Origin of the sequence: Exiguobacterium artemiae, from assembly GCF_033342815.1 — a bacterium.
Classification (GTDB): Bacteria; Bacillota; Bacilli; order Exiguobacteriales; family Exiguobacteriaceae; genus Exiguobacterium_A; species Exiguobacterium_A artemiae_A.
Window position 1 is genome coordinate 57,672 of the sequence record NZ_JAWPEN010000011.1, and the last position, 56,871, is coordinate 114,542.

The window sequence follows — 56,871 nt, forward strand, 5'->3', positions numbered from 1 at the left end:
ATTGTTGTTTTGCTTCCTTGTCGGCAATCATCGAAGCAATCATCACTTCATCCGTTCCGTAAGAGTTGGCGAGATTTTGCAGCTGACGCGCCACATCTTCCGGGTTTCCGACGATCATCCGTTTCCGGTTTTCGGCGATCCGGAACTGATCTTGGAACGAGTACTGATAAGCCGCTGCTTCTTCCGGAGTCGGAGTACCGGTAGAGGAAACTCCCTTTTCAAGCAAGAGCAATGACAAATCGAGACTCGAAGCCAAACGTTCCGCTTCTTCCGTTGTTTCGGCACATGTCACGAAAATCGAGACGAGTGTCTGCGGTGTCTCATTAAATGACGTCGCCATGAAGTTATGACGGTAATAATCCATTACTTCTTGACCGCCTTGTCCGTTGATGAAATGGGCGAAGGCAAATCCAAATCCGCGCTGTGCGGCATTTAACGCACTGCCGCCGCTTGATCCGAGCAACCAGGCTTCCGGTGTCGTATCGACTTCCGGTGTCGCGACGAGTCCTGCAAAGCGGTGATCAGCCGGTGCACCGTCTTTCAAATAATCCACGAGATCATCGAGTTGAGCGCCGTAGTCGGCTCCGCCGAACCGCGGTGACGATCCTTCCTGAAGGGCACGTGTCGCGAGCGGCATGCCGCCCGGTGCACGACCGAGTCCTAAATCAATCCGGTTCGGTGCCAGTCCTTCGAGGACACGGAAGTTCTCCGCGACTTTATACGGACTGTAATGCGGTAACATGACGCCCCCTGAACCAAGACGAATCTGTTTCGTGACGGCTGCCATGTAGGCGATCAGAACTTCCGGACTTGATCCGGCAAGCGTCTTCGCAAAGTGGTGTTCCGACACCCATAACCGCGTATAACCGAGTTCATCGGCAATCTTCGCCAGTTCAACCGTTTCATGTAAGGCTTCTGACGGCGTCTGTCCTTTTGAGACCGGCGACTGATCTAAAATACTTAATTTCATGTATAATCTCTCCCCTTGATGTTGACTTCATGTCTAAACTGTACGCCTGTCTGATAATCGAATGCAATTAAACTGCCTGTTTACCGGATGGCGACGTTTTCAATTTGAAATTCAGGGAACATTCTTAAAGTAGCCGCAACAAAAACTTAAAGGATGAGGTGTTTTTTATGTCAACGAATCATACATCAAATCAAGAAGCCGTCGAAACGGTCAAAAAATTAATCGATAAAATCGAAACAGCGATGCTGACGACTGTTTCTGACGAAGGTCTCGTCTCACGTCCGATGCAAACACAGGATATCGAGTTCGATGGCGATCTCTGGTTCCTTACATCAAAAGATACAGGCAAATATACTGAAATCCTTAAAAATCCGAACGTCAACGTCGCGTATGTCGACAAATCATATGTCTCGATTCGCGGAAAAGCAGAATTCGTCGAAGATGTAGCCCGTAAAAAAGAATTGTGGAGCCCGCGTTACGAAGCGTACCTCGGTACGACGTACGAAGATCCAAAAGTTGTCCTGATCAAGGTCAACACGGAAGGCGCCGAATACTGGGAAACAGGAAACACGACGAAATCCGTCAAACAGCTGTTGAAAAAAGCGGTCGGCAACGACGACTCGAATGAAATCAACAAAAAAGTAGATTTAAAATAATGCTTATTTGACCGAATCGCCTTATAGCGATTTGGTCTTTTTTTGTTTGAATTGGTTTTAATCACGTCATCTGGTGTAACATACTACTATTAGTAATCAAGTTTATTAGCTAAAGGAGACGCATCATGGGAGAATTCATTACCTTATTAAAACGCGGTAACCGCTCGGCTCTGACCGCCGGTATCGTTAACTCGATTATCGCCATCATTAAAGCAGTTGCTTATGTCTTAACGGGAAACGTCGCTATGTTTGCCGAGATGATGCATACGTTCGGCGATGCCGCCAACCAGTTTTTTGTCTTCATTGGCTCCGCCCTCAGTAAGAAGGCGCCAACTAAACGGTTCCCGAACGGGTTCGGCCGTCTCGTCAACCTCGTCCTGCTCGGGGCGATTTTATTCGTCGGCATCATGGCCTACGAAACGATTCATGAAGGCATTGCCCATATCATTGAACCGACCGAATCAACCGGTTTTTGGATTACACTGTCCGTCTTATTTGTCGGTGTCGTCCTCGAAAGCGGCGTCTTTTACAAAGCGATGCAGGAAATCGCCCACGATGCCCGCCTCACGACAAAAGGCCCCAAATTGATTCTCGACAGCTTCCGTGCCTTAAAACAGGCAAAACCCGCGACACGGCTTGTCTTCCTCGAAGATTTAGTCGCAACGGCCGGCGGACTCGTCGCGATGATTGCCGTCATCATCTCGCACCTGACACCGTTCCATCAGGCGGAAGGGATTGCGTCGATCATCATCGGACTGATGATGTTTTATGTCGTCGGCAACGTCTTTTTACAAAACGCGGCCGGTGCGCTCGGTGAAGCCGATGAGACGATGGCAGCACGGCTCGGCGGTCTCATCATGAAAGATGCCGATGTTCGCGACATCAGTAAGCTCGAAGTCATCAAGGAAGGGGATCATTTCCATGTCGAAGTCGAGATCGAAGTCGATCCGGCCTTGACGATTGCACAGGCGGATGACATCAAAGACCGGCTCGAACTGCAGATCCGTCTGCAACAAGGGATCACCGATGTCACGATCGGGTTTGATGAAGATGATAAGATTCAACAGTATATCGTCTCCACGAAGGAAACCCTTTGATTCCGTTCACACAAGAGGTCGTGGCTATCATCCGTTCGATTCCGGCAGGGCGTGTCATGACGTACGGTCAAGTCGCCCGGCTTGCCGGAAACAGTGGCACGGATTCTGCACAGTCTCAGCCGGACGGAACACCTGCCGTGGCACCGCGTCTTAAATGCCAAAGGCGAAATCTCGCTGGACGGTGACGAGCAACAACTGGCACTCGAGGCGGAAGGAATCGTCTTTGATCGTCCCGGGAAGTTGTCGTTGTCCCGTTATCAGGTCTGAACAAAAAGGAAGTAAACCGCATGTGCGGCTTACTTCCTTTTTTCATGCTTTTTCTTTCATTTGGCGCACTACTTCTGCTTCGAGTTGCGGCTCCGGCGGCAACCAGCCGTCCGGCTTCATGACCTTCTGATCCGATTCCCGGAAAATCGGTTGGCCGTCCGGACCGAGTTTCGCCATGTTGGCCTGTTGGACGATTTCGAACAACGGTCCCGGCTCAAGACCGGCTTCAACAAAACTGCCCATGATGAAGTACAGGGCATCCGTCAAGGCATCACCTTGGCCGACGAGCCGTTCGACTTCCGTCACCGGATAGGTTTCCTTCAGTGATTTTTTAACGGCCTGATCGAGTCCTGCCTTAAACGTCTCGATGGCAGCTAAAAACTCCGTTTCGTTTTGCGACGACTGATGCAGGAACTCGACGACTGCTTCTTCTGCTGTCCAGGTCGCCCGTTTGACACCGCGGTCGAGCGGAATCGCTGTCGGTTGATCCGCCCCCGGATGATGGAACGTCTGATGGAATTGTTTGACGTCCTGATAGTAGTTCGGTTGTTTCATATCGGTCACTCCCCTGTTCCGTTTCACTTTCACACGGTTTCCATTCTAACAGGTTTCAAGGGATTTCTCGACCGTCCGCTTACCGGACGAGATCCAGCAGACGCATACCGCGTGTAATCAATTCTTCCCGTTCGACCGATGTCTGCTTCAGACGGTCGAGATCAGCGATTAGTCGCGGCTGATCGACTTCATCGGCCAGTTCGAGCAACTCTAGGCGGAGTAACCAAGCGTCCGGTAATTGATTGAGTGTCCGGTCAATCAACTGTGGCAACAATTGACGGTCAGCCCGTCCTTCCCGCATTTCCCGAACAGCTTCAAAGATTGGGTCGGCTGCTGTCAACGGACGTTCAATCCGTTCGAATTCGACTGTCTCAGGAATCGGTTTTAACGCTTCGACTTCTGTTCCTGGGAAAGCTGATGTGATTTCACCGACGACCAGTTCCATCCGGTCCATCGCTGTTGTTTGAACGGCATTTGTCACCTGCGCGTCTTCCAGAATGACGAGTGCCCGATGACCGTTAACATTTTGAATCGCTGAAATTTGTCCTGTGAGATGAACTGTCCCTTCTGTCCAGTCGAGTTGCTCTCCGACTTTGACTTGCATCAGGACTTCATTCAGTTCTTGTCCGTGAAGGAGTGTAAATCCTTCCGGATGATCGGCGAGCCCTTGTCCTGTCAAAACTTCACCGTTCGCAGCAAGCGCCGTCGGACCGGTCAGCTTGACGAGGTGCAGAGATTCATGGATTTCCTGTGTTTCCGGCACACCGACAAGCGAGACGCCGCTCTCAAAGACAAGCGTCGAAAGATTGCCCGACTCGACGGCTTTCGTCAGACCGTGGATACCGCCGCGGACATATGACATCGTTTGCGCGAACTCTTCCAGCGCATCCCGGAGCTGTTCGAATGATTCACAGACAAACAGTTCTTTTTGCATGCTCGTGACGTCATGTTTCGTCGCCAATGCTTTTTCAAGCGAAAACGGGTGTTTGACGACAGCGTCTGTCAGGCAGTGACGGCTTTCACCGACGGACGAAAGAAGACCTGCTCCGTAGATTTGCGGATTGTTGATATCGCCGATCAGACCGAACTCAACCGTCCACCAGAAGAGACGTGAAATTTCATTGGCTTCGGAAATCCCTTTGACGTGTGTCCGGGTTTCAGCAAGGGCGATTTCCGCCTGCTCAATATCGGCCGTTGTCGAAAACGGGCTTTCCTTGACGATCGTCAGCTTCTTCAAGGCTTTGAAAACATCGTGCTCCGCTTTATGGTTAAAGGCATGCGCTCCGATTTCACCGAAGCGGCGGACGAATTCCGCATATGTCGGATTCATCAGGATCGGTGCATGTCCCGCAGCTTCGTGCAGAATGTCCGGTGCCGGTGTGTAGAGAATGTTGTCGACCTTCCGGATGTCCGTTGCAATCGGCAACAGTCCGTGACCTTGGAAGTCAAAGAACGCAACGCCCGGAATCAAACCGTCGACAGCGACCGTTCCCCAGCCGCCCCGACTTAAGTTTGCCGTCATCTCCCGGACATCCGGAATCCGTTCCGGACTGATTCCGGATGCTGCGAGTCCTTCGAGGTATGCCGGATGCGCCGTATCTTGTAACGTATTTAAATTCAGTCGCATGACGTAACGCCAGACCGCATGATCCGTCGGCGTGTAATCGTCGTAGTGCTGTGGTGCGACGTGTGGTTGTAAGTGACTTGGAATGATTGGTGTAGACATATGAATTTCCCCCTTAAAAGTAGATGAACAACAAAAAGTCCCTGCCGAACAAAGATGTTCGACAGGGACGACGAAAGGCCGCGGTACCACCCTGATAATCTACATAAATATAGATCGCTTCATTACGGGATAACGGTTTTCTCCGCTTGCGTGGCAAGAGACTCGGAAACTGTAATTCGATTCAATCTGTGTACACGTTCGCAGCGCCACGTGCTCTCTGAAACAGGGAGATTGTTTCTACTTCGGTTTCGTCTTTGTCCATATCTTTCATTCTGTTATGCTGTTATGCTGTTAGTAACTAAAGTGTTGTTAAGGAGGACTATACGCTTACTTCTGACTTTCGTCAATCGCTTTTTTTCGTTTAAAGCGGTTAAAGGTTTTATCACGGACTGATTTTTGTTCGATCGATAGCGACGTCACATGGCGACGAAGCGCTCCGTTCAGCCGTTTCTCAAACAATTCCAGTTCCTGAATCCACTCGTTCATCGCGACGACGATCGGCAGGATTTCCATGATGATTTCTTCTTCCAGTTCATCCCGGTCGAGGAACGAATGTTTGACGAAAGCGATATTTTCTTTGACGAGGTCTTCCATCGCGAGCGGTTCTTCCGTCAATAACAAGTCGTACGTCAGCAAGACTTTTTCCTGACGCTGGGCAATATGCATCAGGTGATAGAACAACTCACTCCGTAACTCGTCAGCAATCGAATTCAGCGCCTTTTCCCGCTCCCGGAACCGTTCGGCGGTCGCAACCCCCCGTTCAAGACACGACTGCATATGTTGCAAGATGATCAAATTCCGTAATAACGAGACATGCCGTTGCCGGGATCCACGAATTTCTTCCCGGTGCAGATTAAATAACGTCTTCGTTTCAAGCATCGAACGGCTCATTTTGTCAATGGCTGACCGGTACGGTGTGACTTTCCCTTCAAAGGCAATTGCCCGGGTCACGACGAGCAGCTTCTCGAACAGTTTCGAGGCTTTCTGATAATAGACATTTCCGTAACGCGGCGGGAAAATCAGCGCATTGACACCGAGGGCACAACCAATCCCGAGCATGACGAGTAAGTAACGGATCAGGACGATTTGCCACAATGGATCCGTCGCCCCTTCAACACTTTCCAGGATGACGATGATCATCAAGACGACGTGGGGAATCGTCCGGCCGAAACCAAAGGCCAATAAAATCGAGATGGCGGCCATGATGACGATGCCGATCGCCAGCGGATTCGCCGGATTGTCTCCTAAAATCCATAACGAGACGAGCGTCAGAAACGCCCCGATTAAGTTGGCTTCTGCTTCCTCAAGGAATTGTTTCCATGTCTGATACACAGACGGTAATAAGGTCGTCGCTGCCGAAATTGCCGGCAGGATCGGGCTCAGGTTAAACAGATTGCTGATGATCAGCGCTAAAATGACCGCAAGTCCGGTCTTGATGGTCCGTGGTCCGATTTGTAAAGACTGACCGCCCATATACAAACCTCCTTTATAGTGGGGATACGCCCCCTATTCTTGCTCTAATACCCGAAAAAGGCAATTAAAAAATCACTCCAAGACCTCTTGGAGTGATTTTATCAACTATTTTCTGCTTATGAAGCTTTTGTTCCCGTGCCAGAAGTCATTTCTTTTTTCGCAACTTCTTGATCGACGAGCGGTTTTTTCAAGATCGAGAGGATGGCAGCTCCGACAAGTGCTCCGATTAAGATGGCACCAGCGTAGCTAAGAACGGCCATTAATGTGCCTGATGGTCCGTCAAGTAATGGGAAGACGAACACACCGCCGTGTGGTGCCGGAAGCAACACACCGAAGACGATTGTCAATGCACCGGCGATTGCTGAACCGATGACGCTTGACGGGATGACACGAAGTGGATCGGCTGCTGCGAATGGAATCGCACCTTCTGTGACGAATGAAGCCCCCATTGCGTAAGCAGCGATACCGGCTTCGCGTTCTTGCGGTGTAAATTTCTTACGTGCGAACAATGTAGACGAGAATGCAACGAGAAGCGGTGGAACCATACCACCCGCCATGACGGCTGCCATGACTTCTGTGTTTCCTGCTGTTAAAGCGGCTGTTCCGAAGACATAAGCCGTTTTGTTGATTGGACCACCCATATCGATCGCCATCATTGCTGCGACGAGCATACCGAGCAGGATCGCGTTACCGCCACTGAGACCGTTGAGTGAATCTGTCAACCATGTCATGAAAGCAGCGATCGGTTCGTTGATGACAAGCAACATGATCATACCTGTGATGAATGAACCGAACAGCGGGTAAAGCAAGACCGGTTTGATCCCTTCAAGAGCTTTCGGAAGACCTTGTAAGACTTTGATCAGTAAGAGGACGACATAACCAGCAAGGAAACCGGCGATCAATCCGCCGAGGAATCCAGCGTTCCCTTGGCTTGCGAGGAACCCGGCAATCAAACCTGGTGCGAGACCCGGTTTATCGGCAATCGACATCGCGATGAATCCGGCAAGAATCGGAATTAAGAGACCAAAGGCTGCTTTACCAATCGACATCAATTGAGCAGCAAATTCATTGTATGACGGATCTTCCGGATTCGCTGAGTTGATGCCCCAGAAGAAGCTGATTGCGATTAAGAGTCCGCCGGCAACAACGAGTGGCAACATGGCGGAAACCCCGCTCATCAGGTGTTTGTAGAAGCCGCCGCGGGCCGGTTTCGAGCTGTCGCTTGATCCACTGCCTTTATACACCGGTGCATCCTGTTTAACGGCACGGTCAATCAGTTCTTTTGGTTTACGGATTCCTTGAGCGACCGGAACTTCGACAACGTGTTTCCCGTTGAAACGATCCATCTCGACGGCTTTATCCGCAGCGACGATGATTGCTGTCGCTTCTTGAATATCTTGACTTGTCAGACCGTTTTTCACGCCGGTCGAACCGTTTGTCTCGACTTTGATGCGGACACCCATTTCTTCCGCTTTTTGACGGAGGGCATCTGCTGCCATATACGTATGGGCAATACCGGTCGGACATGCTGTGACGGCAAGAATATATGGTGCGTCCTGTGCGACACTTGACGACGAGACGTCGACCGGACCTTCTTCTTCCCGTTCTTTTGCTTCGATCGCAGCGATGACTTCATCTTCCGAACGAGCGGAAAGAATCGTATCACGGAACTTCATGTCCATCAGGTAGACAGACAGTTTTGATAATGTTTCAAGGTGCGCGTTGTCAGCATTTTCGCCGGCAGCAATCATGAAGAACAAGCGGCTTGGTTGTCCGTCAAGTGCTTCGTAATCGATTCCTGTCGAACGTCCAAAAGCGATGGCCGGTGATTTAACGGCTGCCGTCTTCGCATGCGGAATCGCGATTCCTTCACCGAGTCCGGTCGTACTTTGTGCTTCCCGGGCCAGGATGGCTTCGCGGTAAGCAGAGCGGTCATTTAATTTTCCGGCACGATCGAGTACATCGACGAGTTCATCGATGACAGCTGCTTTATTCGACGAACGTAAATCGAGTTGGATCGTATCACGTGTTAACAGATCTGTAATTTTCATGAGTTTGTCACTCCTTTTAGGATTGAATGAGTTCAACGACTTGGACATCGGTCAGTAAACGGTCAATATCTTCTTTTGTACATAATCCAAACGAGTAAGCGGACGCACTGCCTGTCGTGACTGCGTACCGGAACGCTTCTTCCGGCGGCCGTCCGAGCGCGTAACTGGCGACGAATCCTGCGACGAGTGAATCTCCGGCACCGACTGAGTTGATCAGCTTACCGGCTGGTGTGTTCGCCGTGTAGGCCCCCTGCTTGTTGACGAGTAACGCTCCGTCACCCGCAAAAGAGATGATGACATTTTCCGCGCCGCGTTCAACAAGTTGTTGCGCATACGGGACAGCCATTTCTTTTGACGTGATATCGACATCAAAGATTTCACCGAGTTCATGATGGTTCGGCTTGATCATGAACGGACCGAGCGGTAAAACTTCAAGCATCGCTTCCTTCGTCGTATCGACGGCGAATTTGACGCCTCGTTCCGTCAGGACTTGTGCAATCTTCCGATACAAATCCTGCGGCAGACTGCTTGGAATGCTGCCGGCGAAGACGACGATGTCACCCGGCTGCATCGTTTCGAACGCAGCCAGTAACGCCTGTAATTCTTCATCCTTGATTTGAGGACCTGCCGCATTAAGTTCCGATTCCTGATCGGCACGGATCTTAACGTTGATCCGCGTTTCATCGGCAATCGGTGTGAATGCGGTCAGGACACCTTGTTTTTCCAGTTCGTTACGAATGAATTGCCCCGTACTGCCACCTAAAAATCCAAGAGCTTCCGTTTCGACGTCGTAGTTTCTTAAGACGAGTGAGACATTAATTCCTTTTCCACCTGCTACTTTTTCCGCTTGTTCCACACGATTGACTTGTCCTGCCTCAAATACCGGCAATGTGACGTAATAATCGATCGATGGGTTGAGTGTCAGTGTATAAATCATTTCGCGTTCACCACCTCTGTATATTGACTGTACTTCGCTTCTTGTTCACTTGATGTCATCGTAATGATGGTTGCCGCTCGCAATGACGCGACACGACTGAAACTGATTTCATCGAGTTTCGTCTCATCGACTAACACATAAGACTTTTTCGCTAACTCAATCGCGGTCTTCTTAACGAGTGCCTCTTCCGGATCTGGTGTCGTAAAACCTTGAGTCGGATGAACACCGTTCATCCCAAGGAAAGCGACATCAAAATGGTAAATCAACATTCCTTCACGTGCATTATACCCAACGAGTGCCTGGGTCGAATGCTTGAGTTGCCCTCCGACGACGAACGTCGGGATACGGTGATAGAGTAACGTATTCGCTAGAGGAAGACTGTTCGTCACGACTGTAATCGCCTTTTGTTCGAGGTAAGGAACGATTGCGAGTGTCGTCGTTCCTGCATCGAGATACACGTACATTCCGTCTTCGATCAGATCGGCCGCAGCTTGCGCGATCCGGTCCTTCTCTTCGACGAAACGGTCACTTTTCTCGAAATAACTCGGTTCATCAATCTGCATGTGATTGGCCGTCGCTCCGCCGTGAACCCGCCGTAAGTGACCGGCTGATTCAAGCTGTGATAAATCCCGGCGAATCGTCGACTCACTGGCTCCTGTCTGATCCACGATGGTTTGCATTTTGACGACTTCTTCCCGGGCGAGCAGCTCGAGAATCAGTTGATGGCGTTTTTTCGTTAACATGAGTTTCCCTCCACATCCTTAATATAAAGCGTTTACATTCAAAAATCAATCAAAAACATTCATTTTTTTATGATTTCCGTTAAAAAACCTTCAAAATACGACTTTATTCGACAATAACATCCTGTTATACATCCATTATACATCAAAAACGGTCATCCCGTGACCGTTTAAACAAAAAAACCGCTCACGTAATGAGCGGTTTTAAAGAGTACGGGCATCGAATATTCATTTTTACGCTTTGACGTGATTTCGAAGATGACCGATTCCTTCAATCGAGACATCTACAACATCCCCGTCCTGGAGATACATCGGCGGTTTCATGCCGTGTCCGACGCCGGCCGGTGTACCGGTCGCGATGATATCCCCTGCTTCAAGTGTCATCCCACGCGACACCTCTGTCAAAATCGTTACGACATCCCGCAACATCAGTTTCGTCGAACCCGATTGCCGCAATTGACCGTTGACCCGGGTCTCAACCAATACATCCGTCGGATCAAAGCTGTCTTCCGTCACGATAACCGGACCGAACGGGCAAAACCCGTCAAGTGATTTGCCGCGGAAAAACTGGACATGCTCTTTTTGCAGATCCCGTGCCGTCACATCATTGACGATACTGTAACCGAAGACATGATCCAGTGCATTTTCCGGTGTCAAATCACGACCGGACGTCCCGATGATGATGGCAAGCTCACCTTCGTAATCGAGTTGTTGTGTCAACTCCGCATGTCGCTCGATTGCTTCAAACGGACCGACAATGGAGCTCGGTGCCTTCGTAAACAGGACAAACTTCCCGGCTCCTGCCGTGTCCATCTCTTTGATATGATCGGCATAGTTCTTCCCGACACAAATCACGTTGCGCGGTGGTATGTAGGGTGCGAGTAACCGGATCTCATCGTTCAACCGTGGTGCGACATCCAGATCAAGATCCATCTCGAATCCCCGTGCGATGACTTCAAGTAACGAATCCGTATAAACCTGCGTTGTCACGTCGTACCGGAAACCTGCTTCCTCGACCCCAATCCGTGACTCTCCTTCTTGCTCAAACCGAAACCATTTCATGACTATTCCCCCTTTTTTTCCAGTATACCGAAAAGTCTCCGTGACCGTCTGCTTTCACGAAAAAAGAACCGCCCGAAATACGTCTCGGACGGTTCTTCTTCAGGCAATGCGACGGGCTAAACGGTCGACAAGTGCCTGTGATTCTTCATTTAATGAAACCAAATCGACTGACAGACCGGCTGCCTGATATTTCAAGACAACCGTTTCGATCGCTTCCGTTGCCGAATCATCAAACAAATGCGCCTGCGTAAAATCAAGCGTAATCCGTTCGAAATCGTTGTCTGCCGGCAAATCGAATTGTTCGACGAACGCCGTCGTCGACGCAAAGAAGATCGGACCGTTGATCCGGTAGACGACGTTTGTCCCTTCGACCTGACGTTTGACAGCAATCCGCGAAATTTTCGACGCAAACAGAATCGCGGCGAGTAAAATCCCGACCAGTACGCCCATTGACAAATCATGTGTCAGGACGGTCACGAGTACCGTTGCCAGCATGACAGCGGAATCGCTTTTCGGCGAATTTTTCAGCATTTTAAACGATCCCCAGTCAAATGTCGCGTACGACACAAAGAACATGACACCGACGAGGGCGCCCATCGGAATCGTCATCAATAAATCGTTCATCGTCACCATCAAAAGCATCAGAAACGCTCCGGCTGTGAAAGTCGACAAGCGACCGCGACCGCCGGATGTGACATTGATGACCGATTGACCGATCATTGCACAGCCCGGCATACCGCCAAAGAATCCGGCCACGATGTTGGCGATTCCTTGTCCACGGGATTCGATTGCTTTATTCGATGTCGTGTTCGTCATCTCATCGACAATCCGCGCCGTCAACAACAACTCGATCAGACCGACGAACGCAAGCGACAACGCATACGGGAAAATGATTTGCAGTGTTTCCAGTGAAAACGGAACATTCGGCAGGAAGAAGTTCGGCAGCGAAGCTGAAATCTGACCCATGTCGCCGATGACACGTGTATCGAGCGAAAAGGCAACCGTCAGAATCGTCATGATTGTAATCGCGACGAGTGGTGCCGGGATGACTTTCGTAAACCGCGGGAAGATCAGGATGATCGCAAGGGATACCGCGACCATCGCATACATGATCCAGTTCTGTCCTTCAAACTGCGGCAGCTGCGCCGAAAAAATCAAGATGGCCAAGGCATTGACGAACCCGACCATGACGGCCCGGGGAATAAAACGTAATAATTTCGCGACGCCGGCAAGACCTAAAATAATCTGGAAGATCCCTGCGAGAATACCGGCCGCCAGTAAATAATCGACGCCATGATCTTTAACGAGCTGGACCACGACAAGCGCCATCGCTCCGGTTGCTGCCGAGATCATCCCCGGGCGGCCGCCGGCAATCGAGATGATGATGGCAATGATGACGGACGCATATAAGCCGACCATCGGATTGACTCCGGCGATTAAGGAAAAGGCAATCGCTTCCGGAACCAGTGCCAAGGCAACGACGATACCGGATAACAAATCTGCTTTCGGTTGCAGAACCCATTCTTTTCTCCATTGTGAAAACATCTAATTCCTCATTTCTTGTGTTTAACATACATCGTTTTATAGTAAGAGGTTTTGCCTGAAACAACAAGTCCTTCTTTACTGAAGACGCGTCCGGATCCGGACGATTTCATCGACCATCTCCTGATAACGGACCATGATTTCCTGACCGGTGAAGATCGGATCTTCCGCCAACGTTTCGAGTGCCCGCTTCAACAGATGGATTTTCGGTTTTTTCCGTTCCAATAATTCTTCGTAAATGAAATCAAGCACCTCGTCATGGGCTTCTTTTGATTCCTCTGAAATGACAGACAGTGTGATCAATTGCTTCATATGAGCATTCGTCTTCTCGAATAAATCTTTCCGGATGACGACCTCATCTTGCGGACGGTCGAGCCAGACCGACAGGAAGCGTGGCGGAATCAATTGTTCTTCCGTCCGGCTGACATCTTCGACGAGATGCGTCAACCGGTTGAAGACATAGCGGACGACCCGCTCCGGTTGCGTATTCCGTTCCGATTGCCGGAAGAAGTACATCGCATATTGCAGCATGCCGGTATAAATGACTGCTAAATCGAGCAGATACGGTGTTTTCGCTTCTCCGAACAAATCGCGCAACCGGTGATAGGTCCATTCGATTTCGAGCAGCCGGTTATTTTCCATGAACGCTTTTAATTCTTTTTCATTCGAAGCAATCGCTTCTTCAAACAACGTATACAGTTTGTACTTCTGCATCAGTTCGAGGTAGCAGTTCCCTTGCTGAATGAATGTCTCGTAATCCGAGACGTCGCGTCCGACCAGGATTTCTTTTCGGGCGTTACGCATCTTTTCGAAGACGGTGTTGAAGACATCAATGAACAGTTCGTTTTTCGACGAAAAATAATTATAGAATGTTCCTTTGGAGACGACACTTTGATCTAAAATGTCCTGGATCGAGGTTGACTGGTATCCTTTTTCGACGAACAGTTGGTAGGCAGCATCAAGGAGCTGTTTCTTTTTCGGGTTCATATCATTATCCTTTTCTTTAAATGATCTGTTTTTCAAAAATCATCTATATACTTTAGTGTATAAAGCAAATAATTTGTAATGTTTTGCTTCAGACGGTAAGATAGCTAAGTCGTAGAATCAGTGTATAACAAAATAGACTTACTGTACAAAAGGAGCATAACGAAATGCAATCAACGAAGCAATCATCTCGTCTTTATTTAATCTTAGCGGTCTTGATGGCCGGCGCCTTCGTCGCCGTCCTGAACTCGACGCTGTTAAATATCGCTTTACCATCGATCATGAAATCATTCCACATTGAAGCCAGTACGGCGCAATGGCTGACAACCGGCTATATGCTGGTCAACGGAATCATGATTCCGACGTCGGCTTTTCTCGTTCAAAAATTTTCGACGCGCCAGTTGTTCTTAACGGCGATGGGCTTATTCTCCATCGGTACCATCGTCGCCGGTCAAGCGGATCTGTTTCCGGTCCTGCTCGGCTCGCGGATGTTACAGGCATCTGGTTCCGCCATCATGATGCCGCTGTTAATGAACGTTTTGTTAAACGGCTTCCCGATCGAAAAACGCGGACAAGCCATGGGAATTTTCGGTCTTGTCATCACGTTCGCACCCGCCATCGGTCCGACATTATCCGGTTGGGTGCTGGAACATTATGAATGGCGGATGCTGTTCCATATCGTTACACCGATTTCCCTGCTCGTTCTGGTCATCGGATTTTTCTTATTAAAGAAAGAAGTCGTCACAAGCACACTCCGTCTCGAAAAACTTTCACTTGTCCTCTCGAGTTTCGGATTCGGTGGATTACTGTACGGTTTCAGTTCAGCCGGCTCAGCTGGTTGGGATTCTTTCACAGTCATCGGTGCGCTTGCCATCGGTGTCATCAGTCTCGCCTCGTTCATTATACGCCAATTCCGGCTTGATGAACCGATGCTTGAGTTCCGGATCTTTAAATATCCGATGTTTGCTTTATCGCAGGCGATTTCAATGGTCTTGAACATGTCGATGTTCTCCGCCATGATCCTGATGCCGATCTACGTCCAGACGATCCGCGGCATCTCACCGTTCCACTCCGGACTCTTGATGTTGCCGGGTGCACTCGTCATGGCCTTCATGTCGCCGATTACCGGCCGACTGTTTGACCGTTTCGGTGCGCGGATTCTAGCGATGATCGGATTATCGCTGACGGTTCTGACGACCTTCTTCTTCAGTCGTCTGACTGCGGATACAGCGTATTCATTCCTCGTCATCATGTATACGTTACGCTTCCTCGGTATTTCAATGGTCATGATGCCGGTCATGACAAACGGGTTAAACCATATCCCGCAACACTTGACACCGCACGGGACAGCGCTCAATAACACGTTGTCGCAAGTCTCCGGTGCAATCGGTTCAGGACTGCTCGTCACCGTCATGACAACACGGACCGCCGGGTATGCAAAAGAATTGGCAGCAAGCGCTACGCCGACGACCAATCCGCAAACGATCATCACACAATCGATGGTCGAAGGCATCAACGATACGTTCTTCATCGCTACGTTGCTCGCATTACTCGCTTTAGGATTATCCTTCTTCATTAAAAAACGAAAAGTCGATCAAGACGTCGTTCACATCGAAGAAGTACGTGAAAAAAAATACGCATAATCACCAAACAGGTCGTTTCTTCTCATGTCGAGTGAGAGGAAACAACCTGTTTTTTATTCGAGAAAGTGGCGGAGCTGCTCCCTGTTCAAAATCCGTTGATTGGTACTGCCGCGAATGGCTAAAGAGTGATCGTGAAGTCTCTGGATATACCGACCATCAATTAAACAGTCCACTTGTGACAGGATTTGTCGGGCCTGTGTATCATCAAGTAACTGTTCGAGCCGATAACCGGTAAACAGATAGATGTCATAGCCGGTCAATGCGTGGACCAGTTCGGATAACGCCTGCTGTTGCAAAAATGGTTCTCCACCGGAAATTGTCACCCGGTACGAACCCGTCTGTTGAATCTGTTCAACGACTTGCTCCACGCGGTAGTCCTCTCCGCCCTCAACTGCCCAGGAATCCGGATTATGGCAACCGGGACAATGGTGGGGGCAACCGGCAAAAAAGACGACCGTTCGCAGACCCGGACCGTCGACGACAGAATCAGCGAGAATCTGAAGCAGCCGCATGTTTCACCCGGTCCTGTTCTTCCGCCCGCTTGGCAGGATTCCACCGGTCCATCGTCCCGACCAGATAACCGGTAATCCGGCGAATCCGTTCAATCTCTTCCCCGCCGCACACCGGACATGCTTGTTCCATTGTCTGTTCCGTTCGGCACGTCAAACACCGGTCAATCGGATGATTAATCGAACCGTACCCGATCCCCGATTCCGCCATCAGCCGGACGATATCTTCGATGGCTTCCGGATTTTCAGCGAGTGCCCCGTCCGTCTCGACATACGTGATGTGTCCGCCGTTACATAAGGCATGAAACGGTGCTTCGAGCCGGATTTTTTCCCGGATGGTCACGTTCGTCCCGACCGGCAGATGAAACGAGTTCGTATAATACGGTTTATCGGTCACACGTTCAATGACACCGAATCGTTCTTTATCTGCAACCGTGAATTTACCGGATAATCCTTCTGCCGGTGTCGCCAGGACGGAAAAATTCAGACCGGTTTTTTCCCCGTACTGATCGGCAATCGTCCGTATCAATCGAATCAAGGCTTGACCGATTCCGTGAGCAAGTTCCGATTCCCCGTGATGTTGTCCCGTCAGGACAATTAAGGCTTCCGCCAAACCGATGAACCCTACAGACAACGTTCCTTGCCGTAAGACGGGTTCGACCCGGTCGGATCCAGCAAGCGTCTCTCCGCCGCGCCAGATATGCCGGTACAAAAACGTAAATTCATCGGCCGTCCGATTGGCTTGATAGTGATACCGTTCCAACAATTGTTCACAAATCAAAGTAGTGTACGTGGTAACGGCTTCAAACATCCGGTCAAGACTTTGTGTCATCAAAGCGAGACGGACGAGATTCAGACTCGTAAACGACAGGTTTCCCCGCCCAACGACGGACGCCCGGCCTTGCCGGTTCTCAAGAACTCGCGTCCGGCAACCCATGTACGCCACTTCTCCGTCCGGCGCATCATCCGCTGATTGATTGAACGGGGCATCGAGAAAGGCAAAGTTCGGAAACAGCCGTTTTCCGGTCACTTCGGTCGCCAGTTGAAATAAATCGTAATTGGGATCCGTTGCATTTAGTGTCACCCCGGCCTTGATTTTAAAAATTTGAATCGGAAAAATCGGGGTTTCGCCTTTTCCAAGTCCCGCCCGTGTCGCTTCAAGTAGGGCGCGAATCAACATCCGGCCAAACATCGACGTATCCGTTCCGTAATTAATCGAGATAAAAGGAACTTGACCGCCGCCGCGTGAATGCATCGAATTCGTGTTATGAATAAACGCTTCACAGGCTTGATAGGTCATTTCGTACGTTTCTGACATTGCGTAGGCTCGCTTGCGCCGATTTGACCATTTCGGGACCACGTCATGAATTTTCTTCAATTGCCGTTGAAAGGTTTTTTCGACAAACGGAGCTAGATCAAAATCGAACATCGGATAGGATTGCCCGCCGTGTTGCATATTCTGATTCGCCTGCATGATAATGGCGGCGAGTGCCAACGCCGACCGGATATCCTGTGCCGGACGGATGGATCCATGGGCCATGGTAAATCCATCTTGTAACAACCGGCCGAGCGGCAGTTGGACACAGGTCGTCGTTCCGGTCACGTAATAGTCGGCATCATGGATGTAGATGATGTTTTCAGCAAGCGCCTGTTTCGCTTCCGTTGACAGCAGCATATCCTGCATCATCTGTTTTGCAGCGACACCGGCAAGACGGTTCAGCTTGCCGAGCGGCGATTTCCCGTCGACATTGGCATTTTCCTGCATCTCATCCGTTGACGGATGCTCCACGATTTGTTCGTATAGTGTCTGTACGTCCATCTTCATCTCTCCCTAAATTCGTGTGGTTTCTGTCTGTATCCCCACTATAGCGAGAGCTTTCCGAGACCGGCAATCCCTGCATATCTGAAACGATTTGCAAGGAAAACGGGTATTTCGTCACGAAATGTTTTCAAAAATCCGAATGACATCCGGTTTCATCGATGTTTAGTCACTCCTTGTTCGTTATGAGGAAACTCACTATGAACGAAAAAAGACAGGACAGAAAAAGTGGAGGGTTCTTTCCACACTTTCTGTCCTGTCAGATTCAATCCATTTCAATCAATGTATCCGAAACACTTGGCAATAACACCTTAAACACGGTGCCTTCCCCTAAGATCGATTCGACGTCGATGTTTCCGTCATGTGCCCGAACGATTTCCTTACAGATTGATAGACCCAGACCCGTCCCACCGATTTTCCGGCTGTCGGAATTGTCGACCCGGTAAAACTTGCTGAACAGGTGCGGCATCGCACTGCTTGGAATACCGAGACCAAAGTCGCGGACACTCAATTCAATCTGATTGTGATGGTGTGTCAGCGAAATGACGACATCACCACCGTCCGGTGAGTATTTGATCGCATTATTAACCAGGTTACCGATTAACTGTTTCATGCTGTTTTTATCGGCATTGACCAAAAACTCGTGTGCTTCGTCCACATCCAGCTGCAAACGGTGCTTTTCTGTAGCCGCCTGATAAAAGCGCGTTTGTTCCCGGACCGTATCAATCAAATCAAAGACTTCTTTTTCATAGGACTGTCTGCCCGATTCCATCCGCTGGACATTCAGGAAATCACTGACGAGATCGGTCAGGCGTTTCGACTCATCGTGAATCGTCTGTAAATACCGTTTATTCCGTGCCGGATCAAGATCACGTTTCAGCATCAATTCCGTAAAACCGTAAATGGAAGACAATGGTGTCCGCAGTTCATGGGAAACCGTTGAGACCAGTTCCGATTTCATCCGGTCGACTTCCGTTTCTGCCGTCACGTCACGGAACACAAGAATCGTTCCATCTGATTGATCCCCTAGTTCGATTTTTTCCGCATACACTTGGATGAAGTATTCCCCTTGATCGATCGACAACGACAGCATACCTTCCGGAAGTTCACCGTTCAAGACTTCTTCAAAGTACGCCTCAAACGCTTCCTGTTGGTCGACCTGCTCGAACATCGTTTCCGGACGGACTTCAAGGAATGTCATCGAATCATTGTCTTCCTCGACCTGCAGGGATTCAAAGATATCAAATAAAGCCTGATTGCCTAAAATCGTTTTCTCATGATGTTTGATATAGAGGATGGCTTCACGGACCGAATTGAGCAACTGGGCGGTTTCCCGGCGCTCCTGCTCCATCTGTTCATAAAGTGACATCCGCATCAAGGAAATCGCGATTTGTTTGGAGAAAGACTTCAGTTCACTGAGATCACTTTTGGTAAAGGCATCATCGAACCGGGCCAGGTAAAGACAGGCGATGAGTTCTTCTTTTGCCGGATCCATGAGCGGAATGACGGCTTCATAGATATAGTACGGGTAATTGAGTAAACGGTCATCCGCCACTTTCTTCGACGAATTGGCCGTTTCTTTTGAAATCATGACCCGTTTCAGCAGCAAGGATTCCGTTTTCAGACTTTCCTGCTGTTCCTCCGTCATCTCTTTCGGGACGACCGATGAAATCTCATTGTTTTTAATCAGCAACAAGGCTCCAAATTCGGTTTTCGTCAGTCGAACGATCGTGCTGATGACCGACGAGTAATCAAACAAACTTTCCTTTGAGGCGAGAGTTTCAATCAGTTCATTCCGGTCCTGCAGATGCAATTCATTGGAACGCGTGATTTCAAGTGCCCTTTCCAATTCATTTTGCTTATTTTTCAACGCCTGCTGATTTTGTTCCATTAACTGATTCTTCCGTGACAGTTCCGTATGTTGCGAGGAAATCGATCGGGCCATCCGGTAAAACGATTCCGTCAGTTGACCGACTTCATTTTCGACCAACACATCGTGTTCGAGGGAAATCGATTTCCCTTCCGCCAGTCGCTGGCTTTTAATGTTCAGTTCATGCAACTGCATCGTCAAGCGCCCAATTAACGGCCGGACTATGAATAATAAACAGACAAGAAAAATCAATAAGTTCAAAAACCAGAACCATTGGGTTTGTTGCAGTTGATCAAGAACCTGCTCCTTCGTCTGACCAGCCGAATTGTCGATATACAGATAACTGGCGACAGATGTGAATACACTCCAGGCAAACACGCTGTAAAAAACGGCCATCAGCTGTCTCCCCAGTTTTTCAGTCATCCATTGTTTCATATTGATAAATGCCTCCTACTAAAATCCAAAAATAAAGGTGTGATGCGAAACAACTGTTCCGCATCACACCTTTATTTCCCTTAATCTTACGGTTTCAATCCTGTGTCTTCAGCGCTGCGGCGGCAATAAGTGCAGATTACACCGTAATCCGACAGCCTCGACGATTTGCCGCTTCGACATACCGTCCGTTTCGATATGATGTGAGAAGAGCGGATCAGACAGTTCCCGCAACCGCTCTTCAGCCTGTTTCCCGCCCCAGGACTGTCCGCGTTCAAACCGGCTTCGCAACCGGCGTCTGACGGTTTTCGGACTCGCCATCAACGTCACGTGATGGACCTGATGCCCGGTTTTTCTTAAGGCACCGACGATTTCCTCAAAATAACCGGAGTTCGTTAATGTCATCGGTACGATGATGACGGCAGACGCCTGATCCAGCTGTTCGAGCAGGAGCAGATTCAAGCGGCGCCAAAGCGGCTCATCCTGAAAATCACCTGTCTGCTGTTCTTGCGGAAGCTGTTGCCGCAACAGTTGACCTGTCAACTCGGGATCAAACAGATGTGATCCTTTGATGCGTTGCTGTAACCCGTGTGCAGCCGTCGTTTTACCGACACCAAACGTTCCATTGATCCAAATAATCATTGTCAGGATTCACACCTTTATCTTTCCTCTGAAGGAGTTTCCTTTAATATACAATTTGAATAATCCATGGTGCAAGCACACTGGCAAGAACAGCCGTCAAAACCATCGTCAGCAGACCGACTGCGCCTTCGCGTTGATCAAGACTCATTGATTTTGTTGCCCCCATGACGTGAGCAATCGAGGCTAGTCCGACACCGCGTCCGACGAAGTGCCGGATCCGGAGCCCGGTCATCAGCCATGGCCCGACAATCGAACCGACAAGCCCGGTCACGAGCACGAACGTCGCTGTCAACGCCAGCGTCCCGCCGGACCGTTCCGAAATCGCCAAGGCAACGGGTAACGTAACCGATTTCGGCAGTAATGCCAAGTTGGTCGCCCGGCCCAGATGCAGTAACAGACCAAGCAGCAGGTCGGATGTCAAGGCAATCAACGTTCCGATCCCGACACCAAGCGTAATCTCAGGTAAAAACTTCCGGACATGATGGCGGACCTGATATAACGGAATCGCAAAGGCCGTAATCGCCGGTCCGAGCATCCGTGATAAATATTGTCCGCCTGCCATATAGGCGGCATGTGTTGTGCCGCTGATCGATAAAATGACAATCACAGCCGCCGTTACGGTCAGAATCGGTAAAGTCCAGACGAACGGAAATGTCCGGTATAACCAAAACGCACCGCCAAACAGCAATGTCGTCAACACCAGCCAAAACAGTGCTTCTTCACTCATGGACATCAATCCCCTCTTTGCGACGGGCCAATCGATCGACGAGGAATGCGGATCCCGTTAATGTCAACAGACTGCTGATGATTAAAATCACCAGGACTTGAAGACCGGATTGACGCATGAACACCGTGTAGTCCATAATGCCGGACAAAGCCGGAACAAAAAATAACGGCATGACGAGCAACAGCAACCGTCCTCCCCGCTCGACGTAATCAACTTTAAGCAGACGGCTTTTTAATGCCAGATACAATAAGATCAATCCGATGATATTTCCCGGTAACGGTAACTGCAATCCTCTACTGACCATATCCCCGAGCATGGCGAAACCGGAGATGAGGATGATCTGCAGTAGAATCGTTACACTTAACAATAGTTTTGAACGCATTCTGATTTCCCCTTGTTTAACGTATTCGGGTCTTATTATCCTCCTCACTTTGTGAACAATCAATGAAATAACCCCGATTCGTTCAAGTAACCGTTCTCACACCGTTTCTGTCCTTTTTCTGTTCTAGCACAAAAAAAGAAGAGCCACCTGTCGTAAGACAGGCATCTCTTCTCTTCGTTACATGACGCGTTTAAACAGTTTTTCCAGTTCATACGTCGTCCATTCGATGATGACCGGCCGACCGTGCGGACAAGTGAACGGCATCTCGGTTTTGGCGAGGTCAACGATTAACTGCCGCATCATCTCATGATTCAGTGGATGATTCGCTTTGATCGATTTTTTACACGCCATCATGATTGCCGCATCTTCCCGGTACGTTTCAAGATCGATCTTGCGTTTCATCAACGCTTCATCCATCAGTTCCTGAATCGTCTCCTCCTGCCGGTGCGACGGGAACCAGGTCGGAACTTCCCGGACGATGAAACTTTGGGGACCAAAGGCTTCGAGCTCAATCCCGACATCACGGAGGAGCGGCAATACTTCGTCCATCCGCCGCATGTCGTCACTCGCAATCTCAAACGTATACGGCAGCAGTAACTGCTGTTTCTGCTCGAGCGGACGACCGAACATGACTTTATACGTCTCGTATTTAATCCGTTCCTGGGCGGCATGCTGATCAATCAGATACATTCCGTCCGCACCCGAACAGACGATATACGACGAATGAAGCTGACCGATGACATCAAGATGCGGAAATTTCGGACCGGCCGCGACCGGCTCATCTGTTTGTTCCGGTACCGGCTCATCCGGCATATCGATCGATGGATCCGGTGGTTGAATCCGGTTGGCTGACGGGACATGTTCGTTCCCCGCTTCCGTCCGTTTCGGAATCGGATAATTCCAAACGGATCGCGAAGACAATTCCTCAACCGGCTCTGCCACATAGGAAAATTCCAACTTCTCCTGCGCACTCGGATCTTTTTTAGGTTTTGGCGGCGTCACTTTTGGAATCAATGTCTGCCGGCTGAGTGTTAAGCGGATCGTCTCCTGAATCAGTTGACAAAGTTCCGCTTCCTTCGACAGACGGACCTCCCGCTTCGCCGGGTGGACATTAACATCAATCAGCAACGGATCCATCGTCACTTCAATGACGGCAATCGGAAAACGACCGATTGGCAGCAAAGTGTGATAACCGTTTAGAACGGCCTGTGTCAGAGCAAAGTTTTTCACCGAACGTCCGTTTAAGATCAGGGTGATGTAATTTTTCGATGCCCGGGTCACTTCCGGCTTCACGAGATGACAGGTCAGTTGATAATCGGCCGTCGTGCCGGTTGCAACAAGTGTCCCCTGAATCGTCTGATGCCCGTAGACACTGGCAAGCGCCTGCCGGACATCCCCCGAACCATTCGTCTGAATCAAGACTTTCCCTTCATGGACCGCATACAACTTGACGTCCGGATGGGCAAAAGCGACCCGGTTTAAAATGTCCGTGATGGCTGCCAGTTCCGTATGCGTCGTTTTGAGATACTTCAGCCGGGCCGGTGTATTGAAGAATAATTGTTCGACCGTCAGCTCTGTCCCCCGGTTCATCGCAATCGCCGAACGATCCGTCAGCCGTCCGCAATCAAGCGTCAGCTGAATCCCTTCCTGCTCTTCCCGTTTCGTTTTTAAGGTGACTTTACTGACGGACGCAATCGAGGCCAAGGCTTCACCACGGAATCCAAGCGTCTTGATCCGGAATAAATCATGTTCATCCTTGATTTTGCTTGTCGCGTGCCGGACAAATGCCAGTTCCGCATCTTCCGGATAAAAGCCGTGTCCATTGTCGCGAATCGTGATGCGTTTCATTCCCGCTTCTTCGAGTTCGACATCAACCTGTGTCGCTCCCGCATCGAGTGCATTTTCCACCAGTTCCTTGACGACGGAGGCCGGGCGTTCGACGACCTCACCTGCCGCAATCCGATTCGCAAGCGAATCGGATAGTTCCCGAATGATTCCCATGCCGGACGACCTCCTTATTTTCTCGCTTCCGCCTGCAGACGGTACAGCGTGTTTAATGCTTCAAGTGGTGTCATATTGATTAAATCCAGTGTCTGGACCGTTTCCCGGACCGGATCCGTCTCAGCAAAGAGACTGAGTTGATCGACCGGTTCCGCCTGAACGACCGGCTCTTTCGGTGATACGACGATCCGTTCCTCCGTTTGCTCAAATTCCGATAACAGTACTTCCGCCCGGGCAATCAGGGCATCCGGTAAATCAGCCAGACGGGCAACGTGGATTCCGTACGATTGATCGGCTTTCCCGTCCCTTACTTCATGCAAGAAGACGACCCGTCCATCCTGCTCGACAGCCCGGACATGGACATTCGCGAGACGCGGCATCGAGTCCTCAAGGACCGTTAATTCATGGTAATGGGTCGAGAATAACGTTTTTGCACCGACGTGCTCCGCGATGTGTTCGACGATGGCTTGGGCGAGCGCCATTCCGTCGTACGTCGACGTCCCGCGACCAATCTCATCAAGGAGAATCAGCGATCGGTCCGTCGCCCGTGTCAAGGCTTCCTGCGTCTCGACCATCTCGACCATGAAGGTTGATTGACCGCTGACTAAATCGTCAGCTGCCCCGATGCGGGTGAAAATTTGATCAAAGACCGGCAACTCGGCCCGGCTTGCCGGAACAAACGATCCGATTTGATGCAATAGGGCAATCAAGGCGAACTGGCGCATATAGGTCGATTTACCGGACATGTTCGGTCCTGTAATCAACAGCATTTCCCGATCTTCATTCAGATTGATGCCGTTCGCGACATATTCCCCGCGCGGTAGCACCGTCTCGATGACCGGATGTCGACCGTTCTCAATCGTCACGTTGCGACCGTTTAGTGTGACAGGACGGACGTAGTCATACCGTTCAGCGATTTCCGCCAAGGCGACAAGGACATCGAGTTCCGCAATCCGCCGGCTGACCCGTTGCAGGCTTTCAATCTGCGTTTTGACTTGCTCCCGGACCTGACAGAACAGCTCATACTCCAGCGTGATGCTCTTTTCCTCGGCTCCGAGAATCAAGGCTTCTTTCTCTTTCAGTTCCGGTGTCACGTATCGCTCCGCATTCGCAAGGGTCTGTTTCCGTTCGTACCGTCCTTCCGGCAATAGTTTCGCATTGGCCCGCGACACTTCGATGTAATACCCGAAGACCCGGTTGTATCCGATCTTCAATGTCTTAATACCGGTTGCTTGCCGTTCACTGGCTTCAAGCGTCGCCAGCCATGTTTTCCCGTCTTTAGACGCTACGAGTAATTCATCGAGTGCCGGGTCAAACCCGGTCCGGATCATCCCGCCGTCTTTCGTCGAAATCGGTGGTGCTTCGACAAAAGCCCGATCGAGCAAATCGGTTAGTTCATCGTGTGGATCGAGTCCAAGTGCCAGCTGTCCGAGCCGGTCACTGAGTAATTCTTCCAGTGCCGCTTGAATCCGGGGAATTAGACGGAGTGTCGATTTCAACTGGACGAGATCACGGGCGGACGCGGTTCCGTATCCGACTTTTGCGACCAAACGTTCCAAATCATAGACTTCCCGTAACGTATCCTTCAGTTGTTGACGCTCAAAATAATGCGCCAACAGTTCTTCGACGGCATCCAGCCGCTCGGCAATCGTATGTTGTGACAGCAATGGTTTTTCAAGCCAGCGCTTCAGCATCCGGCCCCCCATCGCGGTCCCGGTGACATCAAGCAGACCAAGTAACGATCCCTTTTTATCACCGGTCCGGGCCGACCGGACCAACTCCAGATTTTTGACCGTATTCGGTTCGAGCTGCATGAAGTCGGCCGCTTCGTAAACGATCGCCGGCTGCAAATGGGCAAGCGATCGTTTTTGCGTATCGTGCATGTAGGCGTAGAGAACGGCAAAGGCATCTGCTTGTGCCGTATCAATCGCCCGGTCGCCGTGCGGATGGGTTTCCCGGCGTGTACTTTGTGTCAACGGAATCTGCAAGTGGCTGAGTGCCGCCTCGTGTTCACTTGACGTGACGACAATTTCACGCGGCAGGATGATACTCAATTCTTTTGCCACGGCATCAAGCGTCGCGACGCTCGTCAAAGCACTTTCGCCGGTCGAGACGTCTCCGCGGGCGATGCCGAATCGTCCGTCCTGTTCAACGACTGCGACGAGATATCGGTTTTCTTTTTCCGTCAACGAGGACATCAACGTGCCTGGTGTGATGACTTGGACGACTTCCCGTTTAACGAGCCCTTTTGTTAACTTCGGATCTTCGACCTGATCGCACAAAGCAACCTTGTATCCCCGTTCAATCAATTGCTCAATGTAGCCGTTCGCTGCGTGATGCGGTACACCGCACATCGGAATCGGATGTTCGGCATTTTTGCCGTTTTTCGCCGTCAGCGTCAATTCCAGTTCATGTGCGACTTGTTTGGCATCTTCGAAAAATAATTCGTAAAAATCACCTAACCGATAAAACAAGAAGGCATCCGGATAGTCGGCCTTAATCGAAAAATATTGTTTCATCATTGGCGTATTATGGACTGCTTCCATGCTGTTCACCTCATTCGCGTAAAAAGCCGACGGGAATCCGTCGGCTTTTCCAATTCAATTCATTGATTAATAGCCGCAACCGCCGCTTTTATTTTCTGCTTCCATCCCGCTGCCTGTTTTCCCCGCCAGGACATCGCCGTCCGTCGCTTCGATGATTTGATCCGTGATTCCGTTTGAAATCGTTACCGTCACGTATTGAAGAAGTCCGTTTACTTCTTCCTGTGATTCCTGGAATTGTTGAACGACCGGCATCTCATCGAGTTCTGCGAATAACTTATCCAGTTTTGCTTCCACACGTGCCAAAGCTTCCGTTTTACCGTAGTGCTGGCAGTTAACGGCTTCTTTTTGCAGGAACTTGATTTGTTTCATCATCTTTTGAACTTTTTCATTCCCGTTGATGTTCGCTTCAGCAGCTTTAAATCGTTCCACCTCTGATGTCTCGGAAATCATTTTCGCGATTTCATTGGCTTTTTCGATGATTTGTTCATCTGTATACATAAACATTCGTCCCCTCTATCGGAAGCGGTGATCCCGCTACGCTTATCGTATCTACGAACGATGACTCGTTCTTAACGCATTCATTATACCGTTCTCTTAAAGGGGTGACAAGAATAGTTCCTTATTCAATCGAACGCCATAACAGATAGGCAGCATGACTGCGGTACGGAGCAAATTCTTCCGCCAGCAAAACAGCCTCTTCGACACTCGGACGGCTGCCGTGTAACCGCTCAAACGCCCGTAAAATACCGATATCCGATGCCGGAAACAGATCTTCCCGTCCGTAACCGAACATCAAGACGTTTTGTACCGTCCAGGGACCGACCCCTTTTAACGCAATCAACGTCTCGGCAATCGTGGCGTCTGACGCTTCCGTCAACTGTTCGAAATCAATTTCGGCCCGTGCGGCACCAAGCAAATAGTCGACTTTCCGGCCGGACAGTTGCAACGCCCGAAGCTGTTCCGGTTCGACATTCACCAGTTGCTCTGCCGTCGGCGGGAAAATCACGCCGTTTTGTTCCGTCCCGAATGTCCGGCAGAATCGTTCCATCAGCACTTGTGCGAATACCAGATTGATTTGTTGATGGATGATTGAACGGATTAACGCTGTGAACGGACTAATATCCAGTACAAGCCGCTCCGCTCCGAACGTCGCCACGACTTCTTCAAGCGAGGTGCCCGATAACAGGTGACTTGGATTCGTCGTATCCAGACGAAACCGATGGCGCAACTGTTGCACCATCGGTTCCTGTGGACCATTACCGGCTAACAGCAGTGTCCGGGGGCCCGATGCTTCGATTTGACCGATGAACTTTCCTTCCGGCAACAAGAGTGGAACAAACAATCGACCATCCTGTTCGACCTGTAACCGGTCACCTCGAAGCCGTTTCCGGATACCAGCAAAGTCATAGTCGTCTTCCAATATCAGTTCCTCCTGCCACATATGATCGCCCCCTCAGCCAATGAATAGTTTGATTCCACCGAGAATCAGACCAATGAAAAAGCCGCAAATCGCGCCGTTAACGCGAATCCATTGCAAATCGTTTCCGACCTTGTCTTCAATCATGTGAATCAACGTTTCTGTATCAAAACGATTTAAGTTTTCCCGGACCAAACCGCCGATTTTTTGGTGGTTTTGATCGACGAACCGGACAAGCTGATCTTTCATCCAGCGGTCACTTTCTTCTTTGAATGTCGGATGCTGATCCCACTCGTTCAGTGCTTGGTTCATCAACGGTAGAGCACGGTTTTCCCAGAAAGAATCAGATGCCAAATACGTTTTCAGCTCCTCGATTCCTGCCGTGTAGGCCCGGTTTAAGACCGGTTGCAGACCAAAGCGATCCACTTCTGTTGCTTTCCATTGATCAATTTTAGCAAGCCGCTCTTCATCTTGCGTCAATTGTGCCAAATTGCGGCGGACATGATCAAGAATCGCCAGACGGTTCGGGTGATGCACCTGCTTCATATCTTCAATCACACTGAGCAGGACGGATTGAATGACAAGACTCAACCGTTCTTCTGAATAGACTTTTTGCACCGTTTTCGCCGTCACCCGTAAAAAGGTGTTTTTTTCCTGATCAATCATGGCGTGGTACGCCAGACGACCGATTTGATCCCGAATGACAGGATCTTCGAGCAAGCGTTGCCCGTACCCGAGCAATTGATCGATTGCCAGTTCATCAAGCCGCCGTTCCTCGTTTAACCCCATCAGCCGTTCTGCCAATCGTTTTGATGGATACGCTTTGACCGTGTCGGAAATCCGCTCATCAACGACTTTCAGAATCGCCTCTTTCGGCAGTTTGTGAAGAATACCGGTCAACAGTTCCGTGACCGTCGAACGAAACGCCGGCAACAGGACAATCGAACGCAACAATTTGATGAAACGGTCGGCGAGCGTCATATGCCGTAACTTTTCAACGATACTTTCTTTGTTGAGCAAATCTTTTTCGAGCATCTGGACGATTGACTCAATGACCCGTTCCCGGTTTTTCGGCAATAGGTTCGTATGGGGAATTTTCAATCCGAGCGGATGCCGGAATAACGCCGTGATGGCAAACCAGTCGGCAATTCCGCCGACAAGTCCTGCTTCAAAACCGCTCTGCAGCCAGAACACCCAATCGTTTTCTTTAAACGGCAAGGAGGCGATAAAGCCGACTGCCATAAAAATCAAGGAAACGGTCGCCAAACGTCGCGTCGATGATTTTGGTTTTAGTGGTTGTTGCAAGATGGTTCCTCCTTCTCGCTGTATGTTTTGTCATACTTCGTATACGTTCAAAAACAGATACAAGTTTCGACATGAAAGAGTCCCAGCCTCAACCGGACTGGGACTCATTATGTAGTTAAAACGTAAATTCACCGAAATTCTCGCCGTCCCATGTCGCAGTCGCTGTCGACACAAAGTAGACAAGTCCGTTTCCGAACGTATTTTCCATCAATGACACGATTTGGTGGCCGGCTGTCTGTTCGACGAACGCCAATCGGACTTCCTCTTTCCCTTGGTAAATACGCTCATAGACACTTAATCCCCGGGCATTGATGAAGGTGCGGGCATTTGTAAAAATCAACGGACCGACTTCCGGACGACGTTCTTGAATGAAATGTTGACACTTGTCCTCAAACTGATTCAATCTCGTTCACTCCTTCTCTCTCTTTTTTCTCTCATGATTATGTACTTCCCGTCTCGCCTCAATCATAATCCTGTTCTCTAAAAAAAGCGACCATTCGGCCGCTTCTTTCATGATTTACCAAATTCCTGCTTAAATCTTCACACCAAACTCACGGGCGACATGAATCGCCGACGTTGTTGCCCCGATTGTCCCGGCACCCGGAAATACCGTATCGCCGATGATATAAAGTCCCGGCACCCCCGTCCGAAACGAGGCTGCCCGAAACAGACTGGTCGACGGCAACTGCGGATAGCCGCCGACACCGCCGTCCGGACGTGACGTATAGCGGACCCAGGCACCCGGTCCTCCGGGGTGACGTTCGATGGCTTGATCTTTGAAACCCGGAAATTCGCGTTCTAAAATCGTTTCGAACGTTTCCTGCATGGCTTTAACTTGCCGGTCATATTGCGCACGGTCGTCGCGTGCGAACCGGCCGATCGGAATATGACAGGACATCGTCAATGTCCGACATCCGATTGGTGCCCGGTTGAGATCTCCCGGTCGAGATAACGAGATGAACGCATGGCCGGACGGCAACATCGGATCGTGGATTTGCCGAAATGCCTGATCGTCTTGAATGATTGCCTCGGGAATCGCTGCATAGTAGGTGAATGTCGCCCACTGCGACAAACCGCCTTGCCGCTTGTATGTCCGGCGGAGAACCGGTCTTAAGGACGGACTGACGAGTTGTTGCACTGCTTCGATCGGAACGGCACCGATGACGGCGTCCGCAAGCAGGAGTCTTCCCCGCCGGTCTTCCAGCAAAAAACCGTCTGCCGTTTTCCGCACGGAGGTGATTTTCCGGCCGAGTAACACTGTCGCCCCGTCCGCTTCAGCAGACGCTTTCAGACGTTCGGCCACCCGGTACAGTCCACCCGGAACATAATAGGCGCCGTCATGATAAATCGATAACGCCACGGCTCCAAGCAACGCCGATGCTTCCTTCCCCGTCTGCATGCTGTCCAGTAAAATCCCGTCAATCAATTGGGTGAAAATCGTCCCGTCCAACTGATGTTTCCGGAGCATGTCACCAATCGTCCGTGTCAGATAAGGCAGCAACGGTAGGCTTGCTTTCGTCTCTTTGACGACCATCCGGGCATCGTCCCATGTCTTGAGCGGCAATGCCGGTAAGGCCTGCATCAACGGCCTGACGTGCCGCTGAATCCGGTCCACTTCGTCAAAAAAGTCTTGAATCGAATTGGCCTGATCGCGGAACTGTTTCTTCAGATGACGAATGAACCGTTCGCGGTCGCGGTAATAGAGAATATCGTGTCCCGGGAGTTTAATAGTCATGACGGTTTCGAGCCGTTCAACAGGCTGGTCGATTTGCAGGTGCCGCAACACCCGTTCATGAATGCCGCCCGACTCAAAACCCATGCCGAGCGTTGCACCGACCGGGTAAGTGAAGTCTTTTCGGGTAAACTTCCCTGCCGATCCGCCCCATTCGCGACTCCCCTCGCACAAGGTGATGTCATGTCCGTGTCGAGCAAGTAAGGCGGCTGCTGTGACCCCGGCTATTCCGCCCCCGATGATGGCAATTCGTTTCATGACGATTCCTCCTCTGTTTCTGTCACCAGATTTTCTTTAAACAAGAAATTCCGGACTTCCTTGAACACCGGTTCGCGGCGGTGAATCGTAAAGTGATCATACTTATAAGATTTCGTTTTGATATTATCCGTATACGCATCGAGTGCAAATGAACTTTTAAGCGGAATTAAATTGAAGTCTCCGCCCTTCGCGCCAAAGGAATAGACGAGTACATCACGCGGCCACGTGTCCAACCGGTCTTTCAGATTTTTCATCGCTGCTGAATTTTCGGCTAAATCCTGGATTGCCGGACTGTTTGTATTCGTTCCGAACGGAGCAAGCGTCAGCCCGAGCGTCGCATAATCGGAACCGCTGATCGGCGCATCGAGCGTCACCAGTTTTCGGACATGGTACGGGATGTCCTCTTTCAGCGTGTAGGCGACGACATCGACCCCGCCCATACTGTGACCGACCAGTTGGATGTCGGTGAACGTCGCCTGTTGTTTTTGGTCATATTGTTCAATGGCTACACTGAGCCATTTTTGCTGATTGGCAAGACTGGCTTCATCGTCTTCAAAAACGATCCGCACAAGCGGATAGCCGGTTGTAGACGGTTTGACGTCACACACCACTTTCCCGTTCCGTGACACGTCACATCTGCCGCCGTCATCTGCCAGCTTCTTTTTCGTGAAGTTATCGATCATCGGCAGGAAGGTCCGCTCCGTCCCGAACAGACCATGAACCATGAAGGTCGGCGTGATTTCGCCGACCTGTTGCGCGACAATCTGTTTCGTCGGCGGTGGGGCACTCGACGTCTCGTCGGCAAAGAACCACCAGGCACCTCCACCTACAAACAGACAGACAAGCACTGAGATGCCAATCGTCTGCAATTGTTTACGCCGTAATTTCCGGACATGATGCACAATCCAAAACACGAGCAAACAGAGACCCATCAACAGAACGACACCGGTAATGATCCAGCCGGTCGGATTCGGAACATAGGCAATCAGTTGTAACTGATTGGCCTTCGTCCCGTACAGTTTCCACGAAACATTGTTATGATTCGCCCAGTCGATTTTTTCCCCGTTTTGCAGACCGATCACTTTTGGTCCATGCAGGTTGATTTCGATATCCGCCTGCCGGAGATACCGATCGGCGAGCTTTTTGACCTGTCCGGTCGGCTGATAGCCTTTGATGTTCAACCGATCGATACTTAAATCAATGTTGGTATCCAACCGATACGTATTAAACCAAAATCCTTTTTCCTGTTTGACTTCATATGTCGTATCCGGCGGGATCAGAATACCGCCGATACCCGTTTTCCATTCATCTTTAATCGTCGCCAAGTCTTCGAATTTCGCAAATTTCTTTTCCATCCGGATGCCTTCATAATCATCCTGCGTCTTGAACGTTTCTGCCGCATAGCCATTCTTCTCCGCCTGTTTGACATACGTATTCCAGTCCGGGTTCAAATTAAGTAGTCGCGCTACCGGATGCTCTTTTGCGGCATATGTCGTTTTTAAGGTGACACTTTTGTCGGTATGGACCGTCGCATCGTATTGGATACGGATACAGCCCCCAAGTACCATCGCCATCAAGGCAAACGACAGTAAAATGAGTTTTTTTCGTTTACTGATCAAACCGTCACACGCCCTTTCTCTCTCATATCGCTTTATTTTTCTTTTCCCTAACTCGTCAGTCCTCATGCTTCAAAATAGGGTTGTCCAACAAAATGTAACAGACTTCAAACTCCAATCCTTTGAATGGACAGGACGCAGAAAATTTTTTTCAATCCACACCTTCTATTTTTCCGGAAAAATATTCGAGGATTCCATCGATGGATAAAAGATTGGTTCGGTTATATACGGGTAATTTAAATCCATTGTTTTTGCCATTATAACAACTCTTTTGACAGTTATCAGCAAGTGATTGGCTGCTTCTGCAGCATATGCCTTTCGAGTAATAGTTTCGTTTTTTTATTTTTATATAGTTTATAGAAATAAAAAATCAGAAACTCCAGCAAACTAAAATTGTCATTGCATCTCCATTTTTTGTCTGCTATCATTCAATTTGAACATGACAATGATAATCATTATCAGTTAATCCGCGAGAAATTAAACCACTTACATATTCACGGATGAATTGATCTGAGGCATTGTTCACATCAAAAGGAGATGAATTAGAATGGGGACAGTAAAAACATCGATGGTGATCAGCTCTCTTGCCGTCTTACTCGCCGCTTGCGGTACTGCGAACGAAACGACTACGACGGACAGTAAAAAATCTGCTGCAAAAACAATCAACATCACAGATGCACACGGTACGGTCAAGGTACCTGTACAACCAAAAAAAGTCGTGGCACTCGATAACCGGACATTCGAGACACTCGCTGCCTGGGACGTTGAGCTTGCTGCTGCTCCGGTCGGACTGTTGCCGGCGGAATCACCGTACGCCAAGGACAAGGATATCGTCGACGTCGGGATGCACTTCGAACCTAACCTTGAAGCGATTGCCGGAGTTGATCCGGATGTCGTCATCGTCGGTCAACGGTTCGCGGACCACTACGACGAGATCAAAAAACTGGTTCCGGAAGCTGCCGTCATCGATCTCGACATCGAATTGCCTGAAACATCCGGAACGCCCGGTGAATTGTTAGTCAAAGGTCTTGAAGATACGACACACACGCTCGGACAGATCTTTGCCAAGGAAAAAGAAGCCGACCAACTCGTCACGACTTTTGAACAGTCGATTCAGGACGTAAAAAAATCCTATAACGGAACAGACAGCGTCATGTCCGTCATCGTCTCGGGTGGCGACATCGGTTTCTCCGCACCGATGAGCGGTCGGGTCTTCGGACCGATGTATGACATATTCGGTTGGAAGCCGGCACTGGAAGTCAAACAAAAATCAGGTAACGATCAAGGAGACGAGGTGTCCGTCGAAGCAATCGCACAAAGCAATCCGGACCGGTTACTTGTCTTAGACCGTGATGCTCCGCTCGGAAACGCCAAGGATGCCGTACCGGCGGAGGATGTCATCGACCGTGCACCGGCGCTCCAACAGACAACAGCCGTCAAAGACGACCGGATTGTCTATACACCGAAAGACATGTACTTAAACGAATCGATTCAAACCTATTCGGAATTTTTCCAAAGCGTGTCGAAAGCGTTCGTGAAGTAAATGGAGCAGGTCAAACCGCAACAAGTGAATGGAAGTGTTGAGCCGAGTGCCCGACCTTCCTTTTCTGTCGTTTGGACGCCGCCGTTTATCATCGCCTTGCTGACGATCGGCGCACTGGCCGTTACTTCCCTGTTTACTGGAGTCTATGAACTCAGCAACACGGCAAACGACTTTTCCATGTTTTGGATTACACGCGTCCCGCGAACGGTGGCTTTGATGCTGACAGGAGCAGCGATGGCGATGGCGGGACTCGTCATGCAACTGATTACGCAAAACCGGTTTGTTGAACCGACGACGACCGGGACAATCGAATGGGCGGGACTTGGTCTGTTGACCGTTTATCTGCTTGTTCCGGCACCAACACTGATGATGCGGATGACCGGTGCCATTGTGTTTGCCTTTATCGGCACGATGGTATTCTTTTGGTTTCTGCGTTCGGTCAAGCTTCGGTCTTCCCTGATTGTGCCGATCATCGGTCTCATGCTTGGCGCTGTCATCTCGGCCGTTTCAACCTTCCTCGGTTTATACTTCCGGGCAAGCCAGGCACTCGAAGGCTGGTTCGTCGGCTCGTTTTCCTCTGTTCAAATCGGACGTTATGAATATTTATGGATTATCGTCGGCGTCACGATGTGCATCTTCTTTCTTGCCAATCGTTTGACGTTAGCCGGTCTCGGTGAAGATATCGCGACCAGTCTCGGCGTTCATTACAATCGGCTGATAATGATCGCAACAGGTCTGATTGCCTTGTCCGTCGGCATCGTTGCGACAGTCATCGGAAATTTACCGTTTCTCGGTCTGATCGTGCCGAACCTGGTCTCGATGATGCGCGGGGATGACTTGCGCAGTAACTTGCCATGGGTGTGCGTCATCGGGATGGGGACGGTTCTCGTCAGTGATTTGGTTTCACGGACGTTGATCCAACCCTTCGAACTGCCGGTTTCACTGATTCTCGGAACAGTCGGGGCAACGGTCTTCATTCTCATCCTGTTACGGCAACGAAAAAGAGGAGGTATCCGATGAGTACCGTCATACACAGAAAACCAAAACCCTACCCACGCGAACAGATGACAGCCCATACCAGTGACCGGAACGCTTCCGCCTTCCCGTCCAAACGGCATGCACGCCGCTACTGGACCCTGCTGTGCCTGTTCCTGTCCGGTGGACTGCTCTGCTCGCTTGGTCTCCTGCTTTATAACAATCCGGTACCGGTTCAGTCTCCGTCCTTTTGGCCCGTCGTCGAACGCCGGATCACAGCCATCATGACGATGGCGATTGCCGCACTTTGTCAAAGCCTTGCCACCGTCGCCTTTCATTCGGTCACGAACAACCGGATCATCACGCCGTCCCTGCTCGGATTTGATGCCTTGTATTCCACGATTCAAACGTCGATGATCTTTTTCTTTGGTGCAGGGGCTCTGATCGGTTTTTCAGGGACGGGAGCCTTTTTGACACAGGTCGGTCTCATGCTCGTGATGAGCCTGCTGCTCTACGGATGGCTGTTATCCGGAAAATATGCCGATATACAGCTGATGTTGCTCATCGGCATCATCCTCGGCACCGGACTGAATTCGCTTGCCAGCTTCATGCGGCGGATGCTCGATCCGTCCGAGTTTGATATTCTGCAGGCCCGATTGTTTGGTTCGGTTACGAATGCCGATGCTGCCTATTTTCCAATCGTGATTCCGGTCGTCCTGATCGTCAGTGTTTTATTGTTCCTGTCGGCCAACCGTCTGAACGTCATCGCCCTCGGAAAGGACGTTGCGACATCGTTCGGCGTCAATCATCGCCGAAGCGTCCTCTATGTCCTCATCCTCATTTCCTTACTCATGTCGATGTCGACGGCACTGATCGGACCATTGACGTTTTTCGGTTTCCTGGTTGCGACACTCAGTTATCAGGTCGCTTCCACGTACGACCACAAGTATGTCTTGCCGATGGCATTTTCGATCGGTTTTCTCGTTCTGACGAGTGCCTATTTCTTCATGTATCATATTTTCAATGCACCGAGCGTCGTCTCCGTCATCATCGAACTGTTTGGCGGTCTGATTTTCCTTACGGTGTTATTAAGAAAGAGGTCTTTATGATTAAATTGACGCAAGTTAAAAAATCGTATACGGATCATGTCCAGATTGGTCCGCTTGAGTTAAAGATTCCGAAAGCAGGTCTGACCGCACTGATCGGACCGAACGGTGCCGGTAAATCGACGGCGCTGATGATGATCGGCCGTCTTTTGCAACTTGATGAAGGACAAATTCAGGTCGCCGGACTTGATGTCTCGAGCACGAAATCAAAGGATTTGGCAAAAATCATCACGATTCTCCGTCAGGAAAATCATTTCGTGACCCGGCTGACGGTTCGCCAACTGGTCGGCTTCGGCCGGTTTCCCTACTCACAGGGGCGAATGACACCCGAAGATGAAGCCATTACGTCCAAATATATTGACTTCCTGGACCTGACTTCACTTGAACACCGGTACCTCGACGAGCTGTCAGGCGGCCAACGCCAACGGGCTTATGTTGCGATGGTCTTGTGTCAGGAAACGGATTACGTACTGCTGGACGAGCCGCTCAATAATCTTGATATTGCCCGGTCCGTCCAAATGATGGGATATCTTCGTCATGTCGCGGACGAACTCGGACGAACCATCATCACTGTCTTACATGATATCAATTTTGCTGCGAAGTACGCCGATCACATTTGTGCCATGAAACAGGGACAAATTGCGGCGTTCGGTACGGTCCAAGAAATCATGGTCGCGGACACCTTATCCGATATTTTCGAGACGGATCTTGAAATTATTGCGGGACCCTACGGACCGATTGCCGTTTACTAAGCCGACTCGATAAGCGGACAACAGAAAAGGAACGGCGCATCATCTCGATGCACCGTTCCTTTTCTCGTTTCGTATCTTTTGATTAAATCAATTCCAGTTCTTGCCCGACTTGTTTAAACGCTTCAAGCGCCTGCTCCAAGTCTTCACGTGTATGTTCCGCTGTAACAATCGTCCGGACACGCGCTTTGCCTTTTGCAACTGTCGGGAAGGCAATCCCTTGTGCAAAGACACCGTGTTGACGCAGACGGTCCGACAGCTTGTGGCATAAGGCTTCGTCACCGACGATGACCGGTGTGATCGGCGTCGTTGACGTGCCGATATTAAAACCGAGTTCCCGTAATCCGTGTTTGAAGAATTCCGTGTTTTCCCAGAGACGGTCAAACAGTTCCGTTTCTTCTTCCATGACCCGAAGTGCTTCCCGGTTCGCTTCGACGACTGCCGGTGGGTGCGATGTCGAGAAGAGGAACGGACGGCCTTTATGGATCAGATAATCTTTGACGTGTTGTTCACACGCGACGTACCCGCCGAGAACACCAATCGCTTTTGAGAGCGTCCCGACTTGCAAGGCGACGCGTCCGTCGAGTCCAAAATGATTTACCGTTCCGCGACCGCTTTTCCCGAGGACACCCGATGCATGGGCATCATCGACCATGACGAGCGCATCATATTTCTCAGCCAGTTCAACGATTTCCGGAAGCGGCGCAATGTTGCCGTCCATCGAGAAAACACCGTCTGTCACGATAAGACGTATCCGGGAATCCTGTGTTTCTTGCAACGCAGCTTCCAAATCTGCTAAATCAACGTGGTTGTAAATCCGGCGTTTCGCTTTCGTCAAACGAATTCCGTCGATGATTGACGCATGGTTCAGGGCGTCGGAAATGACGACATCTTCCGGTCCGAGTAAAGCAGACAAAACACCGAGATTCGTCGCGAAGCCTGATTGGAAGACGAGTGCCGCTTCCGTATGCTTGAATGTCGCCAGTTCGCGTTCGAAGGCTTGGTGCATTTCGAGTGTTCCGGCAATCGTCCGGACCGATCCCGTTCCGGCACCGAATTCAAGTGCCGCGTCCGCCGCCCGTTTCGCGAGGCGCGGATGCGCTGCGAGTCCGAGATAGTTGTTTGACGACAATTGAATCAATTCTTTCCCGTCGACAGTTACCCGGTTGTGCTGGGCACTTTCGAGTGCAACGAGTTCGCGGAACGTTCCCGCTTGTTTCATCTCTTCTAATTCTGTCCGTAAATGCTCAAAACCCATTAATTCGTCCCCCTTGGTTGTAGTACGACCTTTCCACATTTCCCTTGTCGCATCAATTCGAATCCTTCTTCAAACCGTTCGAGTGGCAATGTGTGTGTAATCAACGGTTTGACATCGACTTTTCCGCTCGACAGGAATGCGGATACTTGACTCCATGTCTCATACATTTTCCGTCCGGTGATGCCTTGAACGCGAACGCCTTTAAAGACGACGTGATTCGTCAGATCGATCTCGACCGGTTTGACCGGCAGACTGAGAATGTTGACGTCTCCGCCGGCTGTCACCATCTCAAATGCTTGACGGATCGCAACCGGATGACCGCTCATTTCACAGACGACATCAATCCCGTCCCCGTCCGTCATCATGCGGACCCGTTCGAACACATCCTCGTGGCGTGAATCGATGACGACATCTGCGCCCATCGTTTTCGCAAGCTCCAGACGGTACGGATTGACATCAATCGCGATGACTTCCGCAGCGCCTGCCGCTTTTGCGACTGAGACAGCCATCAGACCGATTGGACCGCAACCGACGATGGCGACCGTTTTAGCGCTGACGTCACTCGCAAGAACCGTGTGGACCGCGTTGCCCATCGGCTCTTGAATCGATGCGATGGCGGCTGGCATATCCTCCGGATTGACCCAGAGATTTTCTTCCGGCATGACGACGTACTCGGCAAAACAGCCTTGTGTGTCGACACCGATGATTTTTGTATTTTTACAAATGTGATACTGCCCCCGCAGACACTGTTTGCATTGATGACAGACGATATGTGTTTCCGCTGAGACACGGTCCCCGAGTTTCAAACGTTTCGTCCCTTCACCCAGTTCCACGACTTCACCGGAAAACTCATGTCCGAAGACATACGGCGGATTCACGCGTGATGCTGCCCACGCGTCCCATTCGTAAATGTGGACATCCGTCCCGCAGATGGAAGTCGCTTCGACGCGAATCAAGACTTCACCGCGTTTTGGTGAAGGAACTGCGACTTCTTTCAAGACAGCGCCAAATCCCCGTTCTTCTTTGACGAGCGCGCGCATCGTTTTTACTTTTGTCGTATCTTCTACAGCTGTCACTAGTTTTGTCATCATTCCCCGACTCCTTCGTGGTCTTTGCCTCTTTCTCTAATCGGTCCAGACCAAGTATTGAGCATCCCCAAATAACCAAACAATCTTTCACTTCTAGTTTACATGAATTCGGCCGCAAGTTTACCAAATGTTTCTTCATTCATCTCAAGATTGGCAAAAGTCAGTCCATTCTCCGCATATCCGCCGATTTGTGACTGGTAATCCGGACGCGAATCATCCTGATAAATCAGCCCCATGACGAGACCGTTGTGTTCATGGACAACCCGTTTCGCGAGATCGAGATCCGTCGCATCATAGTCTTCGAGATCATCGAGTTTCGTTAAATTCTGTTTGAACCAGTCATACGTATTGACTTTGTTGAACGTCACACACGGACTGAAGACATTGATAAAGGCAAATCCTTTATGTTGGGTCGCTTGTTCAATCAGACTCGTCAATCCTTTTAAATCATTCGAAAAGCTTTGGGCAACGAACGTTGCGCCTGCCGTCAAGGCGAGTTCGACCGGCGAGACACTCTTTTCAATCGATCCTTTTGGCGTCGACTTCGTCTTAAAGCCAAGTGCTGACGTTGGTGACGTCTGCCCTTTTGTCAAACCGTAAATTTGGTTGTCCATGACGATGTACGTCATATCCACATTCCGTTTAAAGGCATGAATCGTATGTCCCATCCCGATCGCAAATCCGTCTCCGTCGCCACCGGACGCAATGACGGTCAGTTCACGGTTCGCCATCTTGACGCCCTGGGCAATCGGTAACGACCGGCCGTGGACACCGTGGAATCCGTACGTATTGATGTAACCGGAAATCCGTCCCGAGCAGCCGATACCGGAAATCAAAGCCAGTTCTTCCGGTTCGAGCCCAACGTTTGCGACCGCACGCTGAATGGCTGCCTGAATTGAAAAGTCGCCGCAGCCGGGACACCAGTTCGGTTTGACATCGTTTCTGAAATCTTTAAAGGTTGCCATGGAAAATCCCTCCTGCAACGACTTGTTCCACTACTTCCGCCGGATAGAACGGATCGCCGTTGAATTTTAAAATGTGTTCAATTTTTTCTGCAAAACCGCAGTTCATCTGGATCAGTTTCGCGAGTTGGCCCGTCGCATTGTATTCGACGACGACAACCTGCTTGGCCCGCTCGAGGTGCGGACGGACCAATTCACTCGGAAACGGATGCATCTGGCGGATATGGAGATGATCGACATGAATGCCCTGTTCTTCGAGACGCGGCATCACTTCTTCAATCGTTCCGCGTGTCGAGTTAAAACCGACAAACAGAATATCCGGTGTCGCATGCTGTTCTGTTACAAGAACCGCATCCTTCATTCGGAATTGACCGAGCTTCCGTAGACGTTTCGTCATTTGATCAACCCGGTTTTTCGTTGCTTCCGACGGACGGCCTTCTTCGTTGTGCTCGACGCCGGTCACGTGGTGAATTCCGTGTTTCGTACCCGGAACGACCCGCGGACTGATTCCGTCTTCCGTCACTTCATACCGTTTGAAATATGCTTTACCTTCAAGCTCCGGCAGTTCGTCAAGCATCAGTTTCCCGCGGCGGATTTCCACGCGGTTGACATCCAGCGGTTCGACCGACTGTTTTCCGAGCGACAACATCAAGTCCGTCAAAAGAATGACCGGACACTGGTATTCTTCCGCGATGTTAAACGCTTCGGCTGCATCATAAAAAGCTTCTTCGACCGTCGACGGCGCGAGGACGACTTTCGGAATCTCACCATGTGTGCTGTAGATCATCGCCATCAAGTCGGACTGTTCCTGTTTCGTCGGCAGGCCTGTCGATGGTCCGCCGCGTTGCGTATCGATGATGACAAGCGGCGTTTCCGTCATCCCGGACAAGCCGATCGCTTCTGCCATGAGCGACAATCCGGGTCCGGCTGACGCCGTCAAGGCACGGACGCCGGCATAGTTGGCACCGATGGCCATCGTCACCGCGGCCAGCTCATCTTCCGTCTGAACGACGGTTCCGCCGAACTGCGGTAATTTTTTAATTAAGTACTCCATGATTTCCGACGACGGGGTAATCGGATAGGCAGCCATCAGACGGGCCCCCCCGGCAACCGCACCAAGCGCAATCGCATCGTTGCCGATCATGAACATCCGTTGCTGCCCGTCTGCCGGATCGAGGATAAAGCGTTCCGCTGTTCCGGCCATCGCCTCAAATGCTGCTGCGCCTTCACGGATTGCCGATAAGTTCTTTTCGACCATCTCCGGTCCTTTACGACCAAAAATCTGTTCCACGACCGCTTGGAAACGTTCCGGTGCGATCCCGAGAATGGCGCTCGATGCTCCGATGGCGACCATGTTCTTCATCAGCGATGTGCCGAGTCCGGAGGCAATTTCCGTAAAAGGAATCGGATATAAAGCAGCACGTGTCTGATCCGGATTCGTCGGATTGAATTTCGCGTCGGCGATGATGATGGCGCCTTGACGCAACTCATGGAAGTTGACATCGATGGTTTCCTGATCAAAGGCGACCAGAATATCAAGATCATCGGCGACGGTCCGGACTTCGTGTGTCGCGACACGGATTTTGTTGTTCGTATGTCCTCCCTTGATGCGTGAAGAAAAATGGCGGTATCCATATAAGTAATAACCAAGGCGGTTCAAGGCAATGGCAAAGATCTCACCCGTCGACTCGATCCCTTCCCCCTGCTGACCGCCTACTTTCCATGACAATTGATTGTACATCGACGTTCGCTCCTTTTATCCCCTGAAATGATTGAAGCTGTCTGCTTCACTATCCTCCCCCATGATACCGATTTCCCGATACTTGTACAATGCTCCTCTGGCGAATCCGTTGATTTTTTCCGGCTGTCCGTCATAAAAAAAAGACCATCTACTCCAACGAGTAAATGGTCTGGTTTAACGTAGGACCTATGTCCAATGATGCATCATCGTGGTTCAATGATTAATTTGATTGCCGTCCGTTCCTCGCCATCAATCATGATGTCGGTAAATGCCGGAATACAGATCAAATCCATGCCTGCCGGTGCGACAAATCCTCTTGCGATTGCCACCGCTTTGACGGATTGATTGAGTGCACCTGCTCCGATTGCCTGAATTTCGACAGAACCTTTCTCTCGAAGTACACCTGCGAGCGCACCTGCGACCGCATTCGGATTCGATTTAGCTGATACTTTCAGGACGTCCATGCATGTACCTCCCAATCAAAAATCAAAACTCAATCAAAGAAAATCGATTGATCCGTTAAATGGATGCGTTCAATCTTCGTTGCTTTTTTTGATACATCATCAATATGAATCAAGACTCCATTTAATTGTTCCCGTCCTTCAGCAACTTCAAACCGGGTTGGGAGCTGTGTTTTAAATTTTCGTAACACATCTTCTTTCCGCATACCGAGGACACCGTCGAGCGGCCCTGTCATGCCGACGTCAGTGATATAAGCCGTTCCGCCTTCAAGAATCCGTTCGTCCGCCGTCTGGACGTGGGTATGGGTCCCGACGACTGCTTGAACACGCCCTGCCAAGTGATAGCCCATCGCGATTTTTTCACTCGTCGCTTCCGCGTGGACGTCAACGAAAATCGCATCGACTTCTCCTTCGACTTCCGCAATCAACTCATCGACTGTCCGGAATGGATCGCCGAGCGGTGGCAGAAAGACTGTCCCTTGGACGTTGATGACGGCAATTTTTTTGTTGCCGACTTTTAACACCATCATGCCGCGCCCGGGTGTCCCTTCCGGATAATTTGCAGGACGGACAATCCGGTCGGCATCGTCGATCCAATCAAAGATATCGCGGTTATCAAACGTATGGTTCCCCATCGTCACACCGTGGAATCCAAGTTCGAGTAACTGATGATAAATCGATTTTGTAATCCCGCGGCCATGTGCGGCATTTTCTCCGTTGACAAGCATGACAGTTGGATTGTATTTCGATTTAATGCGTGCTGTAAACTGTTGTAAGATATGACGGCCTGGTGCCCCGACGACATCTCCGATAAATAAGATTTTCATGAAACATTCCTCCAAATAATTAAAAAAAGTGGCGGTCGCCCGCCACTTTGCTTATTTTGCGTATTCGACCGCTCGTGTTTCCCGAATGACCGTGACTTTGATATGACCCGGATAATCGAGTTCTTCTTCGATTTTTTTCCGGATATCGCTTGCCATCTTATGGGCAAGGACATCGTCGACGACATCAGGACGAACGATGATCCGTACTTCACGACCTGCTTGAATCGCGAATGACTTCTCAACCCCGTCAAATGATTCTGAGATTTCTTCCAGACGTTCAAGACGTCGGATATAACTCTCAAGTGTTTCTTGACGTGCACCTGGACGAGCGGCAGATAAGGCATCCGCTGCTGCGACCAGAACGGAAATGACAGATGTCGCTTCCGTATCCCCGTGGTGGGAAGCAATCGCATTGATGACAGTTGGATGTTCTTTGTACTTCGTACCAAGCTCCACACCGATTTCAACGTGACTTCCTTCCACTTCGTGGTCAATCGCTTTCCCGATATCGTGCAGGAGACCGGCACGTTTCGCAAGTGTTACATCTTCTCCGAGCTCAGCTGCCATCATACCAGCAAGATGCGCGACTTCGAGTGAATGGAACAATACGTTTTGACCGTAACTTGTCCGATACTTCAAGCGACCAAGAATTTTGACAAGATCCGGATGAATCCCGTGAATTCCGACATCATATGTCGCTTCTTCACCGATTTCACGAATCCGTTCGTCGACTTCCCGACGTGACTTGTCGACCATCTCTTCAATCCGAGCCGGGTGAATCCGACCGTCTTGAACGAGTTTTTCAAGGGCCATCTTCGCCACTTCGCGGCGAATCGGATCAAATCCGGACAAGATAACCGCTTCCGGTGTGTCATCGATGATTAAATCGATACCCGTTAACGTTTCGAGTGTCCGGATGTTACGACCTTCGCGACCGATGATCCGGCCTTTCATCTCGTCATTCGGCAAGTTGACGACCGAAACCGTCGTCTCTGCGATATGTTCCGCGGCGAACCGTTGAATCGCAAGCGAAAGAATGTTGCGTGCTTTTTTGTCTGCTTCTTCTTTTGCTTTTTGTTCGATTTCTTTTTGAAGAATTGCTGCGTCATGCATAGCAGCTTGTTTCGTCTCATCCATGATGATAGCTCTAGCTTCGTCTTGCGAAAGATTCGCAACACGGACGAGCTCTTGGCGTCCCTGTTCATACAGGTCCTCTACTTTGCGTTCTAACTCTTCAGCTTGATGCTTCCGTTTCGCGATCTCTGCATCCCGCGTATTGATTTGTTCTTCCTTACGGTCGATGGAATCAACACGGCGATCGAGTGTCTCTTCTTTTTGGAGCAATCGTCCTTCTTGTTTCGTTAACTCTTGACGACGTTCACGAAGCTCTTTTTCGACTTCATTCCGAAGTTTAAAGGCTTCATCTTTCGCTTCGAGCAATGCTTCTTTTTTCGTTGCTTCCGCTGATACTTGTGCACGTTCCACGATTTTCGTCGCTTCTGTTTCCGCGCCTTGAATCTTCGCTTCTGCAATCGATTTCCGCAAGAAGTAGCCTACGATGAATGCGATCAGTATTGCGAGGAGAAGTATGACAATCCAAGTTGTTGTACCCATGGGTTCACCTCCCCTTTACAAGGTGTTTCTTAGTTCATTTCGGTTATTCATCGAAGCTGTCTAAAAAACGTACATCTATATTGTAAGGATAGCACTCGTTCATTGTCAACGAACGGGCGGGAAAGAATTCCTATGTTTTCCTCTTTTCAACAAAAAAAGAGCAGAATCTGAATCGATTCCACTCTCTTTCAGCTTATTCTGCAAACAGATCTTCATCCTGACCTTCTTCAAAGTCAACCGGATCTTTGCGGTCGACGAGACCGTGATGCTCACGAATCAACCGTTCGACCTCATCCGCAACATCTGGATGTTCGATCATGTATTGTTTTGCATTTTCACGTCCTTGACCAAGACGCTCTGAATTGTATGAATACCAAGCACCACTCTTTTGGACGATATCGAGATCTGTTCCAAGATCAATCAATTCACCAAATTTAGAGATTCCTTGTCCGTACATGATATCGACTTCCGCTTGTTTGAACGGCGGAGCGATCTTGTTTTTAACGACTTTCAGTTTCGTCCGGTTTCCGACGATATCTGTTCCGTTTTTCAGTGCTTCTGCACGACGCACTTCAAGACGGACCGATGAATAGAATTTCAAAGCACGTCCACCTGGAGTCGTTTCCGGGTTACCGAACATGACACCGATTTTTTCACGAATCTGGTTAATGAAGATGACGATTGTTTTTGATTTGTTTGTCGCACCAGACAATTTACGTAACGCCTGACTCATCAAACGAGCCTGCAGACCCATATGCGAGTCACCCATTTCGCCTTCAATCTCGGCTTTCGGGACAAGTGCCGCTACTGAGTCGACAACAAGGATATCGACAGCACCAGAACGGACTAACGCCTCTGCGATTTCAAGCGCCTGCTCCCCTGTATCCGGTTGTGATAACAGTAATTCGTCGATGTTGACACCGAGCTTGCTGGCATAAGCCGGATCAAGTGCGTGCTCGGCATCGATGAACGCCGCCTGTCCGCCTTGTTTTTGGACTTCAGCAATCGCATGAAGCGAAACTGTCGTTTTACCGGAAGATTCCGGACCATAGACTTCGATTACCCGTCCACGTGGATATCCACCTGCACCGAGTGCTATATCTAATGTGATTGATCCAGAAGAGATTACGGATACTCTCTGATCTGCACTTTCACCTAGTTTCATGATTGAACCTTTACCAAATTGTTTCTCAATCTGGCGTAATGCCATTTCAAGTGCTGCTTTACGATCACTCACGTAGCAGGCCTCCTTTTATTTATCTTACTGAGATTATTGTACTTCTTTTGAGACCGAATAACAAGCTTTTTACGAACATTTATTCGCATAGTTGAAAGAAATCATTTTTTGTTCATTTCGTCCGCCGGGCTGATATTTTGAAGGAGCATGAAGTAAGCATCCTTGACGGAACGCAATCTAATCATACCACGGTCGAAGGCCGGATACGTCAGTTCAAGCACTTGTGTCCCGCTTGCTTGTGCCAGCGCACAATAGACTGTTCCGACAGCCCGCCCGCTGTTGCTTGTCGGTCCGGCTTCCCCGGTCAAGGCGATGGCAAGATCCGTCTGATAGAGTTTGCGTGCCCCTTCCGCCATCGCAACGGCAACATCCCGGCTGACGGCAGTCTGTTCATCAAGTAAGGTTTGCGGTACACCTAAGACGTTCACTTTAGCGGCGTCTGCGTAGACGACGGCACTGCCGCGGAAAACATCACTTGCTCCTTGAATATCGGTCAACCCGCTCGCAAAAGCACCTCCGGTCAGTGACTCGGCTGCAGACAAAGTCAAGCCTGCTTCCCGGCACCGGTCAAGAACGACCTCGGGTAAACTCGTTTCGCCATAACCGTAAAAATGGCTTCCGACTTCGGCAAGCACTTGCTGCTCCAGCGCATCGAGCATGTCAAGGGCGACTTGTTCGTCAAGCGCTTTCGCCGTCAGACGAAGGCGGACTTCTGCTAATTCGGCATATGGCGCAACGGAAGGATTACGGGCTGTCCGGATGAGGTCCGCCAACCGGTCGTTTAATGCCGACTCTCCGATACCGAAGAAACGTAATGTTCTTGATTTAATCGTTTCCTTGCCTAACAAGTGATCGAAGTGGTCTGCAATGATCCGCTTCATTTCCCGCGGGACACCCGGCAGCAAAATGTATTGATGGTCCGGTGTATGAACGGACATCCCGGGTGCGAGCCCTGCCTGATTCGTCAGCACATCGGCTTGATCGATGACAAGAGCCTGTTTTCTTTCATTCTCTGTCATCGTACGTCCCCGGGTTTTTAAGAATGCCTCAATCCGGTCGTAAGCCGGCTGATCCACATGAAGCGTCCGGCCGAGCAGTTCCGCCACGACCTCTTTCGTCAAGTCATCTTCCGTCGGTCCAAGTCCTCCGGTAATGACGATTAGTTCCGCCCGTTCCTGAGCCCGCGTGACGACTTCGACCATCCGTTCCCGGTTATCTCCGACGACCGTATGGTAATGCACGTCAATACCGCATGTCGCGAGCCACTCCGATAAATACTGGGCATTCGTGTTGGCAATTTCCCCTAACAACAATTCACTTCCGACAGCAACGATTTCTGCTTTCATTTTACATCCCCGCTTTCTTGACTATACGAAAAGACTGTTCGGGTTGACGAACAGTCTTGTTTGATCCAATTTACATGGATTTCGTAATTAACTTGATATTTTTTGAGAAATACTCGACTCCCGAATAAATTGTTAAGACCAACGCCAACCACATCGTGATTTCCGCAAAAGGAATGTTCAGTAAGGCGAATCCGATGTCATGCAGTAAAAAGGCGATGATCGATGTCAACTGAACCCAGGTCTTCGCTTTGCCGGAATTTCCGGCTGCAAGGACGATTCCTTCGTCTGAAGCGACGAGACGGAGACCTGTCACGGCGAATTCACGGCATAAGATGATGACGACGACCCACGCGGCGACGAATTCAAGTTCGACTAAATAGACGAGTGCTGCAGCGACAAGCATCTTGTCGGCGAGTGGATCCATGAATTTACCGAAGTTCGTGACCAGTTTGTTTTTCCGGGCAATATACCCGTCGAGCCAATCGGTGATGGCGGCGACGGAAAAGATCATCGCGGCGACGAAGTGGGAAACCGGCAGTTCTGCTCCTAAGACATCCCACTGTCCCCAGTCTGGATTGATGGCTAAGACGGCAACGAACACGGGAATTAGTAACACGCGTAAGACCGTCAATTGATTGGGCAAGTTCATTCTCGTATCCCTCCTTTTCGGGTTATGTATGCCAGCAGGGCTGACATGAAGAAGACACGCCTTATGGCGTGGCTACTTTCTTCAGGTAAATATTTTGAACGAGGAGGGAGCGGTTAAGCTTAAGCTCCTGATTATTGACGAGAATCCGGTCGATTCCTTTGATGGAGCCGACTCGAATCCGAATCACGTCCGTTTTGGCATTTTTGACGACGATTGGATTTGGATCTGACGCATTGATATGGTCAGGCGCGAGTGCTTGTCCTTCTAAAGACGTGTCCCGCACACCAACAAACGGTGACGGCGAAGCATCTTTTTTGATCCGGATGGATACACTCATTGTACCATCTGCCGGTACTTCATAGGTGATGTCTTGACCGACTGTCGTTTTGACAGCCAATGGTTTCTTCGTTTCTTTTTTAACAGGTTCTTCTTTTTTCGCCGGTTCTTCTTTCGGCTCTTCCGCTACCGGTGCATCGGCTTCCTCACTTGGTGCGTCACCTTCGTCAATCGTGACCTCACTTTGTTTCGGCGTCGCCGTTTTTGTCCCGTCACCGTCCTGGAATGCCTGGAATCCGTAATACAGGGCAACCCCGATTGCAAAAATCAAGGCAATGATGATGATATTCGGAATCCACCGTTTAGCGACACTTTTCTTTGGTGCCGTTGATTTCGAATATGTCGCCCGCCGAGACAGCTCAACGACAGGTTGCGCTTCCGGTTCCGGGAGGTCACGTTTGTAGGTCGCAAACACTTCGTCGACATCTAGACCAAGTGCTTCCGCATACGTCTTGATGAATGCACGGGCGTAAAATGCGCCCGGTAGTTGTTTGTAATCGCCTTCTTCAATGGCGAGAATATAACGTTTTTGAATTTTTGTCGTGCTTTGAATTTGTTCAAGCGAGATGCCTAACGTTTCCCGCTGCTCCTTTAAGTAGGTTCCGAGCTCAGTCATCGGTAACACACCTTCCATTTTCAATACTTATTCGAAATTGAACCAGTCGTTCCCACCATGGGCACGAGGCGGTTCGGTGACAATGATTTCTTCTGTCGAGTTGCGTAATTCAATGATGTAATCAAAATCATCCCACGTGTATTCGCTCGATTTAACAAAAGCATCTGGATGTTCGACGATTTTCGTAGCCGGAAGTCGCATGACTTCACGTAAAATCTGCCAATGCCGCTCGTCAAAATGTCGCTGTGAGACGAGCGCATCGATGATATAAACATAATCACCTGTCCGTTCATCATCGAACAATGAAGTCCGGACGGTTTGTTTAATTAACGTCGATGAAAGAAACAACCATTTTTTATTGGCACTGACACTTGCCGCGACAATCGATTCCGTTTTCCCGACGCGTGGCATACCCCGGACACCAATCAACAGATGACCATCTTGTTTACAGAGTTCCGCCATAAAGTCGACGAGAATCCCTAGATCTTCCCGGACAAAACGAAACGTCTTGATTTCACCGCTACTGTGGTCGATATAACGACCGTGTCGGATGGCGATCCGGTCACGAAGCTTCGGTTTACGAAGCTTAATCACATCGATAGTCGTCATCGTCTTTAAGATGGCGGCAAGCCGTGGGATTTGATCCGGTTGCTTCGTTTGAAGCAACATGCCCCGACGCTGGTGATCGACACCGTTAATCGTGACAATCGAAATATGTAGCATCCCCATGAGTGACGCGATGTCCCCTAAAATCCCGGGACGGTTGACGTTCAGTTCGTACTCCAGATACCACTGTTCGAATTCACTCACGCGCCCAGCCTCCTCTTCAAATCGATTATCCATCCCTCATGTTAAATGATTTTTTGAAAAATGAAAAGCATTCCCCTAAGCAAATTTCACCGGATTACATCCAGCCGCCGTCAATTTTAAGAACGGCACCGTTCATATACGTTGCATCCTGTCCCATTAAATAGGTGATGGCGGAGGCCACCTCTTCAACCCGTCCAAAACGGCCGGCCGGAATTTCAGCAAGTGCCAAGTCTCGGTCTTCCGCCGAAAAAACGGCATTCATCGGGGTTTCGATCCAGCCCGGCGTCACCGCATTTACCCGTCCGTTCATCGCGCCGAGCTCTTTGCTGAATGACTTGACGAACCCGAGCTGTGCCGCCTTGCAGGTCGAATAGACGACTTCACCGGCCACACCAAATTCGCCTAACACACTGCTGACGACGACGATTGAAAGTGATGCTGAAAAAGCTTTTCGGCTTGTTAAGGTCTGGGCAATCCGGATCAACGATTCGACATGCAACGTCATCATTGATTCCACCGAGGAACGGGATTGATCGACGAGCAGCCCGCTGAAGCTGGTCCCGGCGATATGAACAAATCCTTCTACAGATGGTAAGCCCTCACAAAATGCCGTCAAGTTCTCCCGGTCAGACAGATCGCCTGTGACGATCTCCGTCGTCACAGGCAACTGTCGTATCATCTGTTCGAGTTCATGCTGTTTCCGGTGGGTGTGAAGAACCAAATCGTGTCCTTCAGCCGCTAATCGTAAGACCGTTGCCCAACCGATTGCTCCGCTGGCTCCCGTAATTAAAATCCGCATCGGTCAAGCGTACGGTTTAACGATTGAAATCGCACGATTTTCAAGCGCAAACAATTCATCGAAGCGGGCTTCGATTTCTTCTTTGGTGATTGATGCAATCAACGTCGGTAACGTAAACAGATTCGTTCCGGCAAGGGCATGGCGTGAGAACTGATTGGCAATGAATTCCGGCGAGTTCAGCGACCGCAGGAATTTCCCTTGCATCATGTTGCGTTTTCGGACGACTTCCGTCTCCTCGAATTCGGGCCGGACAGATAATAATTTTTCATAGGCCGCGATAAAGCGGTCCGGATCTTCCGTCTCCATTCCGAATGTCGCGAACGCAAATTCTTCCTCGCTTGAATAATCGAAGCTGAACGTATCGTCAATCAAACCGTCTTCATACAGCTCGAGATACGTGGAAGAGGTTTGGTCGAATAACAGATGCAACAAGAGTTCACTTGTCAGCTCGCGGCGCAGTTGTTCCTGTCCGCCGAGGGAACTGTCTTTATAACCGATCAGGACTTTTGGTGTCTTGACGTCGAGTTCCAATTCAAACCGTTTTTTTGCGACTTCTTGCGGTTCCGTACCGTAGTCACGTTCGATGGCCGGACGATCTGTATAATCTTTTTTCGCTTGGTTTGCTTTGATCAAAACCAGCGTCTCGGCCGGGTCGATATTACCGACGACGAACAGGACCATGTTCGACGGATGATAAAACGTCCGGTAACATGTATACAGGTCGTCCGCTGTAATTTGATCAATCGATTCCGGTGTACCGGCAATATCAATCCGGACCGGATGTTTCGCATACATCGATTCAATCAAACCGAAGAATAAACGCCATCCTGGATTATCCTGATACATCTGGATTTCCTGTGTGATGATGCCTTTTTCTTTTTCGACACTCTCTTCCGTGAAATACGGATCCTGGACGAAGTCAATCAGCGTCTCCAGATTTTGTTCAATCAACGAAGTCGCAGAGAACAAATAAGCGGTCCGAGAGAACGATGTGAACGCATTTGCCGAGGCACCGAGGCGCCCGAACTCTTGGAAGACGTCCCCTTGCTCCGACTCAAACATCTTGTGCTCGAGGAAATGGGCGATGCCGTCCGGGACATTGACCCATTGGCCGTCCTTTTTAAAACGGTTATCGATTGACCCGTAACGCGTCGTAAAGGTCGCATATGTTTTTTCGTACCCTTTTTTCTGAAGCAAATACACCGCAAGCCCGTTATCGAGCTGTTCAAAAAATACGGTTTCGTCTGTATCGTGATACGTCAACTGTTCCATTATTCTTCACCTCGCAATAGATAAACTGCCTCGAGTTCAATAGTTGCCGCCAAACGGACGACGTCCTCACGCGTTGCCGTCTCGATGATGTGAATCTCATCTTCAAGCGTCAATCCGCGCATCTTCGATCCATTTAACCAGCCGATTAATTGTCCCGGCTGATCGAGGATTTGCCGGCGGGCATTGATGAGCATCGCTTTCGTCTGCGTCAATTCCTCATCCGTGAACTGTCCGGCTTTAAGATCCTTTAATTGTTCCCCGATAATCGTCTCGGCACGTTCCGCCTGTTTCGTTTCAACCCCGGCATAAACATAAAGCGCACTGTTCAGAGCCGCATACCGTGATGCTGCATAATAGGCGAGACTTTCTTTCTCACGGACATTCATGAACAGTTTCGAATGCGGGAATCCGCCGAACAGACCGTTGACGATTTGCATCCGAATCGAATCGACGGACGTCGGATCGACACTGACACGGTAACCTAAATGCAATTTACCTTGTTTGATCGGTTGCGTCTCGGACGAACGTTTGACGCCCGCAACCTGTTTTTGAGCCGGAATGTAGTGACTGGCTTTTTCATCATGGGAAGGTAAGAACGACAAGGCATCTTCCATCTCATCTTGCGTGACATGACCGACGACAAAGACATCAATCCGGTCCTGTTCGACCATCGAACGATATGTATCACGTAAGGAAGCCGGTGTGATTTGTTCGAGCGCTTCGAGTGTACCGAGTGAGGATAACGATACCGCTTCTCCCGGTGCCATCAGTTCGAGCAACCGTTGCTGGGCAAAACGCATTTTATCATCGTATAACGAACTGATCCGCAACGCATGCAACCGTTTTTCTTGTTTGACAAATTGTTCCCGGAATCCACCCTCTGTCAAATCCGGATAAAAAATCATCTGTTCCAGTAAATCAAGCGCTTCCTCGAGCAGCGTCTCATGACGGACGAGATCCCCGCGGACGACATCCAGCTGGAACGAGATGACGTGTTCTTCCCCGAATTTCGAGGCATCGGCGTACAGACCTGCATCATATAAGGTTTCAAGCGGTTCACGCAACGCTTTCATCGACGGATAGGCCGCTGTCGACTTCTCCATGATATACGGCAACAGAGCACGGCTTGTCAGCGTTTTTTCTTCGAGTGGTGCTGAAAACGTGACGAGGACCGTCGTCGTCTTGAATTTATCGGTCGGAACGAGATGAAAGGTCGTTCCTTGTTTGTTCCACGTTTGAAATGACTGACTCATACTTCTCCATCCTTTCGTTTAAACACATGGGCACTGCGTAAATATTCGATATCCGCTTTTTCATTGACCGCATTTTCGTAACGGGCCGCCGTAAAGAAGAAATCACTCAACCGATTGATGAACGGCAATAAATGATGTGCCTGTTCGACATCGATCATCGCCCGTTCGACACGTCGGCAGACCGTCCGCGCCACGTGCAGGCAGGCTGCAGCTTCCGTGCCGCCCGGTAAGATAAATTTATCGAGCGGTGGAGACAGTTCCGTCAGACTGTCAATCCAACTTTCCAAATCTTCCGTCGCCGTCGGGCTCAGACGGGATGCTTTTTGTTCAACATACATCAAGTCACTCCCGCAATCGAACAAAACGTGCTGGATGACCGTCAATTGTTCCTTAACCTCGATGGATGTCGCTTTTGTGCGGGCCAGTCCGACAAAACTGTTCAGTTCGTCAAGCTCCCCCATCAACGTAATCCGGACATCATTTTTTTTGACGCGTCCACCGACGAGCGACGTGTCTCCCTCATCACCTGATTTAGTATAGATTTTCAATCGACTCACTCCTATAGCGAAAGGAAGCGAATCATAAAGTTCGCTTCCTTTGTTTTTTTGGTAATTGAATTCGGAAAACGGATCCTTTGCCAAGCTCACTTTCGACCTGAACTTCCCCATCATGCGACCGGACGACGTTTGCGACAATCGCAAGACCGATTCCGGTTCCCGTCTTGCCGCGTGTCCGGGCCTTGTCCGCTTTGTAAAAACGGTCAAAGACGAACGGGACATCTTCTTCTGGAATACCGTCCCCTGAATCAATTACAGATAAAGATATAGTTTCCCTATCTTCCGTGATTTCAATCTTGATTTTCCCATCTTCTGTATACCGCAACGCATTTCCAAGCAGGTTCGTCATCACCTGATCCATTTGATCCGGATCCGCTTCGAACTGAACATCGGGACCGGTTACTTCAAACGAAACCCGCTTTTCAAGCCCCATCTGCTTAAACTTCTTGACCATCCGTTTAGCGAACGGAACGGCATCGATCGGTTCAATCCGCTTTTCCTGATACCCGGCTTCCATCCGTGCCAGATCCAGTAAATCGTTGACGAGACGGGACAGGCGTTGCGACTCGTCATAAATGATGGACGCAAACTCTTTTGTCGCCTCATCACTTTCCGTCATCCCGTCGACAATCGCTTCCGAATAACCTTGCAGCATGACGAGCGGCGTCCGCAGTTCATGACTGACATTTGCGACGAAGTCGGCCCGCATCTTCTCCAGTTGCTGGGCTTCCGTCATATCGCGTAATACGGCAACAGCCCCAATCTGCTCTTCCTGCTCAAGCAGCGGACTGACGATGATGATGTAAAACCGGCCTTCCCGTTCAAAGGAAACCGTCATTTCTTTTTCTTTACGCATGACCGTTTGGAATAATTCAATCAACTCGTCCGGAACCGGACCACCCGCAAGGAACGCTTCCGCCGGCGGGTTGGTCGCCAGTAACTCCCCTGATTCCGAGAAGGTCAAGACACCGTCCGCCATACATCTTAGGATGGACGACAGCAAATGACGTTCCTTATCAAGATCCGTGACATACTGATTGAGTTGACTGCTCATCTCGTTAAATGCCAGCGCCAAATCACCAATTTCATCGCGCGAACGCTGGGTCAGGCTTTGATCAAATTTCCCTTCCCCCGCTTCGACGACCGCCTGACGAATCGTCCGGAGCGGTGCCGTAATCCGCGTCGACAGGAAGAATGCAAAAACGGTCGTGCCGATGATTGCCAGCAACACACAGAGCTGAATGATTTGTCGTGCCCCTTCATTCGCCTGTTCGATGTTCGTCAACTGTTCAATCAGGTACATCGTCCCGCTGCCGCTTTCCGTAATGAACGGAGCACGGTAAGCAAGTGCTGCTTTCCCGTTAAACGTTTCGTAGTTTCCGATCGCCGTTTCCCCTTCTTCGCCGTCAACGGCTTTCCAGTTTTGACGTTCGAGCTCCTTGATGATCCGCTTGGCTTTTGCTTCCGAGATGTTCGTCTCGACCGTATTGTCCTTCGTCGTCGCAATCAAGGTCGCGCCATAAATATCGGTAATCTCGATCGCGGTCGCCGATCCTTCTTCCAGTCCGCTGTGGGCTTGGAAGACGGTTTCGACCTGCTGACCGAGTTTCGCGAGATGACCGCGTTCCTGTTCGATATGAAACGAATTGAAAAATTCGAGTAATAAAATCGTCAAGGCAATCAAGACGACGGAAACGAGTAATAAAATCGTCCCCCACAATTTAATGACGACGCTCTGTAACCACTTCATCGTCAGGCGGGATTATTCTCGAACTTGTATCCGACACCCCAAACGGTCGTAATCATTTGGGCAGCATTCGGAGAAAGACGATTCAGTTTTTCACGCAGTCGCTTGACGTGCGTATCGACAGTCCGTAAATCGCCGAAAAATTCGTAGTTCCAGACTTCTTTTAATAACTGTTCCCGCGAAAAGACTTTATCTGTCTGCTTGGCAAGGAAATACAGCAACTCATACTCTTTTGGTGTCAGATTGACTTCCTGCGATTCAACCGTGACGCGGTGGGCATCGTTGTCGATCGTCAAGTGCGGGAAGACGATGACATCTTTTGTTTTCGCATCCGTGTGCAGGAATTTCGTTGCACTTGCCCGGCGCAGAATCGCTTTGACGCGGAGCACGACTTCCCGCGGACTGAACGGTTTGACGATATAATCGTCCGCGCCCATCTCAAACCCGTGAACCCGGTTCGTCTCTTCCCCTTTTGCTGTCAGCATGACGATCGGTGTTGCTTTCGTTTTCCGCAGCTCTTCACAGACCTGCATGCCATCAAGCTTCGGCATCATCAAATCAAGTAGAATCACATCATATTCTGTTTCAAGTGCCATCTCGAGAGCCGTTTCTCCGTTATCGGCTTCTTCAATCGTAAAGTTCTCACGTTCGAGATACATTTTTAATAAACGCCGAATCCGTTCTTCATCATCGACGACTAAAATACGCGCTTCTTCTGACATCAGTTGATTCCTCCCATGAACTAATCTGTCTGACTCTATCCTACTACTCTTTTAGTATACTATGAAACAAAAGAAATAGCGTCTCTGACCGCGGAAATCCGTCGCGTCTGTTGAAAAAAGGATGAGGCTGGGACATAACTCAGCTTTATAAATGAGAAGGCCCTCGAAACGTTTTTCGTTTCGAGGGCCTTCTTCTATGATAAAAAACCGATTTTAAGTAAACAAATAAGGACTGCCTCTGATA

49 protein-coding genes, 1 pseudogene and 1 other annotated feature (1 of these 51 cut by a window edge) are annotated in these 56,871 nt (G+C 49.9%); of the genes and pseudogenes, 8 read left to right on the top strand and 42 right to left on the bottom strand.

What is annotated here, in order from left to right; all coding sequences use genetic code 11:
- Positions 1–970, bottom strand: partial view of an LLM class flavin-dependent oxidoreductase gene (locus R7V76_RS11280; RefSeq protein WP_318092557.1) — the 5' portion only. The gene continues 41 nt to the left of window position 1, outside the view; only the first 970 of its 1,011 coding nucleotides appear in the window; the start codon lies at positions 968–970; its stop codon lies off the left edge, out of view.
- Between the two features lie 167 nt (positions 971–1,137).
- Here R7V76_RS11280 and R7V76_RS11285 point away from each other — a divergent pair, with 167 nt between their 5' ends.
- From R7V76_RS11285 to R7V76_RS11295, 3 genes and pseudogenes are all read left to right on the top strand, one after another.
- Entirely contained in the window at positions 1,138–1,626 is a 489-nt protein-coding gene (locus R7V76_RS11285) for a pyridoxamine 5'-phosphate oxidase family protein (protein ID WP_114596207.1), read from the top strand.
- A gap of 125 nt (positions 1,627–1,751) precedes the next feature.
- On the top strand, positions 1,752–2,723 hold the full coding sequence (locus R7V76_RS11290; protein ID WP_290830454.1) for a cation diffusion facilitator family transporter: 972 nt from the start codon (positions 1,752–1,754) through the stop codon (positions 2,721–2,723).
- Between the two features lie 56 nt (positions 2,724–2,779).
- A pseudogene (locus R7V76_RS11295) lies at positions 2,780–2,990 on the top strand (MGMT family protein).
- A gap of 42 nt (positions 2,991–3,032) precedes the next feature.
- Here R7V76_RS11295 and R7V76_RS11300 read toward each other — a convergent pair.
- From R7V76_RS11300 to R7V76_RS11340, 9 genes are all read right to left on the bottom strand, one after another.
- On the bottom strand, positions 3,033–3,545 hold the full coding sequence (locus R7V76_RS11300) for a hypothetical protein (RefSeq protein ID WP_012369964.1): 513 nt from the start codon (positions 3,543–3,545) through the stop codon (positions 3,033–3,035).
- 79 nt (positions 3,546–3,624) lie between these two features.
- On the bottom strand, positions 3,625–5,271 hold the full coding sequence (locus R7V76_RS11305; RefSeq protein ID WP_318092558.1) for an aromatic amino acid hydroxylase: 1,647 nt from the start codon (positions 5,269–5,271) through the stop codon (positions 3,625–3,627).
- Between the two features lie 60 nt (positions 5,272–5,331).
- Positions 5,332–5,535 (bottom strand) — a binding site (T-box leader).
- Between the two features lie 63 nt (positions 5,536–5,598).
- Positions 5,599–6,744, bottom strand: a complete 1,146-nt coding sequence (locus R7V76_RS11310; RefSeq protein ID WP_114596212.1) for an FUSC family protein — start codon at positions 6,742–6,744, stop codon at positions 5,599–5,601.
- Between the two features lie 116 nt (positions 6,745–6,860).
- A complete protein-coding gene (locus tag R7V76_RS11315) occupies positions 6,861–8,795 on the bottom strand; it encodes a PTS fructose transporter subunit IIABC (RefSeq protein WP_114596213.1) in 1,935 nt (644 codons plus the stop codon).
- 16 nt (positions 8,796–8,811) lie between these two features.
- On the bottom strand, positions 8,812–9,732 hold the full coding sequence (pfkB, locus tag R7V76_RS11320) for a 1-phosphofructokinase (RefSeq protein ID WP_012369960.1): 921 nt from the start codon (positions 9,730–9,732) through the stop codon (positions 8,812–8,814).
- Complete coding sequence (locus R7V76_RS11325) at positions 9,729–10,475, bottom strand: DeoR/GlpR family DNA-binding transcription regulator (RefSeq protein WP_147512411.1); 747 nt, start codon at positions 10,473–10,475, stop codon at positions 9,729–9,731. The genes pfkB and R7V76_RS11325 overlap by 4 nt, the downstream gene beginning before the upstream one ends.
- A gap of 231 nt (positions 10,476–10,706) precedes the next feature.
- The gene (locus R7V76_RS11330) at positions 10,707–11,534 is read right to left on the bottom strand and encodes a fumarylacetoacetate hydrolase family protein (RefSeq protein WP_214765276.1); all 828 of its coding nucleotides are present in this window, start codon (positions 11,532–11,534) and stop codon (positions 10,707–10,709) included.
- A 99-nt stretch (positions 11,535–11,633) separates the two neighbouring features.
- The gene (locus R7V76_RS11335; protein WP_318092559.1) at positions 11,634–13,079 is read right to left on the bottom strand and encodes a SulP family inorganic anion transporter; all 1,446 of its coding nucleotides are present in this window, start codon (positions 13,077–13,079) and stop codon (positions 11,634–11,636) included.
- Positions 13,080–13,154: 75 nt separating this feature from the next.
- On the bottom strand, positions 13,155–14,063 hold the full coding sequence (locus R7V76_RS11340; RefSeq protein WP_012369956.1) for a TetR/AcrR family transcriptional regulator: 909 nt from the start codon (positions 14,061–14,063) through the stop codon (positions 13,155–13,157).
- 164 nt (positions 14,064–14,227) lie between these two features.
- On the opposite strand from R7V76_RS11340, the gene R7V76_RS11345 reads away from it, so the two are divergent.
- Positions 14,228–15,703 carry a DHA2 family efflux MFS transporter permease subunit gene (locus R7V76_RS11345; RefSeq protein ID WP_318092560.1) on the top strand — a complete coding sequence of 492 codons (1,476 nt, stop codon included), beginning with the start codon at positions 14,228–14,230 and terminating at the stop codon, positions 15,701–15,703.
- Positions 15,704–15,756: 53 nt separating this feature from the next.
- On the opposite strand, the gene nrdG is transcribed toward R7V76_RS11345, so the two are convergent.
- The 14 genes from nrdG to R7V76_RS11415 form a co-directional block, all read right to left on the bottom strand.
- The gene (gene nrdG, locus R7V76_RS11350) at positions 15,757–16,215 is read right to left on the bottom strand and encodes an anaerobic ribonucleoside-triphosphate reductase activating protein (protein ID WP_318092561.1); all 459 of its coding nucleotides are present in this window, start codon (positions 16,213–16,215) and stop codon (positions 15,757–15,759) included.
- Positions 16,190–18,031 carry an anaerobic ribonucleoside triphosphate reductase gene (locus tag R7V76_RS11355; protein ID WP_318092562.1) on the bottom strand — a complete coding sequence of 614 codons (1,842 nt, stop codon included), beginning with the start codon at positions 18,029–18,031 and terminating at the stop codon, positions 16,190–16,192. Before R7V76_RS11355 ends, nrdG begins: the two co-directional genes overlap by 26 nt.
- Before the next feature lie 265 nt (positions 18,032–18,296).
- Positions 18,297–20,336, bottom strand: a complete 2,040-nt coding sequence (locus R7V76_RS11360) for an ATP-binding protein (protein ID WP_318092563.1) — start codon at positions 20,334–20,336, stop codon at positions 18,297–18,299.
- A 108-nt stretch (positions 20,337–20,444) separates the two neighbouring features.
- Entirely contained in the window at positions 20,445–20,975 is a 531-nt protein-coding gene (locus tag R7V76_RS11365) for an AAA family ATPase (RefSeq protein WP_318092564.1), read from the bottom strand.
- Positions 20,976–21,018: 43 nt separating this feature from the next.
- The gene (locus tag R7V76_RS11370; RefSeq protein WP_318092565.1) at positions 21,019–21,702 is read right to left on the bottom strand and encodes an LrgB family protein; all 684 of its coding nucleotides are present in this window, start codon (positions 21,700–21,702) and stop codon (positions 21,019–21,021) included.
- Positions 21,695–22,084 carry a CidA/LrgA family protein gene (locus tag R7V76_RS11375; RefSeq protein ID WP_012369949.1) on the bottom strand — a complete coding sequence of 130 codons (390 nt, stop codon included), beginning with the start codon at positions 22,082–22,084 and terminating at the stop codon, positions 21,695–21,697. The genes R7V76_RS11370 and R7V76_RS11375 overlap by 8 nt, the downstream gene beginning before the upstream one ends.
- Positions 22,085–22,261: 177 nt before the next feature.
- Positions 22,262–24,085 carry a DNA mismatch repair endonuclease MutL gene (gene mutL / locus R7V76_RS11380; RefSeq protein WP_318092566.1) on the bottom strand — a complete coding sequence of 608 codons (1,824 nt, stop codon included), beginning with the start codon at positions 24,083–24,085 and terminating at the stop codon, positions 22,262–22,264.
- A gap of 14 nt (positions 24,086–24,099) precedes the next feature.
- Positions 24,100–26,631 carry a DNA mismatch repair protein MutS gene (gene mutS / locus R7V76_RS11385; protein WP_318092567.1) on the bottom strand — a complete coding sequence of 844 codons (2,532 nt, stop codon included), beginning with the start codon at positions 26,629–26,631 and terminating at the stop codon, positions 24,100–24,102.
- Positions 26,632–26,697: 66 nt separating this feature from the next.
- Entirely contained in the window at positions 26,698–27,135 is a 438-nt protein-coding gene (locus R7V76_RS11390) for a RicAFT regulatory complex protein RicA family protein (protein WP_026828786.1), read from the bottom strand.
- 115 nt (positions 27,136–27,250) lie between these two features.
- Positions 27,251–28,072: a DNA-3-methyladenine glycosylase family protein gene (locus R7V76_RS11395; protein ID WP_318092568.1), complete on the bottom strand. Its 822-nt coding sequence runs from the start codon at positions 28,070–28,072 to the stop codon at positions 27,251–27,253.
- A gap of 12 nt (positions 28,073–28,084) precedes the next feature.
- Entirely contained in the window at positions 28,085–29,353 is a 1,269-nt protein-coding gene (locus tag R7V76_RS11400) for a DUF445 domain-containing protein (RefSeq protein ID WP_318092569.1), read from the bottom strand.
- Positions 29,354–29,468: 115 nt separating this feature from the next.
- Positions 29,469–29,756: a hypothetical protein gene (locus tag R7V76_RS11405; RefSeq protein WP_012369943.1), complete on the bottom strand. Its 288-nt coding sequence runs from the start codon at positions 29,754–29,756 to the stop codon at positions 29,469–29,471.
- A gap of 129 nt (positions 29,757–29,885) precedes the next feature.
- Entirely contained in the window at positions 29,886–31,343 is a 1,458-nt protein-coding gene (locus R7V76_RS11410) for a phytoene desaturase family protein (protein WP_318092570.1), read from the bottom strand.
- Positions 31,340–32,962, bottom strand: coding sequence for a DUF3153 domain-containing protein (locus R7V76_RS11415; protein WP_318092571.1), 1,623 nt, complete (start codon positions 32,960–32,962; stop codon positions 31,340–31,342). Before R7V76_RS11415 ends, R7V76_RS11410 begins: the two co-directional genes overlap by 4 nt.
- A 544-nt stretch (positions 32,963–33,506) precedes the next feature.
- Here R7V76_RS11415 and R7V76_RS11420 point away from each other — a divergent pair.
- The 4 genes from R7V76_RS11420 to R7V76_RS11435 are packed head-to-tail and all read left to right on the top strand — an operon-like array spanning position 33,507 to position 37,335.
- Positions 33,507–34,502 carry a siderophore ABC transporter substrate-binding protein gene (locus tag R7V76_RS11420; protein WP_318092572.1) on the top strand — a complete coding sequence of 332 codons (996 nt, stop codon included), beginning with the start codon at positions 33,507–33,509 and terminating at the stop codon, positions 34,500–34,502.
- Entirely contained in the window at positions 34,503–35,522 is a 1,020-nt protein-coding gene (locus R7V76_RS11425) for an ABC transporter permease (protein ID WP_318092573.1), read from the top strand.
- Entirely contained in the window at positions 35,519–36,586 is a 1,068-nt protein-coding gene (locus R7V76_RS11430; RefSeq protein WP_440137047.1) for an iron chelate uptake ABC transporter family permease subunit, read from the top strand. The genes R7V76_RS11425 and R7V76_RS11430 overlap by 4 nt, the downstream gene beginning before the upstream one ends.
- Positions 36,583–37,335: an iron ABC transporter ATP-binding protein gene (locus R7V76_RS11435; RefSeq protein ID WP_318092574.1), complete on the top strand. Its 753-nt coding sequence runs from the start codon at positions 36,583–36,585 to the stop codon at positions 37,333–37,335. Before R7V76_RS11430 ends, R7V76_RS11435 begins: the two co-directional genes overlap by 4 nt.
- An 82-nt stretch (positions 37,336–37,417) precedes the next feature.
- On the opposite strand, the gene R7V76_RS11440 is transcribed toward R7V76_RS11435, so the two are convergent.
- The 18 genes from R7V76_RS11440 to R7V76_RS11525 form a co-directional block, all read right to left on the bottom strand.
- On the bottom strand, positions 37,418–38,590 hold the full coding sequence (locus R7V76_RS11440) for a glycine C-acetyltransferase (protein ID WP_318092575.1): 1,173 nt from the start codon (positions 38,588–38,590) through the stop codon (positions 37,418–37,420).
- The gene (gene tdh, locus R7V76_RS11445) at positions 38,590–39,681 is read right to left on the bottom strand and encodes an L-threonine 3-dehydrogenase (protein ID WP_318092576.1); all 1,092 of its coding nucleotides are present in this window, start codon (positions 39,679–39,681) and stop codon (positions 38,590–38,592) included. Before tdh ends, R7V76_RS11440 begins: the two co-directional genes overlap by 1 nt.
- Positions 39,682–39,776: 95 nt before the next feature.
- The gene (locus R7V76_RS11450; protein WP_318092578.1) at positions 39,777–40,643 is read right to left on the bottom strand and encodes a 2-oxoacid:ferredoxin oxidoreductase subunit beta; all 867 of its coding nucleotides are present in this window, start codon (positions 40,641–40,643) and stop codon (positions 39,777–39,779) included.
- Positions 40,630–42,381, bottom strand: a complete 1,752-nt coding sequence (locus R7V76_RS11455; protein ID WP_318092579.1) for a 2-oxoacid:acceptor oxidoreductase subunit alpha — start codon at positions 42,379–42,381, stop codon at positions 40,630–40,632. Before R7V76_RS11455 ends, R7V76_RS11450 begins: the two co-directional genes overlap by 14 nt.
- Positions 42,382–42,584: 203 nt before the next feature.
- Positions 42,585–42,845 carry a stage V sporulation protein S gene (locus R7V76_RS11460; protein WP_012369932.1) on the bottom strand — a complete coding sequence of 87 codons (261 nt, stop codon included), beginning with the start codon at positions 42,843–42,845 and terminating at the stop codon, positions 42,585–42,587.
- Between the two features lie 29 nt (positions 42,846–42,874).
- On the bottom strand, positions 42,875–43,669 hold the full coding sequence (locus tag R7V76_RS11465) for a TIGR00282 family metallophosphoesterase (protein WP_012369931.1): 795 nt from the start codon (positions 43,667–43,669) through the stop codon (positions 42,875–42,877).
- Positions 43,670–43,720: 51 nt separating this feature from the next.
- Positions 43,721–45,283, bottom strand: coding sequence for a ribonuclease Y (rny, locus tag R7V76_RS11470; protein ID WP_012369930.1), 1,563 nt, complete (start codon positions 45,281–45,283; stop codon positions 43,721–43,723).
- Positions 45,284–45,476: 193 nt separating this feature from the next.
- Positions 45,477–46,520, bottom strand: a complete 1,044-nt coding sequence (gene recA / locus R7V76_RS11475; protein ID WP_214848316.1) for a recombinase RecA — start codon at positions 46,518–46,520, stop codon at positions 45,477–45,479.
- Between the two features lie 101 nt (positions 46,521–46,621).
- Positions 46,622–47,866, bottom strand: coding sequence for a competence/damage-inducible protein A (locus R7V76_RS11480; RefSeq protein WP_318092580.1), 1,245 nt, complete (start codon positions 47,864–47,866; stop codon positions 46,622–46,624).
- Between the two features lie 70 nt (positions 47,867–47,936).
- Positions 47,937–48,515, bottom strand: a complete 579-nt coding sequence (gene pgsA / locus R7V76_RS11485) for a CDP-diacylglycerol--glycerol-3-phosphate 3-phosphatidyltransferase (RefSeq protein WP_214765310.1) — start codon at positions 48,513–48,515, stop codon at positions 47,937–47,939.
- 61 nt (positions 48,516–48,576) lie between these two features.
- On the bottom strand, positions 48,577–49,467 hold the full coding sequence (locus tag R7V76_RS11490) for a helix-turn-helix domain-containing protein (RefSeq protein WP_318092582.1): 891 nt from the start codon (positions 49,465–49,467) through the stop codon (positions 48,577–48,579).
- A gap of 27 nt (positions 49,468–49,494) precedes the next feature.
- Positions 49,495–50,277 carry a DUF3388 domain-containing protein gene (locus R7V76_RS11495; protein ID WP_012369925.1) on the bottom strand — a complete coding sequence of 261 codons (783 nt, stop codon included), beginning with the start codon at positions 50,275–50,277 and terminating at the stop codon, positions 49,495–49,497.
- Between the two features lie 94 nt (positions 50,278–50,371).
- Entirely contained in the window at positions 50,372–51,076 is a 705-nt protein-coding gene (ymfI, locus tag R7V76_RS11500) for an elongation factor P 5-aminopentanone reductase (protein WP_318092585.1), read from the bottom strand.
- A gap of 3 nt (positions 51,077–51,079) precedes the next feature.
- Positions 51,080–52,348, bottom strand: coding sequence for an EF-P 5-aminopentanol modification-associated protein YfmH (gene yfmH / locus R7V76_RS11505; protein ID WP_318092587.1), 1,269 nt, complete (start codon positions 52,346–52,348; stop codon positions 51,080–51,082).
- On the bottom strand, positions 52,348–53,601 hold the full coding sequence (yfmF, locus tag R7V76_RS11510; protein WP_318092588.1) for an EF-P 5-aminopentanol modification-associated protein YfmF: 1,254 nt from the start codon (positions 53,599–53,601) through the stop codon (positions 52,348–52,350). Before yfmF ends, yfmH begins: the two co-directional genes overlap by 1 nt.
- Positions 53,598–54,149 carry a cob(I)yrinic acid a,c-diamide adenosyltransferase gene (locus tag R7V76_RS11515; protein ID WP_318092589.1) on the bottom strand — a complete coding sequence of 184 codons (552 nt, stop codon included), beginning with the start codon at positions 54,147–54,149 and terminating at the stop codon, positions 53,598–53,600. The genes yfmF and R7V76_RS11515 overlap by 4 nt, the downstream gene beginning before the upstream one ends.
- Positions 54,150–54,180: 31 nt before the next feature.
- The gene (locus tag R7V76_RS11520; RefSeq protein ID WP_318092590.1) at positions 54,181–55,908 is read right to left on the bottom strand and encodes a sensor histidine kinase; all 1,728 of its coding nucleotides are present in this window, start codon (positions 55,906–55,908) and stop codon (positions 54,181–54,183) included.
- A 2-nt stretch (positions 55,909–55,910) separates the two neighbouring features.
- Positions 55,911–56,627, bottom strand: a complete 717-nt coding sequence (locus R7V76_RS11525; protein WP_012369919.1) for a response regulator transcription factor — start codon at positions 56,625–56,627, stop codon at positions 55,911–55,913.
- Positions 56,628–56,871 lie beyond the last annotated feature (244 nt).

Coding starts and splice junctions, on each gene's coding strand:
- R7V76_RS11285 (WP_114596207.1), top strand. CDS start 1,138: ATGTCAACGAATCATACATCAAATCAAGAAGCCGTCGAAACGGTCAAA.
- R7V76_RS11290 (WP_290830454.1), top strand. CDS start 1,752: ATGGGAGAATTCATTACCTTATTAAAACGCGGTAACCGCTCGGCTCTG.
- R7V76_RS11300 (WP_012369964.1), bottom strand. CDS start 3,545: ATGAAACAACCGAACTACTATCAGGACGTCAAACAATTCCATCAGACG.
- R7V76_RS11305 (WP_318092558.1), bottom strand. CDS start 5,271: ATGTCTACACCAATCATTCCAAGTCACTTACAACCACACGTCGCACCA.
- R7V76_RS11310 (WP_114596212.1), bottom strand. CDS start 6,744: ATGGGCGGTCAGTCTTTACAAATCGGACCACGGACCATCAAGACCGGA.
- R7V76_RS11315 (WP_114596213.1), bottom strand. CDS start 8,795: ATGAAAATTACAGATCTGTTAACACGTGATACGATCCAACTCGATTTA.
- pfkB (WP_012369960.1), bottom strand. CDS start 9,732: ATGATTTATACACTGACACTCAACCCATCGATCGATTATTACGTCACA.
- R7V76_RS11325 (WP_147512411.1), bottom strand. CDS start 10,475: ATGTTAACGAAAAAACGCCATCAACTGATTCTCGAGCTGCTCGCCCGG.
- R7V76_RS11330 (WP_214765276.1), bottom strand. CDS start 11,534: ATGAAATGGTTTCGGTTTGAGCAAGAAGGAGAGTCACGGATTGGGGTC.
- R7V76_RS11335 (WP_318092559.1), bottom strand. CDS start 13,079: ATGTTTTCACAATGGAGAAAAGAATGGGTTCTGCAACCGAAAGCAGAT.
- R7V76_RS11340 (WP_012369956.1), bottom strand. CDS start 14,063: ATGAACCCGAAAAAGAAACAGCTCCTTGATGCTGCCTACCAACTGTTC.
- R7V76_RS11345 (WP_318092560.1), top strand. CDS start 14,228: ATGCAATCAACGAAGCAATCATCTCGTCTTTATTTAATCTTAGCGGTC.
- nrdG (WP_318092561.1), bottom strand. CDS start 16,215: ATGCGGCTGCTTCAGATTCTCGCTGATTCTGTCGTCGACGGTCCGGGT.
- R7V76_RS11355 (WP_318092562.1), bottom strand. CDS start 18,031: ATGGACGTACAGACACTATACGAACAAATCGTGGAGCATCCGTCAACG.
- R7V76_RS11360 (WP_318092563.1), bottom strand. CDS start 20,336: ATGAAACAATGGATGACTGAAAAACTGGGGAGACAGCTGATGGCCGTT.
- R7V76_RS11365 (WP_318092564.1), bottom strand. CDS start 20,975: ATGATTATTTGGATCAATGGAACGTTTGGTGTCGGTAAAACGACGGCT.
- R7V76_RS11370 (WP_318092565.1), bottom strand. CDS start 21,702: ATGAGTGAAGAAGCACTGTTTTGGCTGGTGTTGACGACATTGCTGTTT.
- R7V76_RS11375 (WP_012369949.1), bottom strand. CDS start 22,084: ATGCGTTCAAAACTATTGTTAAGTGTAACGATTCTACTGCAGATCATC.
- mutL (WP_318092566.1), bottom strand. CDS start 24,085: ATGGGAATCATTCGGGAACTATCCGATTCGCTTGCGAATCGGATTGCG.
- mutS (WP_318092567.1), bottom strand. CDS start 26,631: ATGGAAGCAGTCCATAATACGCCAATGATGAAACAATATTTTTCGATT.
- R7V76_RS11390 (WP_026828786.1), bottom strand. CDS start 27,135: ATGTTTATGTATACAGATGAACAAATCATCGAAAAAGCCAATGAAATC.
- R7V76_RS11395 (WP_318092568.1), bottom strand. CDS start 28,072: ATGTGGCAGGAGGAACTGATATTGGAAGACGACTATGACTTTGCTGGT.
- R7V76_RS11410 (WP_318092570.1), bottom strand. CDS start 31,343: ATGAAACGAATTGCCATCATCGGGGGCGGAATAGCCGGGGTCACAGCA.
- R7V76_RS11420 (WP_318092572.1), top strand. CDS start 33,507: ATGGGGACAGTAAAAACATCGATGGTGATCAGCTCTCTTGCCGTCTTA.
- R7V76_RS11425 (WP_318092573.1), top strand. CDS start 34,503: ATGGAGCAGGTCAAACCGCAACAAGTGAATGGAAGTGTTGAGCCGAGT.
- R7V76_RS11430 (WP_440137047.1), top strand. CDS start 35,519: ATGAGTACCGTCATACACAGAAAACCAAAACCCTACCCACGCGAACAG.
- R7V76_RS11435 (WP_318092574.1), top strand. CDS start 36,583: ATGATTAAATTGACGCAAGTTAAAAAATCGTATACGGATCATGTCCAG.
- R7V76_RS11440 (WP_318092575.1), bottom strand. CDS start 38,590: ATGGGTTTTGAGCATTTACGGACAGAATTAGAAGAGATGAAACAAGCG.
- tdh (WP_318092576.1), bottom strand. CDS start 39,681: ATGATGACAAAACTAGTGACAGCTGTAGAAGATACGACAAAAGTAAAA.
- R7V76_RS11450 (WP_318092578.1), bottom strand. CDS start 40,643: ATGGCAACCTTTAAAGATTTCAGAAACGATGTCAAACCGAACTGGTGT.
- R7V76_RS11455 (WP_318092579.1), bottom strand. CDS start 42,381: ATGTACAATCAATTGTCATGGAAAGTAGGCGGTCAGCAGGGGGAAGGG.
- R7V76_RS11460 (WP_012369932.1), bottom strand. CDS start 42,845: ATGGACGTCCTGAAAGTATCAGCTAAATCGAATCCGAATGCGGTCGCA.
- R7V76_RS11465 (WP_012369931.1), bottom strand. CDS start 43,669: ATGAAAATCTTATTTATCGGAGATGTCGTCGGGGCACCAGGCCGTCAT.
- rny (WP_012369930.1), bottom strand. CDS start 45,283: ATGGGTACAACAACTTGGATTGTCATACTTCTCCTCGCAATACTGATC.
- R7V76_RS11480 (WP_318092580.1), bottom strand. CDS start 47,866: ATGAAAGCAGAAATCGTTGCTGTCGGAAGTGAATTGTTGTTAGGGGAA.
- pgsA (WP_214765310.1), bottom strand. CDS start 48,515: ATGAACTTGCCCAATCAATTGACGGTCTTACGCGTGTTACTAATTCCC.
- R7V76_RS11490 (WP_318092582.1), bottom strand. CDS start 49,467: ATGACTGAGCTCGGAACCTACTTAAAGGAGCAGCGGGAAACGTTAGGC.
- ymfI (WP_318092585.1), bottom strand. CDS start 51,076: ATGCGGATTTTAATTACGGGAGCCAGCGGAGCAATCGGTTGGGCAACG.
- yfmH (WP_318092587.1), bottom strand. CDS start 52,348: ATGGAACAGTTGACGTATCACGATACAGACGAAACCGTATTTTTTGAA.
- yfmF (WP_318092588.1), bottom strand. CDS start 53,601: ATGAGTCAGTCATTTCAAACGTGGAACAAACAAGGAACGACCTTTCAT.
- R7V76_RS11520 (WP_318092590.1), bottom strand. CDS start 55,908: ATGAAGTGGTTACAGAGCGTCGTCATTAAATTGTGGGGGACGATTTTA.
- R7V76_RS11525 (WP_012369919.1), bottom strand. CDS start 56,627: ATGTCAGAAGAAGCGCGTATTTTAGTCGTCGATGATGAAGAACGGATT.